A 57,671-nucleotide genomic window follows, 5' to 3' on the forward strand; every position below is an offset into this window, starting at 1 on the left:
TAAACCTTAGTCGGACCGGTCCACGGTTTTGCATCAGGATAGAAATCTAAATCGATATATAACGCACCGGTCAGGATGTTACCGGACTTCATCGCAGCCCTTAACCCATTTCCTTCCGCTTCGGCCAAGTGCCCTTTAATATCTAAATCTTTACCAAAGCGGTTTTGTATCCGATCGGGCTCAATTCGGATCAGAACCGGTACATAGTAGTCATTTTCTTTATTATGAGATTTTAGCTCTGGCATAAAGAATGGAACTTCAGAAACGGTACCAATTCTTACGCCACGAAACTCAACCGGAGCGCCAGGCTCTAGGCCTCGTATAGAGTCTTTAAAGAACAGCACAAAATCTTCGTGCTGAGTATATAAAGACTCCTGAATGCTCTTCCGATCGGAATACAGCTCAAACTTCTCAAAATCTTTCACTGAATTACCGACCGCCCAGCCGTCAGGTAAGTCAAAGCTAACCCCACCGGTCACCAAGGTGTCTAACGAGGCCATTTCAACCCGCACCCCTTGTGAAGACATATCGAACGCAATACCGCTGTCTTGCCAAAAGCGTACGTTGCTTGATACCAGTCCGCGATATATATCCATAATAAACAGACGATAGCGCATCGCTCGATCTTTAGGATCAAACTCGCTGCTTTCAACGGTACCAACGCGGAAACCTCTGAACAGCACCGGATCGCCAGCGTTTAGCCGGTTTGGCTGCTTACTTTCTAACGTTATGCGTAAACCTTTAGTATCCTCAGAGGCTAAAGGCGCGCTGTCTTTTAGGTTAAAACTGCTTGCAGCCGTTTTGCTGTGTCCGGGTAAGAGCTCAATGTAGGCTCCAGACAATAAGGTATTTAAGCCAGAGATACCCTCACGCCCAATTTGTGGCTTAACCACCCAGAAAACCGTATCTTTATTAAGCAGTTTATCCATATTGCTATGCAAACGCGCTTTAATAATGACCTGTTTTAGATCGTCGCTTAGGCTAACTGACTCAACCATACCGATATCGACGTTTCGGCTTTTTATTGCCGTCTTTCCGCCTTCAATGCCTTCGGCATTAACGGTAACCAGAGTAACTAACGGGCCTTGATTGCTAAAATGGTAAAAAAGGATCCAGGCACCAATTAATACCGTAAGAATCGGTATAATCCACACCGGCGACCAGCGTTTTATCGTTTCAATTTTTGCAACGTCCTGATTACTATTCTGCACTATCAGGCTCCTTATTCGTTATAGTTTGCTTACGGTCCCATAATAGACGGGGATCAAACATCATCGCGGCAATCATGGTCAAGATAACCACGACGGCAAATAGCAATGCGCCAATATCGGGATAAATACTCATTAACCGCCCCATCCTCACTAGCGCTGATAATACGCCAATAACAAAAACGTCTATCATTGACCAACGGCCAACAAATTCGACAATTTCATAAATAACATGCATCCGTTCTCTATCCTGACGACCTTTAATTGCGCCTTTTCCTGAAGCGTCATAGCAAAGCCAGAGGATAGCGAGAATTTTCAGCGTTGGTACCATAATACTGGCAATAAAAATAACCAACGACACCGGATATGACCCATCCTCCCACAGCAAAATCACACCCGACATAATGTTCGATGCCATCGGGTTTCCCAGCACTTCGGTCACCATGATCGGCAATATATTAGCCGGTATATAAAGCATAATAGAAGTAACAAGCAATGCGATTGTCCACTGCAGGCTATTTGGCTTTCTGACATACCCCACGGTATGACAGCGCGGACACTCTTTTAGATCTGCAGGCAATATTGCGGTGCAGCATGGACACAGTCTCAACCCTTGATCCTTACCTGAGACCCCCGGCTTTGGCGTTTTGGTTAACGCGGGTGCAGGCCGAATATTTTGCCAAAACAGGTAACGGTCAGTACATTGAAACGCTCTGACTTGAAGTAAACAAAAAAGGCAATACGGAACAAAGCTCAGACCTATGCCGATATTGCCATAGGCCATTAGCTTAACAAAACTGACTAGCACGCCAACTAAGAAGATCTCAACCATACACCAGGCTTTGGCGAGGTATATAACTCGACCCATAATCACTTTTAAGCGGTATGGAAGAGGAACGTTTAAACACAGAAGGATAATGGCAACCATGCAAAACGCAGGTATGAGCTGAACAAAAATAAGAAACAGATAGGCTAAGCTGGAGTAGTCATCATTCATCATGGCCTGAGGTATTTCAATCAGGCGAATTTGATTATAGATGCCCGACACACGCATATTGATAAAGGGGAACAGATTAGCAAACACCATCATCACCAAAGCGCTGACGGCGTAGCATACCGGTTGCAGGCATGGCTCAACCCAACGGGTACTTAATGTTGTATAACAGCGAGGGCAAACCGCTTTATCCCCTTCGGCAACGTCGGGTAACGTCACCATCAGGTCACACTGTGGACACAGCATCACGCCGTCCGTTTCGGACGGCGCCCTGCCAGCATCCGTCTGTTTTTCTGGATGCCCAGCTATCATTTTTATTTGTGGTAGTGATGCATGGGAACAGCTTGCATCTTTACACATAACCACCACCTTTTATGGTTAAGAAATGTATCCATTATCAACATCAAATGGACCTGACTAATAAAGAAAAGTTCAGGGGAACCGGCGCTTGTAGCCTACCGAGAACCCTTACTATTACTCTTCTTATGCGTTTTTCTGCGCTTCAAGCTCTTCCCAACGCCCGAATGCCTCTTCGAACGCCTGTTCAGCTGCCGCTAAATCCATCAGCACTTTTTGCGTCACGTCATGAGGCTGGTTAAAGAACGAAGCGTCGCTTACCTGAGCCTGAATCTTAGCAACATCTGCCTCCAGTTGTTCAATGCGGGCAGGCAGTTCTTCAAGCTCACGCTGCAAACGATAGCTCATCTTGTTGGCCGATTTCTTCTTCTCTTCGACCTTTTCAGCCACAGCCTTGACCGGTACCGCATTCAGCGGCGCTTTTAGCTCTTTGACGTTAGCCCGCTGGTGATGAGCATCATAATAGCCACCAACGTATTGCTTAATAACACCGTCACCCTCAAAAATCCAACAGTCGGTCACTGAGTTATCAACAAACTGACGATCGTGGCTGACCAGCAATACCGTACCGGTATACTCGTCCAGTAGCTCTTCCAGCAGCTCTAATGTTTCAATATCTAAGTCGTTAGTTGGTTCATCAAGAATTAACAAATTGCTTGGTTTTAAAAACAGTCGGGCTAACAGCAAGCGGTTACGCTCACCGCCGGATAATGCCCGAACCGGCGTCATAGCACGCTTAGGATGAAACAAAAAGTCCTGTAAATAGCCTAGCACATGACGAGGGCGACCGTTAACCATCACTTCCTGCTTGCCTTCGGCCAAATTGTCCATCACCGTTCTATCAGGATCTAATTCAGCCCGGTGCTGATCAAAATAGGCGACCTCAAGCTTGGTACCACCGCGAACCTTACCGCTGTCGGGCTGTAATGCTTGCAGCATGAGCTTTAATAACGTGGTTTTACCACAGCCATTTGGCCCAATTAGCGCTATCTTATCTCCACGCTGCACCTGAACGGAGAAATCCCTGACCAGCCTACGGCCGTCAACGCTGTAATTAACGTCTTCCAGTTCAAAAATGATCTTGCCAGACCGGATTGACTCCTCGACCTGCATCTTAGCCGTACCCATCGTCGAACGGCGAGCGGCGTGTTCATTACGCATCGCTTTTAATGCGCGAACCCGGCCTTCGTTACGCGTACGGCGAGCCTTAATTCCCTGGCGGATCCATACCTCTTCCTGGGCCAAACGCCGATCAAACTCGGCATTTTGTAACTCTTCGACCCTTAACGCCTCTTCTTTCCCTTCCAGATACAGATCGTAATTGCCCGGCCACGAGACTAATTTTCCGCGATCCAGATCGACGATCCGCGTAGCCATGCTGCGAATAAATGAACGATCGTGAGAAATGAAAACGATGCTGCCTTGAAATTCTTTCAGAAACTCTTCTAACCAGGATATGGTTTCGATATCCAAATGGTTAGTGGGTTCATCCAGTAACAAAACGTCCGGTGAGCACACCAGCGCCCGGGCTAACGCAGCTTTACGCAGCCAACCACCCGATAGAGAAGACAGTGGAACATCCGCAGATAATTCTAAACGAGCTAAAACATCTCTGATTTGGCTATCAATACGCCATCCGTCCTGATGTTCCAGCGCTTCCTGTAAAACTGACATGCGGTTCAAATTTTTATCGCTGGGATCGTGGCCGACCAATAGCGATAAATGTTGATACTCTTTCAATAATTCGGCGGGCCCTGCAATTCCCTCGGCAACAAAGTCATACACGCTGCCTTCAACGTTACGTGGAGGGTCCTGTTGCAAACGCGCAACCACTAAATCTTGTTCGAAAATGATCCGGCCATCGTCTAACGGCAGCTCTTTGCTTAGCACTTTAAGCAGGGTCGATTTTCCGGCGCCGTTACGGCCGACTAAACAGACGCGCTCATTGGGTTCGATATGTAGTTCAGTATTATCCAATAGCGGCGCATCGCTGAAGGAAATCCATGCGCCGGACAAATTAATTAAAGACATTGTATTACTTACCCTCGCCGGCGTGCTTTATCAGCCAGCAATTATGAATTTGTCGGTTACGGGCGAAATCAACAGAAAGCGTTTTCTCCGAAATTTCTTCAGCTACTAAGCCTAGCTTAGTCAGGCCATCTGTATCCATTTTAAAACCGCGCTTATTGTTGGAGAACATAACCGTCCCGCCGGTGCGCAGCATCTTTTTCAGATCGACCATGAGTTCCAGATGATCCCGCTGAACGTCGAAGCTATTTTCCATTCGTTTAGAATTTGAGAAGGTTGGCGGATCGATAAAAATCACATCGAACTGCTCGGTTGTTTCATGCATCCAGCCTAAGCAGTCAGCCTGAATCAAACGGTGCTGACGCCCGGACAGACTATTAGCCCGCAGGTTGCGCTCAGCCCATTCCAGATAAGTACGGGACATATCAACCGTGGTGGTACTCCGGGCTCCCCCGATCCCTGCATGTACGCTGGCCGTGCCGGTGTAAGCAAACAAATTGAGGAAATCTTTATTCTTGCTTAGATTACCCAACGTTCGGCGGGCAATACGGTGATCGAGGAATAGTCCAGTATCCAGATAGTCGGTCAGATTGACCCACAGCTTAGCGCCATATTCATCCACTAAGAAAAACTCGCCCTTCTGAGCCAGTTTTTCATATTGGTTCTTACCTTTCTGCTTTTCACGCACCTTCAAAATTAAGGCGCTGGCCGGTAATTCCAATACGGCCAGCGTTGCATTAATCGCATCAAACAACCGCTGCCGGGCCTTTTGAGCATCGACCGTTTTCGGCGCAGCGTATTCCTGTAAAACAACTTTACTACCGTAGCGATCGACAGCAACGTTGTATTCAGGTAAGTCAGCGTCATACAGGCGATAGCATTCGATACCTTCTTGCTTAGCCCATTTATCTAGTTTTTTGGCATTTTTACGTAAACGATTAGCAAAATCAGCGGCTATTTGTACCGGCTGACCGCCATGATTTTCAAAACCACCAGCAACGGCTCCGTCAATGCTTTCAGTCGGGCTGCGCTGATTCTCTGACAGTTGATAGTTCTTTTGCACGCAGTCCAAGGGACCGTTTTTGGCTTTAAACTGCCGCCCTGCACGCAGTTGCAAACAGCTCAATAAATCAGGTGAGGCGCTGAATAAAGAAAGATTCCACCCGCCGAACGATTGTTTCATAATCCGGCCCAGCGCGCTGTGTAACGCAATCAATGCCGGTTCACTTTCTAAGCGCTCACCGTAAGGCGGATTGCTTAATACCGTACCTTTTGGCCCTTCGGGTAACGGGTTAGTTAAGCGAGTCAGGTCCCGGGCCTCAAACTCCATCAGGCTTGCTACTCCGGCTCTGCGGGCATTGCTTTTGGCAATTTCAATCACCCGGCGGTCATGGTCATAGCCGAAGAAACGGGATTCGGTTTTATTAATACCTCGGTTTGCCCTGACCTGAGCTTCAGCTAAGAGTTCGCGCCAAAGTTCAGGATTATGGCCTGACCACTGATTGAAGCCCCAGTATTCACGTTTTAGCCCCGGTGCAATATCGGATGCAATCATGGCCGCTTCAATTAATAAGGTACCGGAGCCACACATAGGATCGACCATTGGCGACCCTGATTCCCAACCGGAACGCATAACGATTGCGGCACCGAGGCTTTCTTTCAGCGGAGCCTGACCGGCCATATCACGATAACCGCGCTGATGCAGGCCATCACCGCTCAAATCAATGGCGATGTTTGCCATATCACGCTGCAAATAAACGTTAATCCGGATATCGGGCTGCAGTTTAGCCACGTTAGGCCGCTCCTGCACTTTGCGGGTAAAGCTATCAACGATGGCATCTTTAACTTTTAACGCACCGTACTGGCTATTGCGGATCTCTTCATTGGTACCGGTGAAGTTAACGGCAAACGTTTTATCTACGCTAAACAGCGATGGCCAATTAATGGCATTAACGCCCAAATAGAGATCCATATCGCTGTGTACGCGGAATTCACTCAATGGAAGTAAAATGCGCGAAGCCAGTCGGCTCCATAACAGGCTGGTATACATAAGACGTTCATCGCCTTCAAAATGCACACCTCCCTGAACCACTTTACAGGAACTTGCCCCCAGCGCTTCTAGCTCGGTTTTCAATAATTCTTCCAGACCACGCGCCGTACTGGCAAACAAAGAGATCATAACGTTACACCGCATAATAAAAATAGTGGTGCATTATAGCCAATCCGCTGACTTTGTCATAAAGTTACCCATCATTAATTGCTGAAAAGATTCTAGCGGACAGCAGATGGAGCCGTTTGGGATAGCTCGCCTTAGGTCTACCCGCGGTAATAATCTAAATTAGTTAAAAATTGTTGGTCATAAACGGAGTTTCACGTGGTTAATCTTGCCCGTCTATACGTACATCCGGTTAAGTCAATGAGAGGTTTAGAACTTTCTCATGCACAGGTTACTGAAAGTGGTCTGGCCTTTGACCGCATATTTATGATTACCGATACTAACGGTACGTTTATTACCGCTCGCCAATACCCTTCGCTGGTTTGTTTTACTCCGGCATTATTGATTAACGGCGTTTCGATTACCGCGCCTGATGGTCAAAGCCGTACGGTTTCATTTGGTGATTTTTCAGCGTCTCACTCGCCGACTGAAGTATGGGGCAACCGGTTTACTGCTCGCATAGCGCCAACGGAGATCAATCAATGGCTAAGCGGCTATCTCAAGCGCGAGGTTCAGCTACGCTGGGTTGGTGAAGAGTTAACCCGCAGGGTGAAAAACCGGCCGGAAGTGCCGCTCTCATTTGCCGATGGTTTTCCCTATTTACTACTCAACGAAGCCTCTTTCGAAGCGCTGCAGCTACGCTGCCCGTCAAATATCGTTATTGAACAATTTCGCCCGAATTTGATTATCCGGGGAGCGGGAGCATTTGCCGAAGACGGCTGGCAAACCATTCGAATCGGTGAAGTCATTTTTGATTTGGTTAAACCGTGCAGCCGCTGTGTACTGACCACGGTCAATACTAAAAATGGGCGTAAGCATCCGCAAGGAGAGCCTCTACGTACCCTTCAGCAGTTCCGTACCGCAGAGAATGGTGACGTTGATTTTGGTCAGAATCTGATAGCGCGCAACAATGGCGTTATTCGCTTAGGTGATAAAATCGAGGTTCTGGCAACCCATCCGGCCCGGACGTATAAATCCAGCCAGCCGATTGAAAATCTAGAACTCGAGCCGGTAACGCCAAAGAACGTGGTTATCAGCTACGGAGAGCATACCTTCATCGGTAACAATCAGCAGGTATTATTAGAGCAGCTGGAACAAAATAATATTCAGATCCCTTATTCATGCCGCGCAGGAATTTGTGGGTGTTGCAAGATAATGCTGGAAGCAGGAGAAGTGAGCGCCATGAGAAAAGGAGCCATTAAACGGGATGGTTCTATACTTGCCTGTAGCTGTGTGCCTAAAGGCAACATCAAACTAGCTTAATTAAATAAGCTAGTTTGATTAGACGGCTTGTGCATACCGGTAATTCTGAGGCAAGCGAGGCTCTTCAATCATCACAGTACAAAGTCTGTCATGCATGATTTTAATCGGGTCGCCTAACTGCATACATTTACCGGAAAGCGTCATTACAGGCTGAGCAATAAGGCACAGACTGGCATTTTCACCGGCATCCACCACCAATAACGTGGCCATTTCACCGTTTTCAATGAGCTTTACTGCCACCAGATCGCAACGATTAGGCTGTATTTCCGCCCCCTGCTGCACAAAGTGCCAGCTTTTAGGCATCAGCGGTTTTAAAAAACGATGAGCGGTTAGTACGTTTAATATCAGTTCAGCGCGCTGGTCGTTGGTTAACGATAAGCAACGGCAGCGTTCTTCTAGCTCAAAATATAGCGCGGCATCATCAACGCAAAATGCGGATTCGGTAAACGCATCAGGCGTCAACATTTTGGCGGAAAAACGCGAACGAAAAAGCATATCATTAGATAAATCTAACATTAATCGATCGTGCTCAGCGTCAAAATACCAGCGCCAGTTATCATCTGGCTTAATCCTCATTACTCTATCCTTAAACTATGAAGCAAAATTAATTTACCTTTCCCATTTTCACGCTAATTAATACCAACAGATTAGTATTTAATTAATGTGACAATGCTCGGGTAATTACCATCAATGGTGTTGGGTAAAACTAAACGTCCTAAATATAGAACAACCGGGGATAAAAATAAAGCCCCGGTTATTAATTAATACTAATTTATATTAAATATGTGTGAGAATATCTTTAACTAATCTCGGACCTTTGAAAATAAAGCCGGAATAAATTTGAATTAATGAGGATCCGGCATCCATTTTCTCTCTGGCAGCCATCACCGAATCTATTCCGCCTACGCCAATAATAGGCAACTTACCGTTAAGCTCTGTCGATAAACGGCGGATCGTTTCGGTGCTACGATATTGTAATGGCCGACCGCTTAACCCACCGGATTGATCGCTATTAATTAGTCCCTGAACTAATTTACGATCTAATGTTGTATTGGTTGCAATCACACCATCTATATTATGACGAACTAAACTATCCGCTATTTGGATCAATTCTTCTTCAGAAAGATCCGGTGCGATCTTTACGGCTACAGGTACATATTTAACGTGTCGCTTTTCTAATTCAATTTGCTTTTGTTTGATCGCAATTAATAGATCATCAAGCGCTTCACCATATTGTAAACTTCTTAATCCGGGGGTATTTGGAGATGATATATTTACGGCTATATATCCGGCGTACGGATATACTTTTTCCATACATATCAAATAGTCATCTTTCCCCTGTTCTAGCGGAGTATTTTTATTCTTACCAATATTAACGCCGATAACGCCATCAAAATGAGTTTTCTTTAAATTCTCAACCAGATTATCAACGCCATGGTTATTAAATCCCATTCGGTTGATCAACCCTTCAGCAGGTACGATCCTAAATAGCCTGGGCTTATCATTTCCCGGCTGAGGCTTGGGCGTTACGGTACCGACTTCAATGAATCCAAACCCCATCGCGCCTAAAGCATCAATACATTCGCCGTCTTTATCCAGACCGGCGGCAAGACCGAGAGGGTTTTTAAATTTAAGCCCCATACAGGTGACGGGTTTATCAGGAATGGACTGGCGAATCAGACATTTTAGTGAATTGCCGTTAAGGCGTCGGAGCTGGCTAAAGGTAAATTCGTGTGCACGTTCAGGATCAAGCTGGAATAGCATTTTCCTGATAAGAGGATAAAACATACGGTCTCCTTAATCCGCCGATAGGCCGGTGGCGTATTATTCAGGATCGGCGAATGAAATGAAATGAGCAATAACAGAAAAGCGGGTATTTTATGTCGTAAGGGCCGGTTACCAACCCCGGCCCTTTCCATTATCGGCAGGTATTAACCGCCGTTTAACGTTTTAGTAATTTTCTCAAACAGATCGCCAGATAAATTATCCAACCCTTTCAGCGTCTCTAAAGCATCACGCATCAGCTGCTGGCGAGATTGATCGTAACGGCTTAAGCGGATCAAAGGCTCAATTAAACGTGAAGCCACCTGTGGATTGCGCTGATTGAGGTCGATAAGGATCTCGGTAAGGAAAGCGTAACCCGCCCCATCTTTTGCATGAAATGCAGAGGGATTGGTGGAAGCAAATGCGCCAATCAGTGAACGGATCCGATTAGGATTATTCATGCTAAATGAGCGATGATTTAATAGTGATTTGACGGTCTGTAACACTTGCTTATCCGGGCTACTTGCCTGAAGAATAAACCATTTATCCATCACCAACCCATCCTGATGCCAACGATCGTCAAAAGCGGACATCAGCCGATCCTTACAGGGTAATTGCGCAGCCACTGCGGCGGATAATGCCGCCAAACAATCGGTCATATTATTGGCGTTCATATATTGCTGATTAATTAAATCATCGGTGAAGTCACGATCGGTAAAGGATAAATAGTTCAAACACACATTACTTAACGCTCTTTTCGCAATATCTGAGTGCTCAATCTGATAGCTTTCCGTTTTATTAGCCAGATAAACGGCTAAGCATTCATCCTGCATTTCGCTAGCCAGACAGTTAATTATTGCTGACCGAGTTTGGTGAATCGTATCAGGATCAATAATATCAAATAGCTCTGCCATTTCATTTTCTGACGGTATGGTTAATATCTGAGCCGCCAGAGCAGGATCTAATTGATCCGATAACAATACCGATCTGAACGCATCAATAACCTGCATCGGCAATTCAAAATCGTTGCCCTGCTGCTGGTTAATAACGTTGGCTTTAACATATTTCGCCAATAGCATTTGTGCTGCATCCCAACGAGAAAAATCATTGCTTGCATGCTTAATTAAAAATACCAACTGTTGGTCGGTATAAGGGTAATCAAGTTTTACCGGAGCAGAGAATTCACGTAGTAATGAAATAATCGGTTTCTGCGTGACTCGCTCAAATACAAATGTCTGTTCAGATTGAATAACGTTTAACACTGAATCAACGGCTTTACCTTCGCTGAATAATGGAATGATATCGCCATTCTCCATATATAGCTCAATGCCTAACGGAATATGTAATGGCAGCTTATCCTGCTGATCCTGCGTCGGTGGCGTCATTTGACGAACGGTTAATATATATTGCTGCTTCACCTCATTATAGCTATCGCGCACGGTTAAATGAGGCGTACCCGACTGGCTATACCAGCGTCTGAACAGCGTGAGATCGATACCGGACGCATCTTCCATTGCCTGAACAAAATCGTCACAGGTGGCAGCACTACCGTCATGGCGTTGGAAGTAAAGCTTCATACCCGCCTGAAACTTAGTTTCACCGAGCAAGGTGTGCATCATGCGAATAACTTCAGAGCCTTTCTCATACACGGTCAACGTGTAGAAGTTATTCATTTCGATCACTTTATCAGGGCGGATCGCATGAGCCATTGGGCTGGCGTCTTCAGCAAACTGGGCACCGCGCATTACTCTGACGTTGTCGATCCGATTAACCGCTCTGGATCCCAGATCGGAACTGAACTCTTGATCGCGGAAAACCGTTAACCCTTCTTTAAGGCTGAGCTGGAACCAATCGCGACAGGTGACCCGATTACCGGTCCAGTTGTGGAAATACTCATGACCAATAACGGCTTCAATATTCAGATAATCTTTATCCGTAGCGGTTTCCGCCTTAGCCAACACGTATTTAGAGTTAAATACGTTGAGGCCTTTATTTTCCATCGCCCCCATATTAAAGAAGTCGACGGCCACGATCATGTAGATATCAAGATCGTATTCCAGACCAAAACGGCTTTCATCCCACTTCATCGCATTCTTTAGCGAAGTCATTGCCCAATCGGCGCGATCTAAATTACCGCGGTCCACAAACAGTTCCAGATCGACGTTACGGCCAGAACAGGTAGTAAAAGTATCGCGCAGCACGTCAAAATCGCCGGCCACCAGCGCAAACAGATAGCTTGGTTTTGGAAACGGATCTTGCCATTGAATCCAATGACGCCCGTCATCCAGATCTCCCTGAGCAATACGATTGCCGTTAGACAATAAATAAGGATAGGCTTTTTTATCCGCCACAATTCGAGTGGTATAGCGAGCCAGAACGTCGGGGCGATCTAAATAATAGGTAATATGACGGAAACCTTCAGCTTCACATTGAGTACATAAAGCCTCGCCAGAAAGATAAAGGCCTTCCAGAGCGCTGTTTTTTGCCGGATGGATATCGTTCACCACGGTCAGCGTGAAACGATCGGGAAGCTGTTCAATAACCAACTGACCTTCCCGCTGGTGGAACGCTTGCCAAGGTTGATCATTAACGCTAATGGATATTAACGTTAGGTTCTCGCCGTCCAGAACCAGTGGTTCATTATTATGACCATTGCGTTGAACCTGAGTCACGGCCGTAACGCGGGTTGTTTCCGGTGATAAATCAAAATCCAGAGCTATATCAGTAATCGTAAAATCAGGTTTAGCGTAATCATGGCGATATTTCGCCCGTGGTTGCTGAGTCATAAAAAAACCTATGTTGTTCAATCAATTCATAAACTAAGTCTATGCTTCTTCATGGCGAGTTGCAAAATGCCCCGCTAGCTAAATGGTAAAAATAATCATTTTCTTCTTATCTATTATTCAGTATCGTTGACCGTAGGCTACCTGCTCGGAACGTTTTCCCGCTTTTATAAGCTAACATTACAGGTATACTCTCCGGATATTTCAGCGCGTCACTCAATGAGAAAACAGTAATCGCAACATGAAACAACCAGCTACCCCCATTCTTAATTCATTATTAGATACTGATGCCTACAAACTGCATATGCAGCAGGCGGTTTACCATCGCTATCGTAATACCACCGTGGTGGCCGAGTTTCGTTGCCGCAGTGAAGATTCTCTGGGTGACTATGCCGATGAAATCCGCCAGCAGGTATCGCTGATGCGTGATTTAGCGTTAACCGAGGATGAATATACCTATTTATCTTCCCTACCGTTTTTCCAGTCTGACTATCTACAATGGCTAAAAAGCTTTCGTTTTGATCCCTCACAGGTTCAGATAACTAACGTTAAAGGAAAGCTAAACATCCGTATTACCGGCCTTTGGCATGAAGCTATTCTTTGGGAAGTTCCTTTATTAGCCGTTATCAGTGAGACTATTCACCGTAACAGAACGCCGAATATTGGCGTTGAACAAGCCGTCATTCATTTACGCGAAAAACTGACTCGATTCCGTAGCGATTATGCCGATGTCGATTTGTCACAGTTTAAGCTGTCTGACTTCGGTACCCGCAGGCGATATAGCAAAGAAGTTCAACAAGCGATAGTCAGTACGTTACAGCATGAGTTCTCGCCCTATTTAATCGGCACCAGTAATTACGATCTGGCTCATCGCTTAAACCTGTCGCCAATAGGAACTCAGGCGCATGAGTGGTTCCAAGCCTTTCAACAAATTAGCCCGGTATTAGCCAATAGCCAGCGCGCCGCGCTTCAGGGCTGGTTGGATGAATACCCAGGCCAATTAGGTATTGCATTAACTGACTGTATTACCATGGATGCTTTTTTACGTGACTTTGGTATCCAGTTTGCCAGCCAATACGAAGGGTTACGGCATGACTCAGGCGATCCCTTCGACTGGGGGGAAAAAGCGATTGCCCATTATCAACAGTTAGGCATTGACCCGCTGAGTAAAACGCTCGTATTTTCTGATAATCTCGATTTGGATAAGGCCCTGGCGCTCTACCAACGATTCCATCAACGGGTGAAGTTAGTTTTTGGCATCGGCACCCGTCTGACCTGTGATATACCTGGCGTCACACCGTTGAACATTGTGATTAAGCTGATTCAATGCAATGGTAAACCGGTAGCTAAATTATCCGACAGCCCGGGAAAAACAATTTGCCAAGATAAAGGTTTCGTAAAGGCCCTGCATAAAGCGTTCAACTTACCGTTAGTCAAACACGACAATTAATGCACCTTAAGAAAAAACCGCCTTTTAACTGTAAAAAGGCGGTTTTTTTTAGTACCGTAATTCTTCAGCCCGCATTCGATAATAAGCAGCATCAGACGGCAGCGAATTTTTATTACACAATATAGTGAAGATGTAGTGAAAATAAAGTTCAGATAATGTCGCCAATATTGCTGTTTTCTACTTGTCAGATAGCGCGCAACAAGTAACATAGCGAGGTTGTTTTTAAAGAGCGTATTTGAAAACGAACCTTATTAGAGTATTTAAACAAGTTAATATTATAAGAGAGAAATTTATGAGCGTAGTGCCTGTAGTCGACGTACTGCAAGGCCGTGCCGCGGTTGACAGCGAAGTCACCGTACGCGGTTGGGTGCGTACCCGGCGTGATTCTAAAGCCGGTATTTCCTTTCTGACCGTCTATGACGGCTCATGCTTTAATCCGTTACAGGCTGTCATTAATAGTTCTCTGCCTAACTACCAGGATGAAGTACTACACCTGACCACCGGTTGTTCGGTCATCGTGACGGGTACCGTTGTCGCCTCTCCGGGAGAAGGTCAGCCCGTAGAACTACAGGCAACGTTAGTCGAAGTGACCGGTTGGGTTGACGACCCGGATACTTATCCGATGGCCGCCAAACGCCACAGTATCGAATACCTGCGAGAAGTGGCTCACTTACGCCCGCGCACTAATATTATCGGTGCGGTAGCGCGCGTAAGACACACATTGGCTCAGGCCATTCATCGCTTCTTTGATGAACAAGGCTATTTCTGGGTATCTACGCCAATTATTACGGCATCAGATACAGAGGGTGCCGGTGAGATGTTTCGCGTCTCAACGTTAGATTTAGAAAACCTTCCGCGTACCGACAAGGGCAATATCGATTTTAGCCAAGACTTCTTTGGCCGCGAATCTTTCTTGACCGTTTCCGGTCAATTGAATGGCGAAACCTACGCCAGCGCCCTGTCAAAAGTGTATACCTTTGGCCCAACCTTTCGGGCGGAAAATTCAAATACCAGCCGACATCTGGCTGAGTTCTGGATGGTCGAGCCAGAAGTGGCCTTTGCCGATCTCAACGACGTAGCCGCTCTTGCTGAAGCGATGCTTAAGTACGTATTTAAAGCCGTTCTGACTGAACGAGCCGACGATATGGCATTTTTCGCTGAGCGCGTAGATAAAGAGGCGATTTCCCGTTTAGAGCAGTTTGTTACCTCTGACTTTGCGCAGGTTGACTACACTGACGCCATTGAGATTCTGCTGAACTGTGGCCACCCTTTTGAAAATCCGGTCAGTTGGGGTATCGATTTATCGTCAGAACACGAGCGTTACCTTGCCGAGAAGCACTTTAAAGCGCCCGTAGTGGTTAAAAACTACCCGAAAGACATTAAAGCATTTTATATGCGTATGAATGAAGATGGTAAAACCGTGGCAGCCATGGACGTTCTGGCTCCGGGCATTGGTGAGATTATCGGCGGTTCTCAACGTGAAGAGCGCCTTGATAGATTTGACCAGCGTCTTGAAGAAATGGGGTTAAATAAAGAAGACTACGGCTGGTATCGGGATTTACGCCGTTACGGCACCGTTCCACATTCTGGGTTTGGTTTAGGATTCGAACGTTTAATTGCTTATGTTACCGGCGTACAAAACGTTCGGGACGTAATTCCGTTCCCAAGAACCCCTCGAAACGTGTCATTCTAACAGAGCGAAATAAGTTCAATTTTTGTACTTTTTATAAAAGGCCAGCGTTTTTGGCCTTTTATTTTTTCAAAATTAGATACTTATCACAAAGTTCAATCATATTAATATCGGGAAATACATATTTTCCCCTTGTAACTTCTTTAGGATATTAGTAGCATTTAAAGGCTAGATAAAGCGCCTCACGAATGAAAAACTGCGGGTGGCTTAAAAAACGGCATCAAGTGTTTACCAACTTTAAAGTTGGAAGCAGTGGCAGATGTCTGACAACTCCAATGAGGGAAGTTATTAAAATGATGAAACGTAAAATCTTAGCAGTGATCGTACCGGCCCTTTTAGTTGCTGGTGCAGCAAACGCAGCCGAAGTTTATAACAAAGACGGCAACAAATTAGACTTCACTGGAAAAATCCAGGGTTCTCATTATTTCTCTGATGGTAAAGACAGCGATGGCGATAAAACCTACGCTCGTTTTGGCATCAAAGGCGAAACTCAAGTTAACGACCAATTAGTTGGTTTTGGTTACTACCAGACTGAGATGAACGCTAGTAAAAAAGAAGGCGATAACGCACAAAAAACTCGTCTGGCCTATGCCGGTATGAAAATGGGCGATGCGGGTTCTTTCGACTACGGTCGTAATTACGGCGTTCTGTATGACATCGGCGGCTGGACCGACGTTCTGCCAGAGTTCGGTGGTGAAACGTTCCAACAAACTGACGTATTCATGACTAACCGTGCTGGTGGCTTAGCTACTTACCGTAACAAGAACTTCTTCGGTATGGTTGATGGCTTAAACTTCGCAGTTCAATACCAAGGTCGTAACGACTCAAGCGTCCATGACCGTAATGATAGCGATCGTAACGGCGACGGCTATGGCTTATCAACTAGCTATGATTTAGGTATGGGCCTGTCATTAGGTGCAGCCTATGCATCGTCTGACCGTACTGATGGTCAAACTGCTGACGGCAGAGGCGACCGCGCTGAAGCTGTTACCGGTGGTATTAAATATAACGCAAATAACGTTTATTTAGCCGCTATTTATAGCCAGACTTATAACATGACTCGCTTCGGTGAGTACAATACTTCCCCTACAGCTACAAACAGCTTCGTTGCCAACAAAACTCAAAACATTGAAGTAGTTGGTCAATACCTGTTTGATTTTGGCTTACAACCTTCACTAGCTTGGCTTTACTCAAAAGGTAAAGATCTGAACATGGTCGCTACTGCGACCGGTAACAGATATGATAACGAAGAGTTAATGAACTACGTTGACGTTGGCGCTACTTACTACTTCAACAAAAACATCTCTACTAAAGTTGACTATAAAATCAACCTGTTAGATGACAACGAATTCACCAAAGGCGCAAGAATCCTGACTGATGATGTTGTTGCTGTTGGTATCGTTTACCAGTTCTAATTCATGTTATATGAATAGCTGAAAAAGGCACCTTCGGGTGCCTTTTTAATTTTGTTTTTGATATAAAAGCCACGTAAAAATCAAAAATATCATTAGATTTTTCAATATATCCCCCCACCTTATAGTTTTATTTACTTTTTCATTCTAAACATTTGTCAAACCCAACGAATTGACGTTAATCTGGCTATACTTTTCTCCGTTAATCTAGTTTTCATGGAAGCCACTCACTATGTTTGAACATATTACCGCCGCACCAGCTGACCCGATATTAGGATTGGGAGATCTTTATAATGCTGAAACCCGAGCAAATAAAATCAATCTAGGCATTGGTGTTTATAAAGATGAAACAGGCCATACGCCGGTTCTCGATAGCGTAAAAAAAGCAGAACAATATTTGCTAGAGAATGAAACCACCAAAAACTACCTTGGCATTGCAGGCCTGGCCGCTTTCGGCGTTTGCACTCAAGAACTGCTGTTCGGAACAGAAAGCTCAATTATTGCCGATAAGCGAGCCCGTACGGCACAGGCCCCCGGCGGCACCGGCGCCCTTCGTATTGCAGCCGACTTTATCGCAACAAACACTAGCGCTAAGCGCGTATGGATCAGCAACCCTAGCTGGCCTAACCACAAGAGCGTATTCAAAGCTGCCGGGTTAGAAACGCCAGAATACACCTATTATAATGCAGAACAGCACGCCCTTGATTTTGACGGCATGTTGGCCAGCTTAGAACAGGCACAGGCCGGGGATGTTGTGCTATTCCACGGATGCTGCCACAACCCGACCGGTATCGACCCTACTGAAGAGCAGTGGAAACTATTGGCGAAGCTGTCTGCCGAACGTGGCTGGCTTCCACTTTTTGATTTTGCCTATCAGGGATTTGCAAAAGGCTTGGAAGAAGATGCCCAAGGTTTACGCATTTTTACTCAATCAAATCCAGAGCTCATCGTTGCCAGCTCTTATTCTAAAAACTTTGGTTTATACAATGAGCGCGTTGGGGCGTTTACTTTAATCGCCAGCGACGGTGAAACCGCCGAGCGGGCTTTCAGTCAGGTTAAGTCCGTTATCAGAGCTAACTATTCAAATCCACCGGCACACGGAGCTGCCGTGGTTACGGCGATACTCAGCAACCAAAGCCTGCGGGAAAGTTGGGAACAAGAATTAACCGACATGCGCCAGCGCATTCATCGCATGCGCCAACTGTTTGTGAATACGCTACAGGAAAAAGGCGCCCATAAAGACTTCAGTTTCATTATCAATCAAAATGGGATGTTCTCCTTCAGTGGACTGACTTCTGAGCAGGTGCTGCGCCTGAGGAACGAATATGCCATCTATGCCGTTAACTCCGGCAGAATTAATGTGGCAGGAATGACGTTAGATAATATGGCTCCGCTTTGCGAAGCCATTGTTGCAGTACTCTAACGTTCACTCGGTTACATACAAAAAAGGACGTTGAGAAACGTCCTTTTTACTTATCACAATAACTAGCTAGAGCCGATCGGCTACAAACGGATTAGTCTGACGCTCATCACCGAAAGTAGACATAGGCCCGTGTCCCGGAATAAATTGAACGTCATTACCTAAAGGCCACAGCTTCTCACGAATTGATGAAATCAAATCGGCATAGTTTCCACGCGGAAAATCCGATCGCCCTATTCCACCGGCAAACAGTACATCACCAACCGACGCTAACTTAGCTGACTCAGAAAAAAAGATAACATGGCCGGGAGTGTGCCCTGGCGTATGGCGAACCAGCAAATTTTGATTGCCAAACACCACTGAATCCCCCTCATCTAACCAGCGGTCGGGGGTAAACTGCAGGCAGCCTTCCAAACCGAATTGAGCACATTGCTCTTCCAATTCCTCCAGTAAGAACAGGTCATATTTATGAGGACCAACAATAGGTACCCCATAGTGTTTGGCTATTCTAGTTGCTGCACCGACATGATCTAAGTGCCCGTGAGTCAGTAACACTTTAACCAGCTTTACGCCCAAGGTCTCGATAGCTCTGATTAAAAGAGGTGATTCACCGCCCGGGTCAACAATGGCGGCCTGATTAGTCTCTTCACACCACAGTAACGTACAGTTTTGTTGAAACGGCGTAACGGGAATAATTTGATATTTCAAAGAACGCTCCAATAAGGCTAAACGCCAATGCTATTTTTGAATTAATGGCGTCATAGTACTGCGTTCAGCGCGATTTGTTTAGCTTCTGAAGATTAAAAATGCACAGCTATAAAAAAGCGCTCAATATAGAGCGCTTTTTCGGAATTCTAATTTACCAGTTTCTTACCGGACCGGTATCTACATGAACAAAATTACTTCCGGGATAGTAACCAACGCCGCCCGACTTCATCTGCAATGCAGCATTTTCTAGGCTTTTCAACGATACGCCGACGATGCGAATATCAGCGGCCTTACCTAAGGTGTGATAACTATTTTTTGCTACTCCACCTTTTTGCTCGCGCATTCCGTTATTGGTATTCACCGACCGATAGCCGCAAACCAGCTCAATTGGCTTATTTAGCCCAAACTGCTTTTGCAAATAGTAGAGTTTATCGTAGAGCTTAGGATCGATAGTAATCACCTGCTCGGTACGGCGATCGCGGAAAATATGGTTCAGCTTGGCCAGTTCAGCCTTGTTATAGCTTTTACCATTGAAATAGGTAGATTTTATCGTCTCATTAGTATTGATGTTTTTAATCAATAGCGTACGGGTACGGGACTGATTCTGACCTTTGGTTGTGGTAGTTTTAGGAGCAGCCAGTAAAGCATTAGGAACTAATGCCAAGCCTAAGGCTGCACCACCAATAGTCAGCCATTTACGGCGATGATGATCGATTTTATCCATATTTCTATTTGTACTCAGTAAATCGATTTAAAGTTGCATAACAGCTTAATTATCAACCAATATGATACAACCGGAATGATTATCAATTGGTATTAGGATAGTCGGTACCATAACATAATGTTACCGCGAGGTTGTTTCAACGAGCGCTTAAAATGTAAGCGCTCGTTAATCTACCCACTATATGACAACAGAAATGAGGCGATTACTGCACTAATTTAGTAATTTTTCTACCTGAGGCAACTCTTTGATCCCTTCTTTTGCTGCCCGATCGTAGCCATAGATGTCAGCCCGAAATTCAGGGCTACCGTTAGCACTAACCCATGAAGTCATATAGTAAAGCTGTACCGGGATCTTTTCGCGAATCGGTGCGTAGCTGGTACTTCCCCGCTTAAGAGCTCCCTGAATCTTATTATCGTCCCACCCGGCATCGGTCAGTAGTATATTGGCTAGTTCCGCGGCTTTATTAACCCTGATGCAGCCAGAACTTAATGCCCGCATGCTCTTATTAAACAGGCCATGGTTCGGCGTATCGTGCAGGTAAATAGCATCATTGTTAGGCATGTTAAATTTAAAACGGCCTAATGAATTACCTCGGCCAGGCGCCTGCTGTAAACGATAATTAGATGAACCTTCTGACCAATCAATGCTGCTTGAATCAACCGCTTCGGCACCGTTATTCCAGCCAGCATAAACCGTATACCCGGCCCGCTTCAAATACTCGGGATCGCGTTTTGCCTTAGGCATAATATCCTCACGGATAAGCTTCGAAGGGACATTCCACGGTGGATTAACCACAACGTTATTTAATGCGCTGCTCATGAGGGGAGTTTTGCGACTCGACGAACCAACAATGACTTTAGACTCAAGAATCCGCTCACCGTTGACATAATAAACCAGAGAGAAATCGGGAATATTGACGAAAATCCCGGTGCTTAACGTATCCGGTAACAGGCGCAGACGCTGAATATTCAACGCCAATACGGCAGCACGAATTTGCGGAGCCATATTAAGCGCATCGCGGGTACCGCTACCAATAACGCCGTCGGCTTCTAAGCCATACATTTGTTGAAAACGCTTCACACCTTCAACCAAATCAGGCGTATAAACCGCTGAATCTTGTGCGATCGGAGTAGCTTCGGTAGCGGCAACCGCTATCGGAGTGGTTGCGGTTACCGCGGCCTCTATTTTAGCTGGTACAGCTTCAGACGGCGATACCGCCTTCTCACTCAATGCGCCGCTACGGCTTAAAATATCCCGCAGAACGGGAATATCACTGCTGCTATTACCCGGGCGCAGACTTTGTTTTGAACTCGCCAACTGTGGCCATGGCTGTGCGTCACCGATAAGGGGTTTGAGCCCTTTATGCATATTGGCATACTGAGCACCTTGAGGGGCAAGGCTTTGAATAAATTTAGCCAGTTCACCGCTTTGAACCGCCTGCTGCCACTGCTGTAATCTATCGGCTGACGGCGAACCTAACTTGTAGGAACCAACGTTATAAAGCCAAATATTTCCATTTGCATTGACGCCATCAACGAAGTGCATATAGCCAACTAACGCATCTGACAAAATAGCATCGCGGGCAATCCCCTTCACTTCAGGATCGGCTAACAGTTTAGCCCATTGTCCAAACTGAGGCTGAATACCGGCTAAAGCCATTTCAGCAAGCTGTTGTTCAAACTGTTTCTGAACCTGAACGTCGGCCCACATTGGTTTCATGTCCGAAGCGGCATAAATTGGAGCCAGTTCAGATAAATATTTTAGAGTAACTTGAGCCGGCAGCGACTTCGTTAAAGCCTCACGGCTGTGAATAGTAGTAATTGAGGTGGGCGATTGCTCAGTTGGCACTGCAGATATGACTTCAGCCGTAGTTACCACTGCGGTTTCAGCGGCAGCAGGCGTTACAGAGGGCTCAGTAGCCCATGAATATACCGGCGCGGCTGCCAAAGTAGCCAGCGTGCATCCCATTGTGAAACTATGAAGAACTTTTCGTTTAACCAACAACATCCCTTGTCCTCTACTTAGCTAAAACTTCATAAACCAGTGCCTGTGCCCAGTGAACAACCAACTGAATAAGCCTAACTGACTATTAGCTCAATCAAAACATCCTGTATAACTTGGCATTCGAAAAATACGGCCGCCACTTGGCGACCGCGTACAGATTATCTCAACGGGGTCTCAATAAACAATGCCATAAGGTTATATTTATTATAGCAACCCTTCAGAAACATTCATTTCTTGATCTTTCTCAGTTTGTTCGGGTTTTTCTAAGACCGTTTCTGAATTTTTCTCAATACCAAAACCCCGTAGCCCGACTACGTGAACGTGCTCATGATTCTGGAAGACTTTACGCACCAGCTTATAGGTCGTTCCTTTTTCAGGGCTGATATTCTCTGGAGCAGCAATGATAAGCTGCATCTCCAGACGATCGCAGAGTTCAAATAGTGTAGCGATCGAGTTAGCATCCAGACGCGCTGCCTCATCGAGAAACAGCAAACGGCATGGCGCAATATCTTTACCACGCAGTCGCCTCGACTCTTCTTCCCAGCTCTGAACGACCATGACCAGAATAGACATACCGGTACCGATAGCTTCACCGGTTGACAGCGCCCCACTCTCGGCGCGTAGCCAACCGTCAGAACCGCGGAAGACTTCAACTTCCAACTCAAGATAGTTACGATAATCCAGTAGCTCTTCGCCGATCGTTTGTGGCGCACGCTGCCCCATATCAATATGCGGATTTAAACGTTGATACAGCTTAGCCAGCGCTTCAGAGAAGGTCAGGCGATTACTGCTGAAGAGGTCCTGATGCTGCTCCTGCTGCTCAGACAGCACGTCAAGCAACATGGCGTGTGCTTCACGAACGTTAACATTCAAGCGAACGCTCTTAACCTGACCAAATGCCACCGCCTGTAGCCCTTGGTTCAGCATGCGGATACGGTTTTGTTCGCGCTGAATCGTTTTGCGAATAATATTCGCCACGCTCTTTGAGCTGATAGCCAGCTTTTGTTCGCGCGCCGTAAGCTCTTCGGTCAGACGGCCCAGCTCAATCTCCATTTGTTCAATGGCTTCAACCGGATCGTCAGTGCGGATAATGTCCTGACGGATGCGCTCGCGCAGATGCTGGTAGACCGCAATATAGAACTGAATTTTCTTTTCAGGACGTTTAGGATCTTCAGACGCGCGCAGTACATCGCGCAAATGTTCATTATCAGCAACCGCCAGCCGGAGCGCACCTAACGCTTTATCCGACATAGAACGCAGGTCTTCTGCGTCCATATAGGCCAGTTCACGACGATGCAAACGACGCTGCACGTCGTTGTCTTTCACTAAGCGCATCACCATGCACCAGCCGGCTTTTGCCGTAACAACCAGCTCGCGCATTTGGTGATAATCGCGCTCAAGCTTACGCAATTTCTTCTGTATGCCATCCATTTCGGCTTCACAGAAGGTAATCTGCTTCTCCAGCTGGCTGCAAAGCTGGCGATTGCCGCTCAGCCCGGCGTACAGCTCGTCACGGCGCTGCCTTGCTCTGGCTTCGGCATTCGGATCGGCCTGAACGCCAATATCCTGTAGCTCCTGCCCCAGCTCTTTAAGCATGTCGGTTTTAGCTTCATAAGAGCTTTTTAGCGAAGCCAGAACCTGACTGAACTGAGTAAACTGGGTTTGATAGGTCCGTAGCTGATCCCGAGCACGAGTACGGTCAGCTTCCGCATGTTCAAGACGCTGGCGTAATTTATCATTCAGATCGGAATTTTCCGTCAGCATGCCGGCGGAATCACTGTAGCTAAAATGAACCCGTCGCTGAACGACTTCAGTCAACGAGAATGCCTGCTGCTTAGCCTGACGCTGAACGCTTTGCGCCTGAGCATAGCTGCTCTGCAGGTTTTCATGCTGCTGAGGATCGCTTTGTAACACGGAAACGATAGGTTCTAACTTAGCCAGCGTTAAACCGTGTTGCTGAACGTAGCGGGCCGCATCCTGGGCCTCTTCTAAATCTTCACGAATCACCTCAACCCGCTCAACCAGCGTTTCATCAGCGACTAAATGAAGCTGTGGCAGCACCCGATTAAGCTGACTGATGTTCTCTTTAACCTGATCTAATTGCTGTTTGTGCTGGCGTTCTTGGTTTTCATGACCGTTTAACTCACGCTCAATTTCACCGCGGCGGCCGGTTAGCTGACGAATTTCAGCCTCAGGATCGCTTTCAAACGCAACCGAAAGATGGCTACCCACAAAGCGGCTAAAGCCCTGATGTAAACGCTGAGTTTTCTGCACGTCAAAAGAGAGGGTCGCATAGCGTTCAGCCAGCTCTTCACGTTCGGTATTGAGAATTTCAAGGCGATTCTCTCGGGCCGCACGACCAAAAAGAGGAACGTCAGGGAACCGGGAATAGCGCCACTGCCGGTCAGAAACTTTAACCACGACGGCACCGGTCACTTCTTCGGCGGCGAATACGCTATCATCAAATGACTGCGGATCCCCTTCAATCAGATAGAGGTCTTCCGGGCAGTCATCCAGCGTTTCAAGCTGTTCTCTGATAAGCGACAGGTCAGGAACCACGATGCCATGGCGGGCCGGGCCATATAACGCGGAGAAATACGGTGCATCATCTAATACCACATCATCATAGATTTCAGACAGTAATACGCCGCCAAAACGTTCAGCCAACGCAATTAAACGCCCGTCTTCCGCGCCGCTCGGCTGGCTAAGGCGTTCAATTTGCTGCTCAACTTCGCGTTTTTGTTGAGCGATCAAATCACGCTCAACGGTCGTTTCCCGCTCCCGCTCCAGCAGGTACTGCATCTGCTCTGTGACCTGTGCGCTGTCTTCTAACTGCTCGCCGCACTGTTCACTTAACTGAGTCAGAGCGTCCTGAGCGGCGATCCACACCGGAGCCCGGTCTGACAGCATTTTGATTTTGCCGTTTGCCAGCTCTAGCTCCTGGCGCAGTACCATTCGGTGTTCACCGAAGTTTGCCGCCCCTTGAGCAAGCTCTTCCAGACGCAATTCCAACTCACTGCGAACCTCTTCAAGTTCTTCCAGTTGATAGTCTTGTCCGGCTTTTTTACAGAACTCGCGCAATAGGCGCTCGGCGTCTTGCTGTTCCCGCAACCGCTGTTCAAGTTCTGAAAGTTGTATGCGTAACGCATCCACTCGCTCGGCCTGATGCTGTTGTGATGACCAGTCGCGCAATAGATCTTTCGCCGCCGTCCACGCATCGGCCCGGCCCACGTCACCGGCCATTTTACAGACCAGCTGATAGGCTTCTTCGAATTGACTGTGTGCCGCATCGGCTACGCTGAGCTTCTGCTCTAATTCCAGCAGTGCTTCGGTCGCTTCCTGCTCGCGGGCGGAAAAAGTGTCTAACCACTCGCCCGCATTGTCGGCCGTCAGTTTTGGTAGCTGACAGAGTTCACGGGCACGTTCTAAAGCCTGTAGAGCATGTTGATACTGAATGGCTCGCGTTTGCTGTACGTCCAGCGCCTGCTGATAATCGGCTAACTGGCTCTTCAGCTCATCAACTTCAGATTCTGAGGTTTCAGCCCGAGCCTGATACTCAGCCAGTTGCTCTGAAGCCTCAGCCACCACTTCATTTTGTTCTTCAAGACGATAGGTCAGTTCATCCAAATCGCCCTGATAACGTTCAATTTTTTCTTGCTGACGCATTGCCGTCTGAACGAGGTTCAGATGATCGCTGGCTGCCTGATAGTCCATTTCTAAGTCAGACTGCGCACCAGACTGCTCGGCCAACTCACGGGCCATCTCCACGTGACGATATTGTTCCGTCACTAACTGAGCGCGGCTGGTCAGCAAATCGCGGCGCAGTACTAAAGCGTCATCTAAATGAACCCTACGTTCATTAGCATGGCGCATATAGTCAGCAGCAACGTAGGATGTCGCTTCTGATATTAAATGCTTAAAAAGATCGCGGTCGCTTTGGGTGACCCGAATGGCCTCCAGCGTCATCCTGTTTTCGCGCAGGGCCGATTCCATATCCTGAAATGCCTTACGTACGCCACTGTTTTCCGGTAACAGGTAATCGCGCAAAGAACGGGTGATCGCGCTGGAAATACCGCCGTACAGTGAGGCTTCAATCAAACGATAGAACTTACTGCGATCGGATGACGAGCGTAACCGCTTAGGGATCACACCAAGATCGAACATCAGCGCATGGTAATCAGAGATGGAGTTAAACTGCTTAAACTGCACCCCTTCCATCGCTTCAACCCGCTCTTTTAGCTCCGGTAGCGGTAAAACTCTGGCCTGACGCTCACCGACGCTTTCAGTCAAAATTTCTGTCGGCTGAACGGAAGCAGGCAATCCTTGAATGGTGAAAGGTTTGATATCAACTTTACGATCCCGCCCGGCAACCTGTTGCAGACGAACACCGCATAAAACCCGTTGATTACGTGAATTGACCACGTCCAGCGTGGCATAACAGACGCCGGCCTTCAGCTTTCCGTATAAACCTTTGTCGCGTGAACCGCTGGTCGCACCGGCTTCGGTAGTATTACGGAAATGTAATAAGGTCAGGTCCGGGATCAGGGCCGTAACAAAGGCCGCCATGGTGGTTGATTTACCTGCACCGTTACCACCGGATAAGGTAGTCACCAGCTCATCGAGATCAAAAGTACGGGCAAAGAAACCATTCCAGTTAACCAATGTTAACGAGCGAAATTTACCGCGTTCAATCATTCCTGTTCATCCTCTGCGCTATCCGCTACGTTTTCGGTATTTTGATCGTCATCAGACAGTGACAGGCTATTTTCTAGCGGCATCGCTTCGCCATCACGGATCATACGTAACTGTGCTTCACGTGGGTCGTCACTGCTGCGAACGTCGGCACCAAAGCGAAAAACGGCCTCGGTAATACGAAATTTCGTACTATCGCTACCAATAAAGATCACCATGCCAAGCCGACGTAACCGGTTAAGTGAAGTACGAACTTTTTCCTGAAGTTTCAGTCGGTCAACGTCTGAGCCCGTTGAACGTTGATTAACGTACTTCAGCAATTTGCTTTCATCAGTCAGAGAAATTAGCTCTTCATACAGCTCCTGACCGCTGAAAATCCCCTCCTGCGCTAACCGTTCAGGGCTGAGATAGAGATAACACAGGATTTTTCCTACCATCATATCCAGCTCGGCCAGCACTGAACGTGAAATCAGCGTCGTTGAACGAGGGCGCAAATAGAAGAATCCTTCAGGTGCCCGGATCAGTTCCACGTTATAACGCTGATAAAAGCGTTCCAGCTCATCCTGATAATCCATCAGATAGGCGTGGTTATCTAACTCATCAATTCCCACATGTCGGCCAGAGCGTAACTGGCTATCGAGCGCGGGGAAAAGTGGGTTGGCAATTGCCTGAGCCAGTTTAGCCGGCATTACTTGTTCAATATTTGTCGATGACATGGGCCTGTACCTTTGCTCCGAAATCATTAATAGGCTGCCATTCCGCTGGCAATCCGGAGAAATCAGCATCCGCAACGCCTAGTCTGACGGCCTGATCGACTAACAGCCGGGCAACGTCAAAGTGTCGGGTACGAGGGAACTGAGTCAAATAACTCCGCATGACAGCGCCGAGATCGAGAGGACGAGCCTCTTGTTTATACACATCAAGGGCTGCTTCGATATGCGCTACGATTTGCTCGCGCATTTCGGTAAATTCTTCAAATTCTAAATCAGGAGGCAGTTCGCCGGTAACTTCTTCACTGCGCAAAGCCAGCTCTTCGTCACGCATGTCAAACAGGCGTTCGGCGTTTGCATAGGTCAATGCCCAAGGCTGCTCAAAGTATGTCTGCATTGACACTCTTAAACGCTGGGCGAACACTCGGTTTTTATCCATATCAATCGCCGTACGGATGAATCTATGTACATGACGATCGTAGCCAATCCATAAATCGATAGCCTGCTGGCCCCAGCTGATAATGCGGTCTAATTTTGACTGAAGGTCCAAAACCAGCCTATCGACGAACATTAACTCCGTATTGCTCATCGTGGCATCTTGAATGCGTAGCAGGTTAGCCTGAAGCTTGTCCCCTGCGGCTTCCAGCGTGTCCTGTAGTTCGCGCAGCGTGCCGGAAGTTTCCATCAGCAACAGTTCACAGCTCGAAATAGCCGCACGCCAGTCTTTGCTTAGCAGCGCGGCAATATCATCTTTTACGTTTTGCTGCTGCTCATCCATGATTCGCTGGGTTAAATCGATGCTGTCGAAAATCTCTGCAACGGAATATTTTAGCGGAGCGAAAACGTTCCGGTGCCAGTGAAAATCGTCACCGCCCTCTTCCGCCGCCTCAGCGGCACGGTTTAGCTCCTGAGCAACAATGGATAGCTGCATAGAAAGACGCAAAGTCGAAAATTCACGCTGACGAATATAGTAATCAGTGATGCCAATGCCCAGCGGCGTTAAGCGATAAATCGCATTACCATCGGCCAGTTCACTGGTAAAACGGTTCAATAACCGCTGTTTTACCATATCGTTAATGGCATTATTTGCACGCACGGAAACTGTTTCATGAGTTTGTTCAAAACCTTTACTGACGTGCCTGAACGCGTCAATCAGTTCACCTTCACTCATTTCACCGTCTAGCCTGTCGCTATTAAGCGTTGCAATAGCTAACAAAAAAGCGAGACGTTCCGTAGGTAACGACAAAGAAAAGTCATTTTTACGTGCCCAGGCGACCAGTTCAGGTACAGTCTGGGAAAATTCACTCATAATTCATCCTTTACGTCTGACTCGTTTGGCTTTTGAGCCACAACATGAATGTAACGCCCAAGACTGACAAATGGCTCTTGCTGGCAGTAACGTAACTCCAGCGCCAATAATGCAGCGAAGTCTTGCTGCTGTTGCTGTTTATTCTGTGCGTAGTCATGAAATACCCGTACGCCGCTTTTACTGATGGTTTTCATCTGCATTTCATGTAACCAGCTGTAAACTAGCTGGGGTTCCAGCGGGCGATCCGGCGATAGCGTTCGACGTTTCTTTTTCTGCATCCCAGCCTCAATATAACCAAAGTTACCTAACGTTATATTGCGAAATAGCAATGCATTATAGTTATAGAACATCAATGACAACATACCTTCGGGTCGAATACATTCAATTAACGCTTCTAATGCAGCCCGTTGATCGCCGATCCACTCAAGAACGGCGTGAAACAATACCAGATCTACCGGTTGTTCTAAATGATGTATTACATCCTGAACGGCGCAGTGTATAAATTGTATATGATGACTGACGCCTTTTTCCATGGCGGTTTGCTCAGCTCTCTTCAGCATCTCAGCAGAAATATCACAGAAAATAACCTGATGCCCACGGGAAGCCATTTCGCAGGCCATTAGCCCATCACCACCGCCGGCATCCAACACTCGCAGCGGTCGCTCTGGCATCTGAGCCAATAAACGATCCAAATCTTGCCACAGAACCGCCTGCCGGATTTTACCCTTAGTCGTACCATAAATATTCTGAGAGAATTTCTCAGCGATATCATCAAAATTACGATCCTTCATGGCGACTCACTTTCAGCAATCAATATTACAACATAGACAACGCTCAAATTTATTCCATTCAGGCCGGGCTACTCACTCACTCGTACTACCGGTAGAACTCAACCTGCTATTTTGTCATAGGCTGGTATAGAATAAATCTCATTAACGCTGGTTTAATGCTAGTTGACGTTTTTTTATACAATAAGCCGGAGGCTTAATGCTATTTTACCTAAAAAAAGCTATCGGAAGTTTATTACTTCCCCTGCCATTTCTGCTTTTACTCATGGCGATAGGGCTAGTTTTACTCTGGATCACCCGGTGGCAAAAAAGCGCCAAATGCCTGATAACCTTTAGCTGGCTGGCCCTGCTGCTGCTTAGCCTACAGCCGGTGGCTGACCGTCTATTAATGCCCAGTGAAAAACAATACCCAACCTATAGGGAAACCACGCCGGTAGACTTTATTGTCGTTCTCGGCGGTGGCTATACCTACAACGCAGAGTGGGCACCTAGCTCAAACCTGTTTCCTAATAGCCTACCCAGAGTCACTGAAGGGGTACGCCTTTATCTTCAACATCCGGGAGCTAAACTGATATTTACCGGGGCTGCGGCGCTATCGAACCCGCAGCCTAGTGCCAAAGTTGCCGCAATGGTTGCACAAAGCCTAGGCGTTCCAGAACGGGATATTATCGTATTAGATCAAGCCAAAGATACCATTGAAGAGGCTCAGGCCGTGGCTCAAATAGCCAGCCAGAAAAGGCTGCTACTGGTCACTTCTGCCAACCATTTACCCAGAGCAATGGCTATCTTTCAGTCTCAAGGCTTGAACCCACTTCCGGCACCGGCTAACCAAATGGCTACGCTGGGGCCGCTTAATCCATGGGAGAAAATATTCCCATCGGCATACTACCTGTCACACAGTGAACGGGCATGGTATGAGGCGCTGGGAAGCCTATGGCTAAAGGTAAAAGAGTAACTGATTGACCAAACCTGTTTGGTGGCTGATACCGCCGAATTTACGCACCATCGGTATCAGCCTCAATAATCAAAACTGATGACCCAATGCCTGCCTGACTCGAGCGAGATCCTCATCCGTATCAACGCCAACGGATGGAATAGCTTTAGCAACGTCAACGTGAATCTTTTCGCCGTACCACAGCACGCGCAGTTGCTCCAGCATTTCAATTTGTTCTAGCTTACTCGGGGCCCATTCGATGTAGCGGCGGATAAACCCGGCACGGTAAGCATAAATGCCGATATGGCGCAGATAAAAATCACCAATTTCATCACAAGAAACGGCAAAGCGGTTGCGTTCCCAGGGAATAGTCGCCCGGGAAAAGTAAAGTGCGTAACCGTTACGATCGATAACAACTTTAACCGCATTCGGATTAAATGCTTCTTCGACAGAGGTCAGAGGCACAGCAAGCGTTGCCATTCCGGCTTCGGCTCCGGCCAAGTTATTAGCCACTTGGCTAATAATCACCGGAGGAATCAGAGGCTCATCGCCCTGCACGTTGACAATAATTTGGTCGTCAGAAAATTTATAGTGTTCGATAACTTCAGCTAAGCGTTCTGTTCCGGAGTTATGATCGGGGCTGGTCAAACACACTTCACCACCGGCCCGCTCAACGGCAGCTTTAACGTCAAGATGATCGGTCGCGACAATAACTCGAGAGGCTCCGGACTGTATTGCCCGTTCCATAACGTGAACAACCATTGGCTTACCGGCAATATCCGCTAACGGTTTACCCGGTAAACGCGTTGATGCAAAGCGCGCCGGAATAATGGCAACAAAACTCATATCGATTTCTCATCTAAAGTTAGCTTACGCGCTTCTGTTTCGAGCAATACTGGAATGCCGTCACGAATAGAAAAAGCCAGAGCATCCGCTTTGCAAACTAACTCTTGTTTTTCTTTATCAAAAGAGAGTTTTCCGTTACAAACTGGGCAAGCAATAATTTCCAGCAGACGATGATCCATATTCGACCTCTATTTATGCAACCGATGATTCAGTTTATGGGCGGCAAGAATAACATATCCCACATTAAGATTTAATGATAAACGCATGCTAGTGCGCTTTATCGCGCTCAAGCACGGGAAAAATGGTATGGAAAGTGAACCAAACGAAAACAAAGAAGGACTTACCCGTATTGACTAATTTTGGCCATAATCAGATTGAGTAAGGCTGCAGCATCGGATGACGGTAACTCGGCATTGACCGGCAAATACCACCAGTTTTTCTGAGCGAAATCGCGACATTTAACCGCGTCCTTTTCGGTCATCAGCAATGTTTGTTCCGGGCTCACTAAAGAGGAAAGTAACCGTTGGTGATAGGGCTGGTGATCGGCGAAAGCGTGTTTCTGTTGAATCTGAATATCAAGGTCTTGTAGCGTTTTGAAGAAACGAGGTGGATGACCAATCCCGGCCATAGCAACCACATTGGGCAACGCTAACGCGGGTTTCTGTTCCCCGGTGATTAAGTTGATCGCGTCCCCGGGTTTAAGCACCATCGGGATCTCATTCTGTTCAGCTTTACCACCGTTGGTGATTACCGCATTGACTGAGGCTATACGACCAATGCGTTCACGCATTGGGCCTGCGGGTAGCCACCAGCCATTGCCGAAACGACGATTCCCATCGACAACAACCAGCTCAATATCGCGCTGTAATGCGTAATGCTGTAGCCCGTCATCAGTAACAATCACGTCTAAATCATGCTGGTTTAATAGTGCTTTAACGGCGCAAGTGCGATCGGGAGCCACGGCTACCGGTGCTCCAGTACGTTGAAAGATCAGTACCGGCTCATCACCGGCAATTTGCGTGGTGGTGTTTTTATCCAAAACCAGCGGATAGCTGGCTGACTTGCCGCCATAGCCTCGGGAAACAACGCCGACGCGAATGCCCTTCTGTTGCAGATTTTCGATAAGCCAAATCACTACCGGCGTTTTACCGTTGCCACCGGCGGTCAGATTACCCACCACCACAATGGGTAACGGAGCCCGCCATGAACGAAAAAATCCGGTACGGTAACCAAGCCGTCTGATACCGCTAATCAGACCATACAGCCATGAAAGCGGTAGCAGTAAAAGATAAAGCTTGGACTCACCGGACCAGATTCGCTCAATCATTGGCTGAACTGCATTTTATGCAATTGAGCATATGCGCCGTTATTGCCGATCAGAGTCTCGTGATTACCCCGTTCAACAATACAGCCATCTTCAATCACCAGAATTTCATTGGCTTTCTCAATCGTTGATAAACGGTGAGCAATAACCAGCGATGTACGGTTTTTTTGCAGCTCATCTAGCGCAGACTGAATTGCGCGTTCTGATTCAGTATCTAACGCTGACGTTGCTTCATCCAAAATTAAGATCGGACTATCGCGCAATAAAGCCCGGGCGATGGCAATACGCTGGCGCTGCCCGCCGGACAGCAATACGCCATTTTCACCAATCACCGTATCGAGCCCGTTCTCCATTTTATTGATAAAGTCCATGGCGTAAGCCATTGTTGCGGCTTTTTCAATATCTTCACGAGAGTACTTATCAGTACGGGCATAGGCAATATTATTAGCAATCGTGTCATTAAACAGATGAACGCTTTGGGAAACAACGGCCACCTGATTACGTAGTGAAGATAGGGTAAATTCACGGATTTCATGACCATCAATCAGAATTTCCCCCTCTTGAATGTCATAAAAACGCGTCAGTAAATTAGCGATGGTTGACTTCCCTGAACCAGAGCGACCAACTAGCGCAACGGTTTTTCCTTCTGGAATACTCAGGTTGATATTGCGTAACGCAGGGATATCTTTAGTTGGATAGGTAAAAGTCACATTGCGTAATTCTACGTCGCCTTTAACCCGCTCAACCTCTAACGTGCCGGTATCTTTCTCCGGTTCCAGATCTAGAATGGAAAACAGCGTCTGACATGCTGCCATACCGCGTTGGAACTGGGCATTTACGTTAGTTAATGACTTCAACGGTTTCATCAGCGCAACCATGGAGGAAAACACCACGGTGATCGTTCCCGGCGTTAGGGTATTCATAATGCTTGGAAACTGTGCGGCGAATAGAACAAAGGCTAATGCTGTTGATGCAATTAACTGAATTATCGGGTCTGAAATGGCCGATGCAGCGACCATTTTCATGCCCTGCTGACGCATCTTATTACTGACTTTGTTAAACCGAGTTGTTTCAACTTCCTGCCCGCCAAAAATCAGCACTTCTTTATGGCCTTTAAGCATTTGCTCTGCGCTGGCCGTCACCTGCCCCATGGTATTTTGCATATTCTTACTGATAATACGAAAACGCTTAGAGACATAGCGAATAACAAAGGAGACTACGGGAGCCAGTACAATCAAAATAAGAGACAGCTGCCAGCTGTAATAGAACATCATAGAAAACAGGGCAACGATGTAGGCCCCTTCTCTAACAACGGTGATCAATGCGCCGGAAGAAGATGAAGCAACCTGTTCTGAATCATAGGTGATCCGAGAAAGCAGCGTTCCAGTAGACTGTTGGTCAAAGAAGGAGACCGGCATATTCATCATATGGCCGAAGAGGCGCCGACGAACGGTCATCACTACCTTGCCTGAAACCCATGAAAGACAATAGGTTGAGGTATAGCTGGTTACGCCACGCATAACCATCAGACCAAGCACCACCAACGGCATCCAGACTAATACATTGCTCCCTACTTTACCGAAATCATCCAGCAAGGGTTTTAGTAAAGAGATCATCAGAGCGTCTGTGCCAGCATTTAAAATTAAAGCAATAGCTGAAACAATCAGCCCAAGTCTGAAGGGACGAATCATCGGCCACAGTCGGCGAAATGTCTGCCACGTGGAAAGATCTTTATCGTTCAACATTCTATCATTCGACATTCAATTACCAACATTGTGTGAAATAGCGCGTTATTCTACTCATTATGCCGCAAAGAACCAAACCGCTGATGGTACCAACGGGGCATTAATTGTTCTCTGAAACCCAAAACATCGTAATAATCCTTATAAAACAGTACGCTAACCTGGCCAGATTTTGCGGTAGAATGCCATTTTATTTTAGCATTGTTATAGCGTTGCCTTACTTTCAATGACGGTAAGCCCCATTGATTAAAGCGTGACACCGAGGTAAGCGTTACCGCAGGGTTAACCGCCCGTATAAATGACGCCGTAGACGATGTATTACTACCATGATGTGGCGTTTGTAATATATCACTGGCTAAAAGCGCACTTTGGCTTTCAACCAATTTAAGCTCTTGCGCGCGTTCTAAGTCACCGGTAAGCAAAACGCTATGTTGCCCATCGCTAATTCTAATGACACAAGAATCAGCATTGAATGCGTGCTCCCGCCGTTCCAATGGCCAGATCGCCGTGAAATTTAGACCTTGCCACTGCCAGCTATCGCCTTGCTGGCAGCTGAGCCCTTTGCGCAAAGACGAACTTCTTAGCCATATTTTGGGGTAGGCTGCCAGAATATCGTCTAATCCGCCAGCATGATCCTGATGGTCGTGACTAAGAATCACCCCTTCCAGCGTTATCCCCTGCCAGCGCAAGAAGGGGAGTATTTCCCGCTGGGCCATCGAACTCCCCGGCCAGCTATTACCGGTATCGTAGAGAATAGCCTGATTCCCGCGCCTGATAACAATGGCCAGACCGTGGCCAATATCTAACATATCAATACGCCATAGCTCAGGAGCCCGGTTCCATGCGGGAAAAATGACAACAACCAATAAAACCCATGGAGTAAACCGGGTTGATTGCCATAACGACATGCGCCAATAAATAATTATCAGCCAGCCTAAGAAACTTAAGCCAATGACATGATACGTCATCACTACCCAGCCATTTTGTAACCTCTCTAGCAAAGATAAAACAAACAGCAGAGATTGATCGGCTACCCTCCAAAAAGGCGATGCTACGTGCGGAAACCAGCAGAATATTAACCCAAGTAAAATAGCCGGTACGGTAATAAGGGAGACCAGAGGAACAGCGATCAAATTGCTCACTATTGCCGTCCAGCTCAGACCGTGAAAAATAATGGTCTGCATGGGAATCAGTAAAATCATCATCGCTAACTGTAGGTAAACCCACTGGATGATTATCCACCGACGGCCAAGCATTGCTCCCGGCAACGGTACCCATTGAAACCAAAAGATCAATGCCGCTACGGCACAGCAGGATAACCACAGGCTATCTGACAGAATCATCATCGGATCAAATAGTAATAGCATGGCAATAATCCGTAGCCAGATTTGCCATGTTGTCCAGTTAGCCCCCTGCCATCGAAGGATCATCCATAACGTTAAAGCCATAAAGGCCCTGACCGCCGGAGGGTTTGCGCCGGATAACCAAACATATAGCGCAGCAGTTCCCCAGCTAATAACCTGAGGAAATACTAATCCTATATAGCGTGTAGCAAAAAGAAACTGGACACCTCTGGCAATTAACCACCCAACCAGCGCAGCCAATGAAATGTGCAAACCGGATATAGCCATCAGATGGGCCGTTCCCGTTTGCAGCAATAGCTGACTTCTTTCAGGTACCATTTTCCCGCGCTCACCAAAAGCCAGAGCAAATATAATATCCTGAGATTTTAACCGCAGCGTTGATTTATAGACCTGCGTAATCACCCGTTGCCTAAGGCTAACCGAGGGGCTCAATAGCTCAGCCTGATTGACATAGCCAATAATCAATTGATGGTTAGCCATTGCTCGCCGCTGTTTATCATAGCTACCGACATTCAGCTGGCTATGCACTGGCCTGAACAACACCCTAAGCCGCCACTGCTGCCCTGCCAGCATTTCCGGCGCGCTCACTTTAGTGGAAGAATTAAAATAAAGCGGAATAATGATGGTTTCCAGATAGGATAAATCTACGCCATCCACCTGTGAGATGCGAAATACAACTTTAGGAGAACGTTCACTACCCATACCGGCAGAAATTACCGTGCCACTAACCGTCGCCTTTTTATCTGAATAATAGTCAACCTGCTGGTACAGCCTTTCTGCATAGCTCACTCCCCATAAGAAACTCACTAACATAAGCGCAATTAGCCTGCCGGGATAGCGGCCCGAAATAGCGGCGAACACCGCAGCGCCAGCGATAATAATCCATAGCATTGCTGAGGGTAACGATGAAATAAATAGCAAAGGCAGCATACCGGCAATAATCGCAGCGGCAATATGATCGAAAGAAATAGCTGAATGCAAAATAGCGTTCCTGAAACCGGTTAATCACATTAGTCGTTATTCAGGAGATATCTTTTACAAACCAGAGGAATAAGGCCAACGGCAATGGTAATAATTATCTACCGCTCGACGCTTTAACTATTTGCAGTATCAGGATTGCATAAGTTTCTTAGAGATACTTCGCAAACCATAACGTTAGGATAGGGAAATTATAGATATAAAAAATCCGGATGCGGATACCGCCCCGGATTTTACATTATCTGAAAAGGTTTTAACCTTTTGGCTAGCAAGCTTTAATTTACAAATTAACCGTAAATATTCGCACGATCGCGTAATTCTTTACCCGGTTTAAAATGCGGAACATATTTGCTTTCTAGTTCCACTTTTTCGCCCGTTTTAGGATTACGTCCTACGCGTGGGGCACGGTAGTGAAGAGAAAAACTGCCAAACCCACGAATTTCAATGCGTTCGCCACCGGCTAAAGTAATAGCCATATGTTCCAGCATCTCTTTCACTGCATCTTCAACTGCTTTAGTTGGTAAATGAGTGTGTCTACTTGCGAGTCTTTCTATAAGTTCAGACTTGGTCATCATTCCTCCAAGCTTATCAGCTCAACTACCGAAGGGGCAGCCATTGGCCGCCCCCCGCCATTATTCGCCTTTAGCTGCTTTAAATGCTTCAGCCATAGCGTTAGAGAATCCACCTTCTTCCTGCTTAGGAGCGCTAGTGTTGTTCACAGTAGCAACGGCTTCTTTCTCATCAGCTTCATCTTTAGCACGTACAGACAGGCTGATTATACGGTTTTTGCGATCTACGCCGGTGTATTTAGCTTCAACTTCGTCGCCAACTTTCAGGACTAAGGTTGCATCTTCAATACGGTCACGGGTTGCTTCAGAAGCACGCAGATAGCCTTCAACGCCACCCGCTAATTCAACTGTAGCACCTTTTGCGTCAACTGCTGTGACTTTACCAGTAACAATTGCACCTTTCTTATTGATAGCAAGGTAGTTGTTAAATGGATCTTCAGCCAGTTGCTTAACGCCTAAGGAGATACGCTCACGTTCTGCATCAACTTGCAGTACAACTGCAGCGATTTCGTCACCTTTCTTGTAATCGCGAACGGCTTCTTCACCAACCACGTTCCAAGAGATGTCAGATAAGTGAACCAGACCATCAATTCCGCCGTCTAGGCCGATGAAGATACCGAAGTCAGTAATTGACTTGATCTTACCTTCAACGCGCTCGCCCTTATTATGGGTTTCTGCGAATTGCTGCCATGGATTCATCTTGCACTGCTTCAGGCCTAAGGAGATACGACGACGTTCTTCGTCGATATCAAGAACCATAACTTCCACAACGTCACCAACGTTAACAACTTTGGATGGGTGGATGTTCTTGTTGGTCCAGTCCATTTCTGAAACGTGTACCAGACCTTCAACGCCTTCTTCGATTTCAACGAAGCAACCGTAGTCAGTCAGATTAGTCACACGACCAGTCAGTTTAGTACTTTCTGGATAACGCTTAGCAATAGCAACCCATGGATCTTCACCCAACTGCTTCAGACCCAGTGAAACACGGGTACGATCGCGGTCGAATTTAAGAACTTTAACCAGGATTTCATCGCCAACGTTAACGATTTCGCTAGGATGCTTAACGCGCTTCCAAGCCATATCAGTGATATGTAACAGGCCGTCAACACCACCCAGATCAACGAATGCACCGTAGTCAGTAAGGTTCTTAACGATACCTTTAACTTCCATGCCTTCTTGCAGGTTTTCTAGCAGTTGATCGCGCTCTGCACTGTTTTCTGATTCGATTACAGCACGGCGAGAAACAACGACGTTGTTACGTTTTTGGTCAAGTTTGATAACCTTGAACTCAAGCTCTTTGCCTTCTAAATGCAGCGTGTCACGAACAGGACGCACATCAACCAGTGAACCTGGTAAGAATGCACGAATGCCGTTAAGCTCAACGGTAAATCCACCTTTGACCTTGCCATTGATAATACCAATAACAGTTGCAGCTTCTTCTGAAGCTTTTTCCAGCGTGATCCAAGCTTCATGACGCTTAGCTTTTTCACGGGATAGAAGGGTTTCACCAAAGCCATCTTCGATAGCGTCTAGTGCTACATCAACTTCATCACCAACCTGGATTTCCAGTTCGCCCTGAGCGTTTTTAAACTGTTCTACTGGGATTGCAGATTCTGATTTCAGACCTGCGTCGACCAGAACAACGTCTTTATCAATAGCGACAACAACGCCGCGTACGATGGAACCCGGACGGGTTTCAATTGTTTTCAGGGATTCTTCAAAGAGTTGAGCAAAAGATTCAGTCATGTTGTTAATCTTCAGGATTCTTAAGTTTAACGTCCATCTAACATCTAGTCCGATGGGGTTGTTATAAATGCCCTGCTTACATCCTTGCAGCAGAGTGACGCACAAAAGTTCGGAGCCCACATGGGCAGCGAACAGTAATTATTTTAGCACATTTCGAGCATAAACTAACGCGCGTTCGATGACTTCGTCTATCGACATATGGGTTGAATCCAGTATCAACGCATCACTTGCAGGCACTAAAGGCGCTACAGCCCGATTACGGTCCCGATAATCTCGTTCTTGTATTTCGGAAAAAAGACGTTCGAATTTAACACAAAGGCCATTTTTCTGCAACTGCAGCATGCGCCTTTGGGCCCTTTCTTCCGCGCTGGCATCCAAAAAAATTTTAACCGGCGCATCGGGGAAAACAATAGTTCCCATATCGCGGCCGTCAGCGATCAGACCGGGGAACTCTCGAAAAGCCCGCTGCCGGCGTAATAACGCTTCTCTAACGCGTGGAAGCGCCGCCGCCTGTGAGGCAGTATTTCCTACCGTTTCATTACGGATCTGACTAGTAACCACTTCACCTTCTAAAATGACCTGTAGCTCACGTTCTTGCGTAACAAACTGCACGTCCAGATGAACGGCTAAAAGAACCAGCGCCTCTTCAGAGGTAATATCGACATGGTGATGTAATGCCGCCAGCGCAAGAACGCGATAAATAGCGCCGGAATCAAGCAAGTGCCAGCCAAGATTTTCGGCTAATGCCTGACAAAGCGTCCCTTTACCTGCACCACTAGGGCCGTCAACCGTTATTACCGGGGCAACTGCCGCCATATCTATCTCCTTAAGCGAGAGAAACTCTTACTGTCTTCGCGTATAAAAATTTCAGCTGATTATACCCATCATCAACGCTAACTGACAGGAATGTATTGAATTGGCTTAATGAAGAAACTCAGCAAAATTGGCGTATCAAGAATAAATGCGGGCAAAACGAGCGGTTTGGTAATCAAACAAAGCGTTACAATGGCCGAATCAACCGCTGTAACGCAGTATAGTTCAAGCTATTAAGCTAACTGGCTCAATAAGGCAAACTGCTTGAAGTAATCAGGAAAAGTCTTCGCCGTGCATTTTGGATCAAGAATAGTCACCGGCGTGTCGGAAAGCGCAACCAGAGAAAAACACATAGCCATGCGATGATCGTTATAGGTTTCAATTTTGGCATGCTTAAGCGATTTTGGCGGCACAACCAGAATATAGTCGTTGCCCTCTTCAACTTCGGCTCCTACTTTTCTTAGCTCAATGGCCATCGCGTTTAGCCGGTCAGTTTCTTTTACCCGCCAGTTATAAATATTACGAATACGGGTCGCGCCGTTGGCAAACAGCGCGGCCGTTGCTATCGTCATGGCGGCATCGGGGATATGGTTCATATCCATATCAATACCGTTCAGTTCACCGCGCTGGCACTCAATAAAATCATCGCCCCAGATAATTTTGGCTCCCATCGCTTGTAAAACGTCAGCAAAGCGAATGTCACCCTGCACGCTGTTTTTACCAATGCCGGTTACCCGAACGGTTCCGCCTTTAACGGCGGCGGCTGCAAGAAAATAAGAAGCGGATGAAGCATCGCCTTCGACCAGATAGCTTTGCGGTGAAATATAGTGCTGATTACCCTGAATGTGAAAAACCTGATAGTTATCGTGGCTGACGTTTACGCCAAAATCACGCATCATATGCAGAGTAATATCAATATACGGCTTAGAAACTAAATCGCCTTTAATCGTGATTTTCGTCGCTTTAGCCGCCAGTGGCGCAGTCATCAATAGTGCGGTTAAAAACTGGCTGGATACCGAGCCGTCTACTGAAATATCACCGCCATCGAATCCGCCGCGCAGACGAAGCGGAGGGTAATTTTCTTGCTCAAGGTAATCAATTTTTGCCCCGCCCTGACGCAGAGAGTCAACCAGATGGCCAATCGGGCGCTCTTTCATTCTTGGTTCGCCGGTAAGAATAACGTCACAGTCGCTCAGACAAAGGGCTGCAGCCAGCGGCCGCATTGCCGTACCGGCATTACCCAAAAATAGTTCTAACGCACTGGCTGGCTTCAGGGGAGCGTCAATTCCGTCAATATCACAGACAGTATGGCAGTCAGATAGCTGATAATGAATGCCCAATGCTTTGAGCGCATTAAGCATGTGCTTAACATCATCACTGTCTAATAAATTGGTTAATCGGGTTCTTCCCTTGGCCATCGCAGCCAGCAATAACGCACGGTTAGAAACGCTTTTAGAACCGGGTAAATTGATCGTACCGTTAAATTTTGCAATAGGCTGCAGCGTTAAAGATTCCAACATGTATCCATCATCTCTTTTATCGTATTGTTATTATTAGAAAGCTATTGTGACTAGTGCGGTTAACGACAAGCGGTTAACCATCGATTATAGCTTAAGGGATATTTCAGCCGCCTGAACTGCGTGTATTTTTGCCGTGTCGTACAGCGGCACAGAAGCGTCTTGCTCCCCAACCAGCAGCCCAATTTCAGTACATCCGAGAATAATACCCTGAGCGCCTTTATCCACTAAGCGTTGCATGATTTCGTTGAAGGCTTGGCGGGATTCATCATTGATCTGCCCCAGACAGAGCTCCTGATAAATAACGTTATGGACCAATTCCCGATCGGACTCATCCGGCACTATCACCCGTATATTGTGTTGCTCACTCAGGCGGCCTTTATAGAAGTCCTGCTCCATCGTAAAACGGGTGCCTAATAGCCCCACGGTTTTAATTCCCTGCTGCTGAATCACGCTGGCGGTGGCATCCGCAATATGACAAAGCGGTATTGAAACCGCATCCGCAATCTGGTCATAGACTTTATGCATAGTGTTAGTACAAATAACCACAAAGTCCGCGCCAGCAGCTTCGAGCCGCCGGGCGGCCTGAGATAATAGCTCGCCGGCCGCTTGCCAATCGCCGTTCATCTGTAAGCGTTCTATTTCTTGAAAATCAACGCTGAACAGAACAACTTTTGCCGAATGCAAACCGCCAAGGTGACGTCGAATGGTTTCATTAATATGGCGATAGTAGGGAATGGTTGATTCCCAGCTCATTCCACCAATCAATCCGATGGTTTTCATTCGGTCAGTTCCTTAAATTTTAATTTTCAAACGGGCGATTAGCCGTGGCGACGTTCAAAGTCGGCCATAAACGAGGTTAATGCCTGAACGCCAGCCAGCGGCATAGCGTTATAAATTGACGCCCGCATACCGCCCAACACTCGGTGACCTTTTAGCGCATGTAAACCGGCAGCGCTAGACTCTTCAAGGAACGCTTTATCTAAATTTCCGTCGGCCAGTTGGAATGGCACGTTCATCCATGAGCGGTTAGCCGGAGCGATACCGTTACGGTAAAAATCGCTGCTATCGACAAAGTTATACAAATGAGATGCCTTCTCGTGATTGCGACGACCCATTTCAATCAGGCCACCCTGCGCTTTTAACCACTTAAAGACCACCCCTGATAAATACCAAGCAAAGGTCGGTGGTGTATTAAACATCGACTCGCACTCATGCAATACGCTGTAATCCAGAATTGACGGAGTTTCTTTGCGCGCTTTGCCTAGCAGGTCTTCCCGCACAATAATCACGGTAATGCCCGCCGGGCCGATATTCTTTTGGGCTCCGGCATAAATCACGCCATAGCGGCTAACGTCAATAGGACGAGAAAGAATGGTTGACGAAAAGTCAGCTACCACCGTTTTATCGCCAAAATCAGGCTCTTCGTCGATAGCAATACCGTCGATAGTCTCATTCGGGCAATAGTGAACATAGGCCGCTTTGTCATTTAATTGCCAATCTTTCATTGGTTTAATACCGGATAAACCGTCAATTTGGGTTTTCACATCAATTGAATTAGGCGAGCAATATTTCGCTGCTTCTTCAATGGCGCTATGCGCCCAGTACCCGCCATTGATGTAATCAGCCTGACTGTTATTACCTAACAAATTTAATGGAACGGCAGAGAACTGAGCCCTGGCCCCTCCGTGGCTAAATAGCACTTTATAGTTTTCAGGAATTTTAAGCAGGTCGCGTAAATCCTGTTCAGCCGCTTCTGCCACCTGAATGAACTCTTTACTACGGTGGCTAATCTCCATCACCGAGGTGCCCAGACCTTGCCAGTCACAGAGCTCCTGCTGAGCCTGACGCAACACTTCCACCGGTAACATTGCCGGACCTGCGCTAAAATTAAATACCTGTGCCATTTATCTTCACCGCCCTGATAGAGATTGAGTGTTTCATTTTAGAAAGAGACTATCGGTTTTATCATTCACTTAGTTTTGCTGCAATGCTTATGTTAATAAGACCCGATTAAATTAAGGAGGATAAAGAACGACAAACAGGCTTAGAGCAGCACAGAGATACTGCCCATTTGGGTAAAAACCAAGGAATAAACCAGTCGACCTGACAAAATTAAAATATTGACGTCAGGCTGCCGCTAATGACAGAAGAAATGGTAAAGCGCTTTATCATGCGACTTATCGCGCAATGCAGATTGTTGGCACAGCATGGGATTTCAGATACTCAGTCTGGTAAGCGTTAAGATAATCCATCACGCTGTCAGCGGTCATTTTAAACCTCGCTGAAATATCCATGCCCGCACTTTCGAGCCCTTTAGCCGTCCAGTTATTACAGGTATTAAAAATGGAGTAGCGCCCTACGGCATCATAAAATTCACTGTTACCATAAATTCCGCGTTTCAGGCGTATGATTTTGCCCTGTTCATCGCGTTCAAAACTGTCGGCAATAAAAGCCATTAGGCTATTTAACTGATTATCGGTTAGTTCTATGTTTAATATATCGCTTTCGCTAAAATAGCGTTCAGGGTCGGTTGGCACAGATACCACATGCATGACCGCGCCTGACGACCAAAACATAGCCTGTAAGGTTAAACCGGTTGTCACTTCCTGAGCTTGGTAAAATCCTTTATCTCCCCAGCCAATTTCATACCACTGCCCCCCGCTAAATCGTTCAGTCAGCTGCGGCAGGTATATTTCCATTCTTTTAGCGGGAACAATAATGCCGGTATGCCAGCCATGGCTGACAACGTAAGCTTGATTAGCGCTGGAATCACCCGATTCGGGTAACGGACTATTGGCAACGGGAAGGCCAGAGCAGCCGGTTAACAACAAAACGGCTAGTAGTACATAGCATTTTAAGGTCACACAAATATCCCTAACGCGGTTATAACATCCTGTTCCATCAGCATAAAGTAAAGACGGTGGACACTATTGGTTAATCGCCATTGTATCCACCGCCCAAGTCACTAACAATATTTAATATTGATTAAATATTTTCTGAATTTCTGCAGGATCCTTTGTCTTGGTCAGTGCGAGCTGGAGTAACACTCTGGCCTTCTGTGGATTGAGCGTTCCGGAAGCTACAAAACCATATTTCACATCGTCAATTTCAGCATCCTGAGTAGTTGAACCGGTTGGTACCCGGGACGATCTGACTACGGCAACGCCCTGCTCTCTGGCCTGAGCTAATGCATCAAACAGAGAATTGTAGAGATTGCCGTTACCCACACCGGCAGACACAATTCCCTGCGTTCCCTCAGCAACCAAGGCCTTCACCGGTGCTGCTGAAGCGTTTGAATAGCTATACACAATATCGACTTTAGGCAGTGAAGTGAGTGAACTGACATCGAATACCGATTTTTTAGTATGTTTGCGGGTTGGCGTGCTCTGATAGTCAACCTTACCGTTATGAAGGTAACCCAGCGCACCGTAGTTCACGCTTTGAAAAGTCTGAACTCCCGTGGTATTGGTTTTGGTAACATCACGGGCACCAAGTACCGTATCGTTCATCGCCACCAGAACGCCTTTATCGGCCGAATTTTTGTCCGCGGCAACGATAACGGCATTGTACAAATTGAAAGGCCCGTCTGCGCTCATTGCCGTTGCCGGCCGCATGGCACCAACCATCACAACGGGTTTATCGCATTTAACCGTCAAATTAAGAAAATAGGCAGTCTCTTCCATGGTGTCAGTGCCGTGGGTAATGACAAAGCCATCGCTGCCGGAACACTGTTTATTAATGGTATTAGCCAGCGTTAGCCATACCCCATCGTTCATATCCTGCGAGCCAATGTTGACAATCTGTTGGCCTTTAATATTGGCAATATCTTTTAGCTGGGGTACTGCATCAACGAGCTTATCTACCCCAAACTGACCCGCAACATAGTTAGATTGGGTTTCAGAAACGCCGCCGCCTGCGATAGTCCCTCCGGTCGCTAATATCGTAATGGTGGGAAGCCCAGCTAGGGCTGGCAGCGCAAAACAGCATAATAGTGCACCAAGGGCAGACTTTTTGAATACCGGCATACTCATACTCCTGTTTATAATTATTTAAGGTGAAAAACATGACTGGCGAAATTATCTATAAATTTTATTTTTTTTCTGTGACCGGCGGCCCGAGAACTAACATTACTAGAGCTATTGATAAAAACCCCGTATGATTAACAAAATGGTAACCATCCACCTTCCCGATAATTCCTTCGGTAAATCAAGAGCCTGAATATCAATGCAAACGGATATACAAACCTTTATTCCCGGTAAAGATGCTGCACTAGAAGACTCCATCCAGACCTTTCAGCAAAAATTAAACAAATTAGGCTTTAATATAGAAGAAGCATCTTGGCTAAATCCGATACCTAACGTTTGGTCTGTACACATTCGCGATAAGGATTGCCCGCTTTGCTTTACTAACGGAAAAGGAGCAACCCAAAAGGCAGCGTTAGCCTCTGCGTTGGGGGAGTATTTTGAGCGTTTATCGACTAACTACTTCTTTGCTGACTTCTATTTGGGAAAAACGGTTTCACAGGGTGACTTCGTGCATTACCCGAATGAAAAATGGTTTACTATTCCCGAAGATGATTCACTGCCGGAAGGGGTGTTAGATTCCCATCTGCGCAGCTTTTACGATCCGGAACAAAGCCTGAGCGCCAGCGAACTGGTTGACCTACAGTCGGGCAATGCGGAACGCGGAATCTGCGCCCTGCCCTTTATTCGCCAGTCCGATCTACAGACCGTTTATATTCCAATGAACATTGTCGGCAATCTGTACGTTTCAAACGGTATGTCCGCCGGTAACAATAAAAATGAAGCCCGGGTTCAGGCGCTGTCAGAGATCTTCGAACGTTTCGTTAAAAATCGCATTATTGCTGAAGCCATTAGCCTTCCGGCTATCCCGGCTGAGGTTATCAAGCGCTATCCGCAGGTAGAAGAAGCGATTAATACGCTGGAGTCAGAAGGATTCCCAATTTTCTCTTTTGACGCCTCTCTTGGCGGAAAATACCCGGTTATTTGCGTGGTACTGTTTAATCCGGCCAACGGTAGCTGCTTCGCCTCTTTCGGTGCCCATCCTGACTTTGGCGTGGCTCTTGAACGTACCGTTACTGAACTGCTTCAGGGCCGTAGCTTAAAAGATCTGGATACCTTCAGCGCACCGACCTTCGATAATGAAGAAATTGCTGATTACGCTAACTTAGAAACTCATTTTATTGATTCAAGCGGCTTAGTCTCTTGGGATCTGTTTAAGCAACAGTCTGACTATGATTTCGTAGACTGGAATTTCAGCGGTTCGACGCAAGAAGAGTTCTCAACGCTGATGAATATCTTCAATCACGACGGCGTTGAGGTATACATTGCTGACTATAATCACCTTGGCGTAGATGCCTGTCGAATACTGGCTCCCGGAATGTCAGATATTTACCCAGTCGAAGACCTGCAGCTGGCGAATAATAATATGGGGCAACATTTAAGAGAGACCATTCTCAGCCTGCCTTTCAGCAATTTGCCTCCTGAAGATTATCTAGCGCTGATCGAACGTTTAGACCAAGAAGGCTTGGATGATTTCGTCCGGGTTCGCGAACTGCTGGGTATGGCGACAGGTGCCAATAATGCGTGGAGTATTCTGCGTATCGGTGAGCTTAAGTCTATGCTAGCGCTGGCCGGTGGTGATTTAGATCAGGCGCTAAGCTGGGTTGAATGGACGCAAGAATTCAACGCCTCTCTGTTTGATGACCAAAGGCGCAATTACTATCGCTGCCTGCAGACCCTGCTGCTAATGAAGTTGGATCCTGAAGATCGCGATGAAGAGCAGCTTAATCCGGCGTTCTATCGCATGTATGGGAAAGAGACCGTCGATACCGCGTGGCGCAATATTCGTGGAGAACAGCGCTTTCACGGGATGATTGATGTAGATAAAGATTTAACCCAGTTGCCTGCGCATCAGGCATTACTCAATGCTTACCAAAAACTACAGACGGCTAAACGTCTGGCTTAAATAATGAATTAACTAGCAAGGTTCTTTATATAAAATAACGGACCTTGCTATTTTTACGCTCATTAGTAAAAAAAGATTAATTAATGTTAATAAAAAGTAAAATAAAAGAATAAATACACTTAAAATAAAAACATTTATTATTATTTATTAACAGTTCAAATATTTTCACAGGCGTTGTTTAAAATTTTTTGGTAAAAATTAAAAAAGTTTTTATATATTTAATTCAATTAGTTAGATGTCAAAGCACCTTGAATCAGCACATATTCCTAAAGATTCATTTTACACCGAATGATCCTCATCAAATTTTGCAGTATAATATTTTCATAGCATCACCCAGCAATTTATTCTCCTTAAAAGCAAGAGATCTTATCCAGTGAAAGCAGATAATCCGATTGCAGCACTCTCTCCGGCAGCCATGGCTCAAGTAGCCGAAAATGCCGGAATATATAAAGCATCAAAACCCCCTATCATTACTTTTTGCTCAGCTATTCTGGCTGGCGTATTCATTTCTATCGCCTTCGTTTTCTACATTACGGCGACAACCGGAACTGCCAACGTACCTTTCGGTATGGCTAAGTTTCTCGGCGGCGTTTGTTTCTCGCTAGGGCTGATGTTGGTCGTCGCCTGCGGTACAGATTTGTTTACTTCAACCGTACTCACCTGCGTCGCTAAAGCAACCAATCATATTACCTGGGGGCAGATGTTCCGTAACTGGACCAATGTCTACTTTGGTAACTTAGTCGGTGCGCTTTTATTTGTTGCAATCATCTTTATGTCAGGTCAAATTACTGCAGCTAACGGCCTTTGGGGGCTGAATGTGCTGCAAACGGCAGATCATAAACTACATCATACCTTTGTTGAGGCGGTTGCTTTAGGTACACTAGCTAACCTGATGGTGTGTTTAGCGGTATGGATGAGCTACGCAGGCCGAAGCCTGACGGACAAAATGTTCGTAATGATACTGCCGGTCGCCATGTTCGTGGCCAGCGGTTTTGAGCACAGCATCGCCAATATGTTTATGATCCCAATGGGCATCGTAATCAAGAATTTTGCATCTCCAGAGTTTTGGCAACTTATCAATGCAACTCCGGAACAGTTTCCAAACCTGACAGTAAGTAACTTTGTTATTGATAATCTGATCCCCGTGACAATTGGTAATATTATCGGCGGATTGATGGTAGGTATGCCGTACTGGGCAATGTATTTACGCGGTGAGAAGCACTAGTTCAGTGCGTCTTACGTTCAAAGCTAATTCAAGTTTCATAGTATATAAAGGTAGGTGACAAAATGACCGAACTTAACCAAAAGTTTGTCAAAGCATGGGAAGGATTCCAAGACGGCGAATGGCAACGTGCCGTTGACGTTCGTAGCTTCATCCAAAAAAACTATAACCCTTACGAGGGTGATGAGTCTTTCTTAGCAGGTTCAACCAAAGCAACCGATAAGCTTTGGGACAAAGTGATGGATGGCATCAAAATCGAAAACCGCACTCACGCGCCGGTTGATTTTGATACTGACGTTGTGGCAACTATCACCTCCCATGATGCTGGCTATATCGAAAAAGATTTAGAAACCATCGTAGGTTTACAGACTGACGCTCCATTAAAACGTGCTCTGATTCCATTCGGCGGCATCAAAATGGTTGAAGGTTCTTGTAAAGTTTATGGTCGTGAACTCGATCCACAGCTGAAAAAAATCTTCACTGACTACCGTAAGACCCATAACCAAGGCGTTTTCGATGTTTATACTAAAGACATCCTGAACTGCCGTAAGTCAGGCATTCTGACCGGTCTGCCTGATGCATATGGCCGTGGCCGTATCATCGGTGACTACCGGCGCGTAGCCGTATACGGTATTGATTACCTGATGGCTGACAAATACGCTCAATTCCAGTCTCTGCAAGAGAAAATGGAAAACGGCGAAGACTTAGAAATGACCATCCAGCTGCGCGAAGAAATTTCTGAACAGCATCGTGCACTGTCCCAAATGAAAGAGATGGCGGCTAAATATGGCTATGACATCTCTGGTCCTGCTAATAACGCTCAAGAAGCCGTTCAGTGGACTTACTTTGGTTACTTAGCTGCCGTTAAATCTCAAAACGGTGCGGCAATGTCTTTCGGCCGTACATCAACCTTCCTTGACGTATACATCGAACGTGACCTGAAAAATGGCACACTAACAGAAATTCAAGCGCAAGAGCTGATCGACCATTTAGTCATGAAGCTGCGTATGGTTCGTTTCTTACGTACGCCTGAATATGATGAGCTGTTCTCAGGTGACCCAATCTGGGCAACTGAATCACTGGCCGGTATGGGCGTTGACGGGCGTACTCTGGTATCTAAAACCAGCTTCCGCTTCCTGAACACGCTTTACACTATGGGTCCTTCACCGGAGCCAAATATGACCATCCTATGGTCAGAAAAACTGCCAATGAACTTCAAGAAGTATGCGGCTAAAGTGTCTATCGATACCTCATCTGTACAGTATGAGAACGATGACTTAATGCGCACTGACTTCAACAACGATGACTATGCTATCGCCTGTTGCGTAAGCCCAATGATCGTTGGTAAGCAAATGCAGTTCTTCGGTGCTCGTGCAAACTTAGCCAAAACCATGCTTTATGCAATCAATGGCGGTATGGACGAAAAGCTGAAAATTCAGATTGGTCCTAAAGAAGCGCCAATGACCGACGCGGTGCTGGATTATGACAAAGTAATGAATCGTTTAGATCATTTCATGGACTGGTTAGCAAAACAGTACGTGACCTCTCTGAACATCATTCACTATATGCATGATAAATACAGCTACGAAGCTGCCCTGATGGCTCTGCATGACCGTGACGTAGTTCGTACTATGGCATGTGGTATCGCTGGTCTGTCCGTTGCCGCTGACTCCCTGTCTGCTATCAAATACGCAAAAGTTAAACCAGTTCGTGACGCTGATGGCTTGGCTACCGACTTCGAAATCGAAGGTGAGTATCCACAGTTTGGTAACAACGACTCTCGCGTTGATGATATCGCTTGCGACCTGGTAGAACGTTTCATGAAGAAAATTCAGAAACTGCGTACCTATCGCCATGCAATCCCAACCCAGTCAGTTCTGACCATTACCTCTAACGTAGTTTATGGTAAGAAAACCGGTAACACGCCGGACGGTCGTCGCTCAGGTGCTCCGTTTGGACCAGGTGCTAACCCAATGCACGGCCGCGATCAGAAAGGTGCCGTTGCCTCTCTGACCTCCGTTGCTAAACTGCCGTTTGCCTACGCTAAAGATGGTATTTCTTATACCTTCTCTATCGTTCCGAACGCACTGGGTAAAGACGACGATGTGCGTAAAGCTAACCTTGCAGGCCTGATGGATGGTTACTTCCACCACGAGGCCAGCATTGAAGGCGGCCAACATCTGAACGTTAACGTCATGAACCGTGAAATGCTGTTAGATGCGATGGAAAACCCTGAGAAATATCCTCAGTTGACTATCCGCGTATCGGGCTATGCCGTACGTTTCAACTCTCTGACTAAAGAACAGCAGCAAGACGTGATTACCCGGACTTTCACTCAGTCCATCTAATTTCCTTGTTGAAATGAAATGTCATTGAATTCGGCCCCGCATAACGCGGGGCCTTTTTATTTATTGATCTACACCATGTTTTGCCGGAAATCTTTATCGCCATAGCGTAAAATAGAGGTATCAGGCAAAGCTAACGGGCTCATCTTTCGGGACGATCCTGATAAACAGATAACATTGCCAGCCGCCCTTTCGCGGGGCTAGACAATTTAGGCCTTTCGACTCGGGCCAACCTGGAGTACAACCGCAATGTCAATAATTGGTCGCATTCACTCGTTTGAATCCTGTGGTACCGTAGATGGGCCTGGGATCCGATTCATCGTTTTCTTTCAGGGCTGCCTGATGCGCTGCCTCTATTGCCACAATCGGGATACGTGGGACACTCACGGCGGCAAAGAAGTTACCGTCGATGAACTGATGAAAGAGATCGTCACTTACCGCCATTTCATGAACGCCTCCGGCGGCGGCGTGACTGCCTCGGGCGGTGAAGCCATTCTGCAGGCGGAGTTTGTTCGTGACTGGTTCCGGGCGTGTCGGGAAGCCGGTATTCATACCTGTTTAGATACCAACGGCTTTGTCCGCCGCTACGATGCCGTTATTGATGAATTGCTCGACGTCACAGACTTAGTGATGCTCGACCTGAAGCAGCTAGACAATAGCATCCATCAAAATCTGGTTGGCGTATCTAACCATCGAACGCTTGAGTTTGCCCGCTATTTGGCCAAGCGCAATCAAAAAACATGGATTCGCTACGTCGTTGTTCCCGGCTGGTCTGATGATGATAAGTCGGCCCATATGTTGGGCGAATTTACCCAAAACATGACCAACATTGAAAAGATTGAACTGCTGCCTTATCACGAACTAGGCAAGCACAAATGGGTGGCAATGGGCGAAGAATATGGTCTTGACGGCGTAAAACCGCCAACAAAAGAAATTATGGATCGGGTGAAATCTCTCCTTGAAGGCTACGGACACAAAGTGATTTATTAATGACCTGACTGACGGCTAATCGTGACGATTCAGAAAGTTATAAAGGAATATATGGAAAACTCATCGGGAAACGGGATCTCAGCGGAGATCCCAGCAGAAATCAGAGGCTGGAACTGGGGCGCATTCTTGCTTCATTGGATATGGGGCATCGGTAATAATACCTTTATCGCCTTTTTAGTCTTTATTCCCTTCGTCAACTTAGTGATGCCCTTTGTGCTTGGAGCAAAAGGCAATGAATGGGCATGGCGCAATAAAAAATGGGCCAGCGTGGAAGAGTTCAAACGTATTCAACGTTTATGGGCTCGCTGGGCACTCGGGCTCATTCTGTTCTTCATTCTGATGATTGCTGGCATCATCATGGTCGTCATATCAACGATGAAAAGTTCTGATGTTTATAAAGAAAGCGTAGCATTAGTGACATCTAACCCTGTCGCCGCAGAAATGCTGGGAACGCCAATCAGCAGCGGCATACCGAGCGGTAATATTTCAGTTAGCGGTCACCGTGGATCGGCTGACATCAGCTTTAGCGTTGAAGGCAGCAAAAGCAGCGGCACCGTCTATGTCGTTGCCCATAAAGAAATGGGTGACTGGATTATGGAATCTAATCGGTTTAAATCTGACCAGACCGGTGACGTTATCGACCTGCTGCCACCGTCTGACCAATAGTCGTCAAACAATAGTTAACGATGCGGCTAGCTTTTCTCATCGCTTCCACCACATCGTTACCGCCCTTCCCGCCGTCACTCTGGTGGAAATCTGGGTCCCGGCCTTCGCCGGGATGACGAGATAATACAACATAGCAAGACCACATTATGTAAGAATGCTTAACTGACAAACATTAAAAATAACCAAAAAGTGAGGAACGGACAAACTATTTAGATCAAAAATATAGTATGTTGTTTTATAAAACTGCCTAGAAATCAGGAACCCACTCATGACTATTGTCTATAAAGATAACGCCCCGCTTAACGCAGAACTTATGATTGGCCTTTATAGTAAATGCTCGCTGGGCGCTCGTCGTCCGATAGATCAACCGCAAATATTTGAAGGGATGATTGAACATTCCAACCTAATAATTACCGCGTGGGATGGTGAGAAATTGGTGGGTATTTCCCGATGCTTAACCGACTTTAACTATATCACCTACCTTGCTGATTTAGCCGTCGATGAAGATTACCAAAAGCAGGGTATCGGTAAGCAGTTGATCAGAGAAACCCAAAGCAGAGTAAAAGATACCTGTCGTATTGTGTTGCTGGCGGCCCCTGATGCCAACGATTACTACCCGGCATTAGGCTTCGAACATAATCCCAGAGCGTGGATGCTTAGCACCCCACTCTGAGCACGCTTATTTATTGCATCACCAAAGAGTATAAAATGAATCTGGGCATGTCGGGAAGCAGCGAACCAGATAGCCATGATTTATTTAGCGTTTTGGCCGTAGCGTAATATGCCCGTGGTAACAGGCCAGTTTACATTTTCCACAGCCGTTACAGCGTGATTCATTGAGTACGACCTGATTGGCTTCATCGAAATTAATCGCACCCTGAGGGCACGTAATAGCGCACTGTCGGCAGTAATTATTCATTCGCCCCAAACAGCTAAAGCTAAGGGTCGGCCGTAGCCCGGTATTTGGCTCGATCCCGCGTTCCAGCGCCCCTTTAGTACAAACGTCCGTGCACTTATGGCAAAAATCACAGTCGGCATATTCAATATTGATTGCCGCTTTGTCGTCTTTAAGCTGAATAAGCCCATAAGGGCAGGCAGAAACACAATCGTTGCATCCGTCGCACAGCCGAACAAATAGAACCTCTTCGACAGCCTGAGGGGGCCGACCTTCAGCCCGTAGAACATCCTGTTGTTCAACGCTAACCTGAGCCTGATGCCCGGCATTAAATAAGCCGCGAAACAGGCCCCGACGACTCACCGTACGGTGAGTCATCCAGGCTTTATAGTATTGTGCGTCGCGATCGCCTGCCATCAGAAAAACAGCTGTTTGCGAATCACTATCGGACTATAGCGCTGCTGCCAGTCATCCAGCGCGATTCTGGTCAATAGAGCCATACCCTGATAAAACGGATGCTCGGCTTTCTCTTCCAGAAGCGCCAGAAAACGACCGCTCCACGGCAATAAATGCTCCGCCAACAGTGGCGTAATATGCTCAGGTCGAGACTCCGCCAGCCACGCGGCCAGCATTAACAATAAACCGATATGGTCTTCAGGTTCACGCTGTTGCTGCTGAACTTCAATGCCCAATTCGGCCTGCCAGTTGCGCAATGCTAGGGTCGAATCACCGAAAATAACGCTTTCATGATCCAGATATACCGAGCCCCAAGGCGGTGCGGGTAAGGCGTCCGGGCCAATAAACAAACGCTGGTAAGCTTCGGCTAAAGTCTCAGCATTATCGGAGGTTAACCCAGAAGATATGAGCGCCGCAGCCCGTTGAATATCAATATCCTCACCGCACGGCCACTCGCCCGACCACTCATCATGCTGAAGTAAATCGAGAATCGGTGCCAGATCGTCGCTATCCGGAGAATAATACAGAACGGCCCCTAACATACGGCCAGTCAGCGATACGGCTTGCGCATCTGGCAGTTGCTGCTCTGGCATAATAGATGAATTCATAAATAGCCTTTCACTCAATCTGGAAAAATAAAGCGCAGGATAATAAAATTTCCTGCGCAATACGATGGCTTATTATCCACCAAAAGTCATGCCCACGGTCATATGTAAATTGTAAAACACCGCCCGGCCGATAAGTTCACCGCACACCACTAGCACAAAGCCGACCAGCAGGCTGAATGTGGTAACGCCTTTAACGCGGATCAGCGGACAAATCCAGAAGCCGAGGCCCACCGCTACCAGCGCTAAGCGCAACGCCATCATTTGGCCATACTGCGGCACTAAGGCGGTCGCCGACATCACCGAGCTTTGTAGCTGAACCAGTTCGCTCCCCTGCATCAGACCGGATACCGCACTGATTAGCAGCGCGATAACGCTGATGGCCGCCAGTCCTTTACCGCCGCAGGCGCAGGCTTTACTTTTCAGCATATAGCCCAGCAGCGGCCCGCCAATCAGCATGGTCAGGAAGAAGTTCAGCGTGGTATAGCCGCTATGCCAGGTCGGCACCGTCTCCATTTGGTAAACCCGGCACATGCCGTACACAAAGGCCAGGCCCGATATCATACCGATGACCAACCACAGTTTGCCCAGCCCTGCTGGCATCTTGCCCATCATGGCTATCAGCCAGTAAATGCCGCCGATAGCAAAGAAGGCTGAGCCCAGCGCTATCTCATTGCTCAGGCCGGATTGCCCCACCCGATTCAGTGAGTTAAACGCCCGCATCGGTGAACCAAGGTGCATCATTGAGGCGATAAAGGCGATGCCCATCAGGACCCAGATAAAGAACATGCCGTTGTGAATAGACTTTCGCTGAGCGTTATCCGTTTTAGGACATAACAGCGCCAAAGCCAGTACGATAAATCCGCCTACCGCGCACTGCCCCAGGACCGTGAATAACATCAACGGCCATTCATGCCATCCCATTCCCATCTTAAACCTCCTTCGGATTGGATAAATGACCGGTGGTATCCCCGACCGGGCGACTACAGGCGTTCGGCTTGAGCACGATATTCGGCCGGGTGTACTTCGCCGCCGGTAACGGTGCCACTTCGGCCAGCGTACCGTGTTTGGCCCGCAGTTCGTCAATCGGGCCGAAGTCTAGCGCGCGCAGCGGACAAGACTCAACGCAGATAGGCTTTTTGCCTTCGTTAAGCACCCGCTCATGGCAACCGTCGCACTTGGTCATATGCCCCTTCGCCGCATTGTACTGCGGTGCCCCGTACGGGCAGGCCATATGGCAGTAACGACAGCCAATGCACACCTCTTCATTCACCAGTACAAAACCGTCTTCGCGCTTATGCATGGCACCGCTCGGGCAGACCTTAACGCAGGCCGGGTCATCGCAGTGGTTACAGGCAATCGATAAATAGTAGGCAAACACGTTTTGCTGCCAGGCATCGCCGTCTTTCATCCATTCGCCGCCGGCGTATTCGTAAATACGACGGAAGCTGACGTCCGGGGTTAAATCTTTATAGTCTTTACACGCTAGCTCGCAGGTTTTGCAGCCCGTGCAACGACTCGAATCAATATAAAAACCGTATTGCGTTGTCATTGGCCGCTCCTTAAACTTTTGCCACTTCAACCAGATTGGTATGCTGAGGATTGCCTTTCGCCAGCGGCGAAGGCCGCAGCGTAGTCAGCACATTGATGCTGCCTGCCCGGTCAATACCGTTAGCATCCGGCGTGTACCACGCACCTTCGCCCAGCGCAACAACGCCCGGAATCATCCTCGGCGTCACTTTGGCACTGATCTGAGTCTCACCCCGGTCATTGAAAATACGAATCATATCGCCGTTCTTAATTCCGCGTTCTGCGGCATCAATCGGGTTAATCCACATTTCCTGCAGCGCCGCGGCTTTAATCACGTCTACGTTGCCATAGGTTGAGTGGCAGCGTGCTTTATAGTGAAATCCTATTAGCTGTAGCGGATATTTCTTACGCAGTGGGTCGTCAAAACCTTCAAAGGTAGAAACGTGAATTGGCAGAGGAGAAATAGCATCGCCTTTCGGTAGCTCCCAAGTCTTAGCGATAGTAGCCAGACGCTCGGAATAAATTTCAATCTTGCCTGATGGTGTCGCCATCGGGTTGGCAACCGGGTCGTCACGAAAAGCCTTATGGGCAATAAAATGGCCTGCCGGGTCTTTACGTTTAATAATCCCTACTTTGCGAAATTCTTCAAACGTCGGTAACAGCGGATCTTTTTCACAGGACTGCTGATACAGGTGACGTAACCACTCTTCCTGAGTGCGGTTTTCAGTGAATTTTTGCTCAACGCCCATGCGCTTAGCAATTTCACTGGTCATCTCGTAAATGGATTTACACTCAAACTGAGGCTTAATCGCTCGATCGGCAAAAATCACATAACCCATGTTGCCCGAGGAGGCATCAAGGCAGAAATCCATCTGCTCCGAGGTAGTCAGATCCGGTAAAATAATGTCGGCACAGCGTGCACTGGCGGTCATATGGTTATCGATCACCACGATCATTTCACACTTGGTATCATCTTCCAGAATCTTGATGGTGCTGTTGATATCAGAGTGCTGATTCACCATGCTGTTACCGGCGTAGTTCCAGATAAACTTAATCGGTTGCTTGAGCTTATCGGTACCGCGAACGCCGTCTCGAGTAGCGGTCATTTCCGGGCCGCGTACAATTGCGTCGGTCCAAAGGAAGAACGAAATGCTGTCTTTGATCGGATTATCTAAGGTAGGAAAACGTACAAACGGAATAGCATATGAACCTTCACGGGCACCGGTATTACCGCCGCTGATACCCACGTTGCCGGTTAAACAGGCCAGCGCTGCAATGGCACGGGCAACCATTTCACCATTGGCCTGACGCTGAGGCCCCCAGCCCTGACAAATATAGGCCGGTTTAGCAGAACCGATTTCGCGCGCCAGCTTAATAATACGATCGGTAGGAATCGCCGTAATCTTCGAAGCCCATTCAGGGGTTTTCGCAATACCGTCATCACCTTGGCCCAGTATATAAGCCTTATAGTGGCCGTTACGGGGCGCACTGTCTGGCAAGGTTTTCTCATCATAGCCAACGCAGTATTTGTCTAAGAACGGTTGATCGACTAAGTTTTCCGTAATAAGTACGTGTGCGATACCGGCAACCAAGGCAGCATCGGTACCCGGCGTGAT

General features: G+C 47.0%; 45 protein-coding genes (2 of these 45 running past the window's edge). 12 read left to right on the forward strand and 33 right to left on the reverse strand.

Going from position 1 to position 57,671, the window contains the following annotated elements:
- From pqiB to rlmKL, 4 genes are all read right to left on the reverse strand, one after another.
- Positions 1 to 1,217: the 5' portion of an intermembrane transport protein PqiB gene (gene pqiB, locus GVI43_RS01020; protein ID WP_170324306.1), read on the reverse strand. 415 nt of this gene lie to the left of the window's left edge; the window shows 1,217 of its 1,632 coding nt (coding positions 1-1,217); its start codon is at positions 1,215 to 1,217; its stop codon lies off the left edge, out of view.
- Positions 1,201 to 2,514: a membrane integrity-associated transporter subunit PqiA gene (gene pqiA / locus GVI43_RS01025; protein ID WP_170324305.1), complete on the reverse strand. Its 1,314-nt coding sequence runs from the start codon at positions 2,512 to 2,514 to the stop codon at positions 1,201 to 1,203. Before pqiA ends, pqiB begins: the two co-directional genes overlap by 17 nt.
- A 171-nt stretch (positions 2,515 to 2,685) precedes the next feature.
- Positions 2,686 to 4,590 carry an ABC transporter ATP-binding protein gene (locus tag GVI43_RS01030; RefSeq protein ID WP_159564525.1) on the reverse strand — a complete coding sequence of 635 codons (1,905 nt, stop codon included), beginning with the start codon at positions 4,588 to 4,590 and terminating at the stop codon, positions 2,686 to 2,688.
- Between the two features lie 4 nt (positions 4,591 to 4,594).
- The gene (gene rlmKL, locus GVI43_RS01035; RefSeq protein WP_159564527.1) at positions 4,595 to 6,766 is read right to left on the reverse strand and encodes a bifunctional 23S rRNA (guanine(2069)-N(7))-methyltransferase RlmK/23S rRNA (guanine(2445)-N(2))-methyltransferase RlmL; all 2,172 of its coding nucleotides are present in this window, start codon (positions 6,764 to 6,766) and stop codon (positions 4,595 to 4,597) included.
- 195 nt (positions 6,767 to 6,961) lie between these two features.
- On the opposite strand from rlmKL, the gene GVI43_RS01040 reads away from it, so the two are divergent.
- A complete protein-coding gene (locus GVI43_RS01040) occupies positions 6,962 to 8,065 on the forward strand; it encodes a YcbX family protein (RefSeq protein ID WP_159564529.1) in 1,104 nt (367 codons plus the stop codon).
- An 18-nt stretch (positions 8,066 to 8,083) separates the two neighbouring features.
- On the opposite strand, the gene GVI43_RS01045 is transcribed toward GVI43_RS01040, so the two are convergent.
- The 3 genes from GVI43_RS01045 to pepN form a co-directional block, all read right to left on the reverse strand.
- The gene (locus tag GVI43_RS01045) at positions 8,084 to 8,641 is read right to left on the reverse strand and encodes a cell division protein ZapC (RefSeq protein WP_159564531.1); all 558 of its coding nucleotides are present in this window, start codon (positions 8,639 to 8,641) and stop codon (positions 8,084 to 8,086) included.
- A 201-nt stretch (positions 8,642 to 8,842) separates the two neighbouring features.
- The gene (gene pyrD / locus GVI43_RS01050; protein WP_159564533.1) at positions 8,843 to 9,853 is read right to left on the reverse strand and encodes a quinone-dependent dihydroorotate dehydrogenase; all 1,011 of its coding nucleotides are present in this window, start codon (positions 9,851 to 9,853) and stop codon (positions 8,843 to 8,845) included.
- A 143-nt stretch (positions 9,854 to 9,996) separates the two neighbouring features.
- Complete coding sequence (pepN, locus tag GVI43_RS01055) at positions 9,997 to 12,615, reverse strand: aminopeptidase N (RefSeq protein ID WP_159564535.1); 2,619 nt, start codon at positions 12,613 to 12,615, stop codon at positions 9,997 to 9,999.
- 238 nt (positions 12,616 to 12,853) lie between these two features.
- Between pepN and pncB the strand changes: the two genes are divergently transcribed.
- The 4 genes from pncB (at position 12,854) to GVI43_RS01075 (ending at position 18,587) form a co-directional block, all read left to right on the forward strand.
- On the forward strand, positions 12,854 to 14,062 hold the full coding sequence (pncB, locus tag GVI43_RS01060) for a nicotinate phosphoribosyltransferase (protein ID WP_159564537.1): 1,209 nt from the start codon (positions 12,854 to 12,856) through the stop codon (positions 14,060 to 14,062).
- A 292-nt stretch (positions 14,063 to 14,354) separates the two neighbouring features.
- Positions 14,355 to 15,755, forward strand: coding sequence for an asparagine--tRNA ligase (gene asnS, locus GVI43_RS01065; protein ID WP_159564539.1), 1,401 nt, complete (start codon positions 14,355 to 14,357; stop codon positions 15,753 to 15,755).
- A gap of 293 nt (positions 15,756 to 16,048) precedes the next feature.
- Complete coding sequence (gene ompC, locus GVI43_RS01070) at positions 16,049 to 17,167, forward strand: porin OmpC (RefSeq protein ID WP_159565055.1); 1,119 nt, start codon at positions 16,049 to 16,051, stop codon at positions 17,165 to 17,167.
- Positions 17,168 to 17,396: 229 nt separating this feature from the next.
- On the forward strand, positions 17,397 to 18,587 hold the full coding sequence (locus tag GVI43_RS01075) for an amino acid aminotransferase (protein ID WP_159564541.1): 1,191 nt from the start codon (positions 17,397 to 17,399) through the stop codon (positions 18,585 to 18,587).
- 66 nt (positions 18,588 to 18,653) lie between these two features.
- Here GVI43_RS01075 and GVI43_RS01080 read toward each other — a convergent pair whose 3' ends face one another.
- The 7 genes from GVI43_RS01080 to cmoM all read right to left on the reverse strand — a co-directional run bounded on the left by GVI43_RS01080 (position 18,654) and on the right by cmoM (position 29,522).
- The gene (locus GVI43_RS01080) at positions 18,654 to 19,292 is read right to left on the reverse strand and encodes an MBL fold metallo-hydrolase (RefSeq protein WP_159564543.1); all 639 of its coding nucleotides are present in this window, start codon (positions 19,290 to 19,292) and stop codon (positions 18,654 to 18,656) included.
- Between the two features lie 151 nt (positions 19,293 to 19,443).
- Positions 19,444 to 20,016: a peptidoglycan L,D-endopeptidase MepK gene (mepK, locus tag GVI43_RS01085; RefSeq protein ID WP_159564545.1), complete on the reverse strand. Its 573-nt coding sequence runs from the start codon at positions 20,014 to 20,016 to the stop codon at positions 19,444 to 19,446.
- A gap of 210 nt (positions 20,017 to 20,226) precedes the next feature.
- Positions 20,227 to 22,023: a L,D-transpeptidase gene (ldtD, locus tag GVI43_RS01090; RefSeq protein WP_159564547.1), complete on the reverse strand. Its 1,797-nt coding sequence runs from the start codon at positions 22,021 to 22,023 to the stop codon at positions 20,227 to 20,229.
- A 201-nt stretch (positions 22,024 to 22,224) separates the two neighbouring features.
- Positions 22,225 to 26,715 (reverse strand): chromosome partition protein MukB, encoded by a 4,491-nt coding sequence (gene mukB, locus GVI43_RS01095; protein ID WP_159564549.1) that lies wholly within the window; start codon positions 26,713 to 26,715, stop codon positions 22,225 to 22,227.
- The gene (gene mukE, locus GVI43_RS01100; protein ID WP_159564551.1) at positions 26,712 to 27,428 is read right to left on the reverse strand and encodes a chromosome partition protein MukE; all 717 of its coding nucleotides are present in this window, start codon (positions 27,426 to 27,428) and stop codon (positions 26,712 to 26,714) included. The genes mukB and mukE overlap by 4 nt, the downstream gene beginning before the upstream one ends.
- Positions 27,409 to 28,731: a chromosome partition protein MukF gene (gene mukF, locus GVI43_RS01105; protein WP_159564553.1), complete on the reverse strand. Its 1,323-nt coding sequence runs from the start codon at positions 28,729 to 28,731 to the stop codon at positions 27,409 to 27,411. Before mukF ends, mukE begins: the two co-directional genes overlap by 20 nt.
- On the reverse strand, positions 28,728 to 29,522 hold the full coding sequence (gene cmoM, locus GVI43_RS01110; RefSeq protein WP_159564555.1) for a tRNA uridine 5-oxyacetic acid(34) methyltransferase CmoM: 795 nt from the start codon (positions 29,520 to 29,522) through the stop codon (positions 28,728 to 28,730). The genes mukF and cmoM overlap by 4 nt, the downstream gene beginning before the upstream one ends.
- A 196-nt stretch (positions 29,523 to 29,718) precedes the next feature.
- Here cmoM and elyC point away from each other — a divergent pair, with 196 nt between their 5' ends.
- Positions 29,719 to 30,474: an envelope biogenesis factor ElyC gene (gene elyC, locus GVI43_RS01115; protein WP_159564557.1), complete on the forward strand. Its 756-nt coding sequence runs from the start codon at positions 29,719 to 29,721 to the stop codon at positions 30,472 to 30,474.
- Between the two features lie 69 nt (positions 30,475 to 30,543).
- On the opposite strand, the gene kdsB is transcribed toward elyC, so the two are convergent.
- The 13 genes from kdsB to ansB all read right to left on the reverse strand — a co-directional run bounded on the left by kdsB (position 30,544) and on the right by ansB (position 45,383).
- A complete protein-coding gene (gene kdsB, locus GVI43_RS01120; RefSeq protein ID WP_159564559.1) occupies positions 30,544 to 31,299 on the reverse strand; it encodes a 3-deoxy-manno-octulosonate cytidylyltransferase in 756 nt (251 codons plus the stop codon).
- Positions 31,296 to 31,478: a Trm112 family protein gene (locus GVI43_RS01125; protein WP_159564561.1), complete on the reverse strand. Its 183-nt coding sequence runs from the start codon at positions 31,476 to 31,478 to the stop codon at positions 31,296 to 31,298. The genes kdsB and GVI43_RS01125 overlap by 4 nt, the downstream gene beginning before the upstream one ends.
- 161 nt (positions 31,479 to 31,639) lie before the next feature.
- Positions 31,640 to 32,626 carry a tetraacyldisaccharide 4'-kinase gene (gene lpxK, locus GVI43_RS01130; protein WP_159564563.1) on the reverse strand — a complete coding sequence of 329 codons (987 nt, stop codon included), beginning with the start codon at positions 32,624 to 32,626 and terminating at the stop codon, positions 31,640 to 31,642.
- Positions 32,623 to 34,368, reverse strand: coding sequence for a lipid A ABC transporter ATP-binding protein/permease MsbA (gene msbA / locus GVI43_RS01135; protein ID WP_159565057.1), 1,746 nt, complete (start codon positions 34,366 to 34,368; stop codon positions 32,623 to 32,625). Before msbA ends, lpxK begins: the two co-directional genes overlap by 4 nt.
- Positions 34,369 to 34,418: 50 nt before the next feature.
- Positions 34,419 to 36,710, reverse strand: coding sequence for a DNA internalization-related competence protein ComEC/Rec2 (locus tag GVI43_RS01140; RefSeq protein WP_159564565.1), 2,292 nt, complete (start codon positions 36,708 to 36,710; stop codon positions 34,419 to 34,421).
- A gap of 284 nt (positions 36,711 to 36,994) precedes the next feature.
- The gene (ihfB, locus tag GVI43_RS01145) at positions 36,995 to 37,279 is read right to left on the reverse strand and encodes an integration host factor subunit beta (protein ID WP_029093526.1); all 285 of its coding nucleotides are present in this window, start codon (positions 37,277 to 37,279) and stop codon (positions 36,995 to 36,997) included.
- A gap of 60 nt (positions 37,280 to 37,339) precedes the next feature.
- Positions 37,340 to 39,025 (reverse strand): 30S ribosomal protein S1, encoded by a 1,686-nt coding sequence (gene rpsA, locus GVI43_RS01150; RefSeq protein WP_159564567.1) that lies wholly within the window; start codon positions 39,023 to 39,025, stop codon positions 37,340 to 37,342.
- 138 nt (positions 39,026 to 39,163) lie between these two features.
- Positions 39,164 to 39,841, reverse strand: a complete 678-nt coding sequence (gene cmk / locus GVI43_RS01155) for a (d)CMP kinase (RefSeq protein ID WP_159564569.1) — start codon at positions 39,839 to 39,841, stop codon at positions 39,164 to 39,166.
- Between the two features lie 230 nt (positions 39,842 to 40,071).
- Positions 40,072 to 41,358: a 3-phosphoshikimate 1-carboxyvinyltransferase gene (gene aroA, locus GVI43_RS01160; RefSeq protein ID WP_159564571.1), complete on the reverse strand. Its 1,287-nt coding sequence runs from the start codon at positions 41,356 to 41,358 to the stop codon at positions 40,072 to 40,074.
- A gap of 84 nt (positions 41,359 to 41,442) precedes the next feature.
- A complete protein-coding gene (locus GVI43_RS01165; protein WP_159564573.1) occupies positions 41,443 to 42,138 on the reverse strand; it encodes an aspartate/glutamate racemase family protein in 696 nt (231 codons plus the stop codon).
- Between the two features lie 38 nt (positions 42,139 to 42,176).
- Positions 42,177 to 43,262, reverse strand: coding sequence for a 3-phosphoserine/phosphohydroxythreonine transaminase (gene serC, locus GVI43_RS01170; RefSeq protein ID WP_159564575.1), 1,086 nt, complete (start codon positions 43,260 to 43,262; stop codon positions 42,177 to 42,179).
- Positions 43,263 to 43,535: 273 nt separating this feature from the next.
- A complete protein-coding gene (locus tag GVI43_RS01175; RefSeq protein WP_246201386.1) occupies positions 43,536 to 44,222 on the reverse strand; it encodes a TIGR02117 family protein in 687 nt (228 codons plus the stop codon).
- Between the two features lie 111 nt (positions 44,223 to 44,333).
- Positions 44,334 to 45,383: an L-asparaginase 2 gene (gene ansB / locus GVI43_RS01180; protein WP_159564577.1), complete on the reverse strand. Its 1,050-nt coding sequence runs from the start codon at positions 45,381 to 45,383 to the stop codon at positions 44,334 to 44,336.
- Positions 45,384 to 45,582: 199 nt separating this feature from the next.
- On the opposite strand from ansB, the gene ycaO reads away from it, so the two are divergent.
- The 5 genes from ycaO to GVI43_RS01205 all read left to right on the forward strand — a co-directional run bounded on the left by ycaO (position 45,583) and on the right by GVI43_RS01205 (position 52,569).
- Positions 45,583 to 47,346 carry a 30S ribosomal protein S12 methylthiotransferase accessory factor YcaO gene (gene ycaO, locus GVI43_RS01185; RefSeq protein ID WP_159564579.1) on the forward strand — a complete coding sequence of 588 codons (1,764 nt, stop codon included), beginning with the start codon at positions 45,583 to 45,585 and terminating at the stop codon, positions 47,344 to 47,346.
- Positions 47,347 to 47,719: 373 nt separating this feature from the next.
- Positions 47,720 to 48,571, forward strand: coding sequence for a formate transporter FocA (gene focA, locus GVI43_RS01190; protein WP_159564581.1), 852 nt, complete (start codon positions 47,720 to 47,722; stop codon positions 48,569 to 48,571).
- A 62-nt stretch (positions 48,572 to 48,633) separates the two neighbouring features.
- Positions 48,634 to 50,916, forward strand: coding sequence for a formate C-acetyltransferase (gene pflB / locus GVI43_RS01195; protein WP_159564583.1), 2,283 nt, complete (start codon positions 48,634 to 48,636; stop codon positions 50,914 to 50,916).
- 246 nt (positions 50,917 to 51,162) lie between these two features.
- Complete coding sequence (gene pflA, locus GVI43_RS01200) at positions 51,163 to 51,903, forward strand: pyruvate formate lyase 1-activating protein (RefSeq protein WP_159564585.1); 741 nt, start codon at positions 51,163 to 51,165, stop codon at positions 51,901 to 51,903.
- A gap of 51 nt (positions 51,904 to 51,954) precedes the next feature.
- On the forward strand, positions 51,955 to 52,569 hold the full coding sequence (locus tag GVI43_RS01205; RefSeq protein ID WP_159564587.1) for a cytochrome c oxidase assembly factor Coa1 family protein: 615 nt from the start codon (positions 51,955 to 51,957) through the stop codon (positions 52,567 to 52,569).
- Here the strand turns inward: GVI43_RS01205 and GVI43_RS01210 are convergent.
- On the reverse strand, positions 52,538 to 52,714 hold the full coding sequence (locus tag GVI43_RS01210; protein WP_159564590.1) for a hypothetical protein: 177 nt from the start codon (positions 52,712 to 52,714) through the stop codon (positions 52,538 to 52,540). The genes GVI43_RS01205 and GVI43_RS01210 overlap by 32 nt on opposite strands.
- Positions 52,715 to 52,837: 123 nt before the next feature.
- Between GVI43_RS01210 and GVI43_RS01215 the strand changes: the two genes are divergently transcribed.
- A complete protein-coding gene (locus GVI43_RS01215; RefSeq protein ID WP_159564592.1) occupies positions 52,838 to 53,242 on the forward strand; it encodes a GNAT family N-acetyltransferase in 405 nt (134 codons plus the stop codon).
- Between the two features lie 84 nt (positions 53,243 to 53,326).
- Here GVI43_RS01215 and napF read toward each other — a convergent pair whose 3' ends face one another.
- From napF to GVI43_RS01240, 5 genes are all read right to left on the reverse strand, one after another.
- Positions 53,327 to 53,881 (reverse strand): ferredoxin-type protein NapF, encoded by a 555-nt coding sequence (gene napF, locus GVI43_RS01220; protein ID WP_159564594.1) that lies wholly within the window; start codon positions 53,879 to 53,881, stop codon positions 53,327 to 53,329.
- Positions 53,881 to 54,528: a Tat proofreading chaperone DmsD gene (gene dmsD, locus GVI43_RS01225; protein ID WP_211959058.1), complete on the reverse strand. Its 648-nt coding sequence runs from the start codon at positions 54,526 to 54,528 to the stop codon at positions 53,881 to 53,883. The genes napF and dmsD overlap by 1 nt, the downstream gene beginning before the upstream one ends.
- A 72-nt stretch (positions 54,529 to 54,600) precedes the next feature.
- Complete coding sequence (locus GVI43_RS01230; RefSeq protein ID WP_159564596.1) at positions 54,601 to 55,455, reverse strand: DmsC/YnfH family molybdoenzyme membrane anchor subunit; 855 nt, start codon at positions 55,453 to 55,455, stop codon at positions 54,601 to 54,603.
- 1 nt (position 55,456) lies between these two features.
- Positions 55,457 to 56,077, reverse strand: a complete 621-nt coding sequence (locus GVI43_RS01235) for a DMSO/selenate family reductase complex B subunit (RefSeq protein WP_159564598.1) — start codon at positions 56,075 to 56,077, stop codon at positions 55,457 to 55,459.
- Between the two features lie 10 nt (positions 56,078 to 56,087).
- On the reverse strand, positions 56,088 to 57,671 hold the 3' portion of the coding sequence (locus GVI43_RS01240; RefSeq protein ID WP_159564600.1) for a DMSO/selenate family reductase complex A subunit. The gene runs 855 nt beyond the window's last position; only the last 1,584 of its 2,439 coding nucleotides appear in the window; its start codon lies beyond the right edge, outside the window; its stop codon occupies positions 56,088 to 56,090.

Source organism: Budvicia diplopodorum (genome assembly GCF_009800925.1).
GTDB lineage: Bacteria > Pseudomonadota > Gammaproteobacteria > Enterobacterales > Enterobacteriaceae > Budvicia > Budvicia diplopodorum.

Coding starts and splice junctions, on each gene's coding strand:
- pflA (WP_159564585.1), top strand. CDS start 51,163: ATGTCAATAATTGGTCGCATTCACTCGTTTGAATCCTGTGGTACCGTA.
- pqiA (WP_170324305.1), bottom strand. CDS start 2,514: ATGATAGCTGGGCATCCAGAAAAACAGACGGATGCTGGCAGGGCGCCG.
- GVI43_RS01165 (WP_159564573.1), bottom strand. CDS start 42,138: ATGAAAACCATCGGATTGATTGGTGGAATGAGCTGGGAATCAACCATT.
- pncB (WP_159564537.1), top strand. CDS start 12,854: ATGAAACAACCAGCTACCCCCATTCTTAATTCATTATTAGATACTGAT.
- ycaO (WP_159564579.1), top strand. CDS start 45,583: ATGCAAACGGATATACAAACCTTTATTCCCGGTAAAGATGCTGCACTA.
- asnS (WP_159564539.1), top strand. CDS start 14,355: ATGAGCGTAGTGCCTGTAGTCGACGTACTGCAAGGCCGTGCCGCGGTT.
- cmoM (WP_159564555.1), bottom strand. CDS start 29,522: ATGAAGGATCGTAATTTTGATGATATCGCTGAGAAATTCTCTCAGAAT.
- ansB (WP_159564577.1), bottom strand. CDS start 45,383: ATGCCGGTATTCAAAAAGTCTGCCCTTGGTGCACTATTATGCTGTTTT.
- GVI43_RS01210 (WP_159564590.1), bottom strand. CDS start 52,714: ATGTGGTCTTGCTATGTTGTATTATCTCGTCATCCCGGCGAAGGCCGG.
- cmk (WP_159564569.1), bottom strand. CDS start 39,841: ATGGCGGCAGTTGCCCCGGTAATAACGGTTGACGGCCCTAGTGGTGCA.
- mukF (WP_159564553.1), bottom strand. CDS start 28,731: ATGAGTGAATTTTCCCAGACTGTACCTGAACTGGTCGCCTGGGCACGT.
- GVI43_RS01030 (WP_159564525.1), bottom strand. CDS start 4,590: ATGTCTTTAATTAATTTGTCCGGCGCATGGATTTCCTTCAGCGATGCG.
- pyrD (WP_159564533.1), bottom strand. CDS start 9,853: ATGTTTTATCCTCTTATCAGGAAAATGCTATTCCAGCTTGATCCTGAA.
- kdsB (WP_159564559.1), bottom strand. CDS start 31,299: ATGAGTTTTGTTGCCATTATTCCGGCGCGCTTTGCATCAACGCGTTTA.
- GVI43_RS01125 (WP_159564561.1), bottom strand. CDS start 31,478: ATGGATCATCGTCTGCTGGAAATTATTGCTTGCCCAGTTTGTAACGGA.
- GVI43_RS01215 (WP_159564592.1), top strand. CDS start 52,838: ATGACTATTGTCTATAAAGATAACGCCCCGCTTAACGCAGAACTTATG.
- GVI43_RS01045 (WP_159564531.1), bottom strand. CDS start 8,641: ATGAGGATTAAGCCAGATGATAACTGGCGCTGGTATTTTGACGCTGAG.
- pflB (WP_159564583.1), top strand. CDS start 48,634: ATGACCGAACTTAACCAAAAGTTTGTCAAAGCATGGGAAGGATTCCAA.
- GVI43_RS01075 (WP_159564541.1), top strand. CDS start 17,397: ATGTTTGAACATATTACCGCCGCACCAGCTGACCCGATATTAGGATTG.
- napF (WP_159564594.1), bottom strand. CDS start 53,881: ATGGCAGGCGATCGCGACGCACAATACTATAAAGCCTGGATGACTCAC.
- elyC (WP_159564557.1), top strand. CDS start 29,719: ATGCTATTTTACCTAAAAAAAGCTATCGGAAGTTTATTACTTCCCCTG.
- GVI43_RS01235 (WP_159564598.1), bottom strand. CDS start 56,077: ATGACAACGCAATACGGTTTTTATATTGATTCGAGTCGTTGCACGGGC.
- rpsA (WP_159564567.1), bottom strand. CDS start 39,025: ATGACTGAATCTTTTGCTCAACTCTTTGAAGAATCCCTGAAAACAATT.
- pepN (WP_159564535.1), bottom strand. CDS start 12,615: ATGACTCAGCAACCACGGGCGAAATATCGCCATGATTACGCTAAACCT.
- mukE (WP_159564551.1), bottom strand. CDS start 27,428: ATGTCATCGACAAATATTGAACAAGTAATGCCGGCTAAACTGGCTCAG.
- GVI43_RS01230 (WP_159564596.1), bottom strand. CDS start 55,455: ATGGGAATGGGATGGCATGAATGGCCGTTGATGTTATTCACGGTCCTG.
- lpxK (WP_159564563.1), bottom strand. CDS start 32,626: ATGATTGAGCGAATCTGGTCCGGTGAGTCCAAGCTTTATCTTTTACTG.
- mepK (WP_159564545.1), bottom strand. CDS start 20,016: ATGGATAAAATCGATCATCATCGCCGTAAATGGCTGACTATTGGTGGT.
- ompC (WP_159565055.1), top strand. CDS start 16,049: ATGAAACGTAAAATCTTAGCAGTGATCGTACCGGCCCTTTTAGTTGCT.
- aroA (WP_159564571.1), bottom strand. CDS start 41,358: ATGTTGGAATCTTTAACGCTGCAGCCTATTGCAAAATTTAACGGTACG.
- rlmKL (WP_159564527.1), bottom strand. CDS start 6,766: ATGATCTCTTTGTTTGCCAGTACGGCGCGTGGTCTGGAAGAATTATTG.
- msbA (WP_159565057.1), bottom strand. CDS start 34,368: ATGTTGAACGATAAAGATCTTTCCACGTGGCAGACATTTCGCCGACTG.
- serC (WP_159564575.1), bottom strand. CDS start 43,262: ATGGCACAGGTATTTAATTTTAGCGCAGGTCCGGCAATGTTACCGGTG.
- ihfB (WP_029093526.1), bottom strand. CDS start 37,279: ATGACCAAGTCTGAACTTATAGAAAGACTCGCAAGTAGACACACTCAT.
- ldtD (WP_159564547.1), bottom strand. CDS start 22,023: ATGTTGTTGGTTAAACGAAAAGTTCTTCATAGTTTCACAATGGGATGC.
- mukB (WP_159564549.1), bottom strand. CDS start 26,715: ATGATTGAACGCGGTAAATTTCGCTCGTTAACATTGGTTAACTGGAAT.
- dmsD (WP_211959058.1), bottom strand. CDS start 54,528: ATGAATTCATCTATTATGCCAGAGCAGCAACTGCCAGATGCGCAAGCC.
- GVI43_RS01205 (WP_159564587.1), top strand. CDS start 51,955: ATGGAAAACTCATCGGGAAACGGGATCTCAGCGGAGATCCCAGCAGAA.